At 62.8% G+C, this 53,952-nt stretch carries 65 protein-coding genes (1 of these 65 only partly in view); 33 read left to right on the forward strand and 32 right to left on the reverse strand.

All coding sequences use genetic code 11. The annotated features are described in order from the left end of the window. Positions 1-131: 131 nt before the first annotated feature. Together recQ and J2045_RS21565 are read right to left on the reverse strand one after the other, a co-directional pair. Positions 132-1,991, reverse strand: a complete 1,860-nt coding sequence (recQ, locus tag J2045_RS21560) for a DNA helicase RecQ (protein WP_307377042.1) — start codon at positions 1,989-1,991, stop codon at positions 132-134. A gap of 96 nt (positions 1,992-2,087) precedes the next feature. Next, positions 2,088-2,813 carry a class I SAM-dependent methyltransferase gene (locus J2045_RS21565; protein ID WP_307377045.1) on the reverse strand — a complete coding sequence of 242 codons (726 nt, stop codon included), beginning with the start codon at positions 2,811-2,813 and terminating at the stop codon, positions 2,088-2,090. Between the two features lie 230 nt (positions 2,814-3,043). On the opposite strand from J2045_RS21565, the gene J2045_RS21570 reads away from it, so the two are divergent. After that, entirely contained in the window at positions 3,044-3,616 is a 573-nt protein-coding gene (locus J2045_RS21570; RefSeq protein ID WP_307377050.1) for a nucleoside 2-deoxyribosyltransferase, read from the forward strand. 22 nt (positions 3,617-3,638) lie between these two features. Here the strand turns inward: J2045_RS21570 and J2045_RS21575 are convergent, their stop codons facing one another. Continuing rightward, positions 3,639-4,052, reverse strand: a complete 414-nt coding sequence (locus tag J2045_RS21575) for a type II toxin-antitoxin system VapC family toxin (protein ID WP_307377052.1) — start codon at positions 4,050-4,052, stop codon at positions 3,639-3,641. Further along, on the reverse strand, positions 4,049-4,297 hold the full coding sequence (locus tag J2045_RS21580) for a plasmid stabilization protein (protein ID WP_307377055.1): 249 nt from the start codon (positions 4,295-4,297) through the stop codon (positions 4,049-4,051). Before J2045_RS21580 ends, J2045_RS21575 begins: the two co-directional genes overlap by 4 nt. Before the next feature lie 175 nt (positions 4,298-4,472). On the opposite strand from J2045_RS21580, the gene J2045_RS21585 reads away from it, so the two are divergent. Beyond that, positions 4,473-5,762, forward strand: a complete 1,290-nt coding sequence (locus J2045_RS21585) for an MFS transporter (protein WP_307377057.1) — start codon at positions 4,473-4,475, stop codon at positions 5,760-5,762. A 153-nt stretch (positions 5,763-5,915) separates the two neighbouring features. Here J2045_RS21585 and tenpIN read toward each other — a convergent pair whose 3' ends face one another. Continuing rightward, a complete protein-coding gene (tenpIN, locus tag J2045_RS21590) occupies positions 5,916-6,383 on the reverse strand; it encodes a type III toxin-antitoxin system TenpIN family toxin (RefSeq protein ID WP_307377060.1) in 468 nt (155 codons plus the stop codon). Between the two features lie 550 nt (positions 6,384-6,933). Next, on the reverse strand, positions 6,934-7,347 hold the full coding sequence (gene msrB, locus J2045_RS21595; protein WP_307377065.1) for a peptide-methionine (R)-S-oxide reductase MsrB: 414 nt from the start codon (positions 7,345-7,347) through the stop codon (positions 6,934-6,936). A gap of 314 nt (positions 7,348-7,661) precedes the next feature. Between msrB and J2045_RS21600 the strand changes: the two genes are divergently transcribed. The 10 genes from J2045_RS21600 to J2045_RS21645 all read left to right on the forward strand — a co-directional run bounded on the left by J2045_RS21600 (position 7,662) and on the right by J2045_RS21645 (position 16,206). Beyond that, the gene (locus J2045_RS21600) at positions 7,662-10,055 is read left to right on the forward strand and encodes a putative monovalent cation/H+ antiporter subunit A (protein ID WP_307377208.1); all 2,394 of its coding nucleotides are present in this window, start codon (positions 7,662-7,664) and stop codon (positions 10,053-10,055) included. A 232-nt stretch (positions 10,056-10,287) separates the two neighbouring features. Continuing rightward, complete coding sequence (locus J2045_RS21605) at positions 10,288-10,707, forward strand: Na+/H+ antiporter subunit B (protein WP_307377067.1); 420 nt, start codon at positions 10,288-10,290, stop codon at positions 10,705-10,707. Continuing rightward, positions 10,707-11,084: a Na+/H+ antiporter subunit C gene (locus tag J2045_RS21610; RefSeq protein ID WP_307377069.1), complete on the forward strand. Its 378-nt coding sequence runs from the start codon at positions 10,707-10,709 to the stop codon at positions 11,082-11,084. Before J2045_RS21605 ends, J2045_RS21610 begins: the two co-directional genes overlap by 1 nt. A 20-nt stretch (positions 11,085-11,104) precedes the next feature. Continuing rightward, a complete protein-coding gene (locus tag J2045_RS21615; protein WP_307377071.1) occupies positions 11,105-12,685 on the forward strand; it encodes a Na+/H+ antiporter subunit D in 1,581 nt (526 codons plus the stop codon). Then, positions 12,682-13,155: a Na+/H+ antiporter subunit E gene (locus tag J2045_RS21620; protein ID WP_307377073.1), complete on the forward strand. Its 474-nt coding sequence runs from the start codon at positions 12,682-12,684 to the stop codon at positions 13,153-13,155. Before J2045_RS21615 ends, J2045_RS21620 begins: the two co-directional genes overlap by 4 nt. Then, positions 13,155-13,559, forward strand: a complete 405-nt coding sequence (locus J2045_RS21625; RefSeq protein ID WP_307377075.1) for a cation:proton antiporter — start codon at positions 13,155-13,157, stop codon at positions 13,557-13,559. The genes J2045_RS21620 and J2045_RS21625 overlap by 1 nt, the downstream gene beginning before the upstream one ends. Further along, the gene (gene mnhG / locus J2045_RS21630) at positions 13,559-13,885 is read left to right on the forward strand and encodes a monovalent cation/H(+) antiporter subunit G (RefSeq protein WP_166604330.1); all 327 of its coding nucleotides are present in this window, start codon (positions 13,559-13,561) and stop codon (positions 13,883-13,885) included. The genes J2045_RS21625 and mnhG overlap by 1 nt, the downstream gene beginning before the upstream one ends. Before the next feature lie 416 nt (positions 13,886-14,301). Continuing rightward, positions 14,302-14,730 (forward strand): Ros/MucR family transcriptional regulator, encoded by a 429-nt coding sequence (locus J2045_RS21635; RefSeq protein ID WP_307377077.1) that lies wholly within the window; start codon positions 14,302-14,304, stop codon positions 14,728-14,730. A gap of 228 nt (positions 14,731-14,958) precedes the next feature. Then, the gene (locus J2045_RS21640) at positions 14,959-15,399 is read left to right on the forward strand and encodes a helix-turn-helix domain-containing protein (RefSeq protein ID WP_307377079.1); all 441 of its coding nucleotides are present in this window, start codon (positions 14,959-14,961) and stop codon (positions 15,397-15,399) included. Positions 15,400-15,414: 15 nt separating this feature from the next. After that, complete coding sequence (locus J2045_RS21645; RefSeq protein ID WP_307377081.1) at positions 15,415-16,206, forward strand: DUF6456 domain-containing protein; 792 nt, start codon at positions 15,415-15,417, stop codon at positions 16,204-16,206. An 18-nt stretch (positions 16,207-16,224) separates the two neighbouring features. Here the strand turns inward: J2045_RS21645 and J2045_RS21650 are convergent, their stop codons facing one another. Both J2045_RS21650 and J2045_RS21655 read right to left on the reverse strand, forming a co-directional pair. After that, the gene (locus tag J2045_RS21650; protein WP_166604334.1) at positions 16,225-16,641 is read right to left on the reverse strand and encodes a SufE family protein; all 417 of its coding nucleotides are present in this window, start codon (positions 16,639-16,641) and stop codon (positions 16,225-16,227) included. A gap of 282 nt (positions 16,642-16,923) precedes the next feature. Continuing rightward, entirely contained in the window at positions 16,924-17,388 is a 465-nt protein-coding gene (locus tag J2045_RS21655; RefSeq protein ID WP_307377083.1) for a DUF5330 domain-containing protein, read from the reverse strand. A 500-nt stretch (positions 17,389-17,888) separates the two neighbouring features. Between J2045_RS21655 and J2045_RS21660 the strand changes: the two genes are divergently transcribed. The 6 genes from J2045_RS21660 (at position 17,889) to J2045_RS21685 (ending at position 23,729) form a co-directional block, all read left to right on the forward strand. After that, complete coding sequence (locus J2045_RS21660; RefSeq protein WP_370873192.1) at positions 17,889-19,391, forward strand: ATP-binding protein; 1,503 nt, start codon at positions 17,889-17,891, stop codon at positions 19,389-19,391. Then, positions 19,363-20,337, forward strand: a complete 975-nt coding sequence (locus J2045_RS21665; protein ID WP_307377087.1) for a peptidoglycan-binding domain-containing protein — start codon at positions 19,363-19,365, stop codon at positions 20,335-20,337. The genes J2045_RS21660 and J2045_RS21665 overlap by 29 nt, the downstream gene beginning before the upstream one ends. Positions 20,338-20,429: 92 nt before the next feature. Continuing rightward, a complete protein-coding gene (locus J2045_RS21670) occupies positions 20,430-21,893 on the forward strand; it encodes a methyl-accepting chemotaxis protein (RefSeq protein ID WP_370873189.1) in 1,464 nt (487 codons plus the stop codon). Between the two features lie 101 nt (positions 21,894-21,994). After that, complete coding sequence (locus J2045_RS21675) at positions 21,995-22,564, forward strand: hypothetical protein (RefSeq protein WP_307377089.1); 570 nt, start codon at positions 21,995-21,997, stop codon at positions 22,562-22,564. A gap of 10 nt (positions 22,565-22,574) precedes the next feature. Then, a complete protein-coding gene (locus tag J2045_RS21680; protein WP_307377091.1) occupies positions 22,575-23,135 on the forward strand; it encodes a hypothetical protein in 561 nt (186 codons plus the stop codon). Positions 23,136-23,381: 246 nt separating this feature from the next. Further along, positions 23,382-23,729 carry a DUF1491 family protein gene (locus J2045_RS21685; RefSeq protein WP_307377092.1) on the forward strand — a complete coding sequence of 116 codons (348 nt, stop codon included), beginning with the start codon at positions 23,382-23,384 and terminating at the stop codon, positions 23,727-23,729. A 166-nt stretch (positions 23,730-23,895) separates the two neighbouring features. On the opposite strand, the gene J2045_RS21690 is transcribed toward J2045_RS21685, so the two are convergent. Next, positions 23,896-25,014 (reverse strand): DUF2336 domain-containing protein, encoded by a 1,119-nt coding sequence (locus tag J2045_RS21690; RefSeq protein WP_370873193.1) that lies wholly within the window; start codon positions 25,012-25,014, stop codon positions 23,896-23,898. A gap of 386 nt (positions 25,015-25,400) precedes the next feature. Between J2045_RS21690 and J2045_RS21695 the strand changes: the two genes are divergently transcribed. Both J2045_RS21695 and J2045_RS21700 read left to right on the forward strand, forming a co-directional pair. Then, entirely contained in the window at positions 25,401-25,613 is a 213-nt protein-coding gene (locus tag J2045_RS21695) for a hypothetical protein (RefSeq protein ID WP_307377096.1), read from the forward strand. 292 nt (positions 25,614-25,905) lie between these two features. Continuing rightward, positions 25,906-26,838 (forward strand): HD-GYP domain-containing protein, encoded by a 933-nt coding sequence (locus tag J2045_RS21700; RefSeq protein WP_307377100.1) that lies wholly within the window; start codon positions 25,906-25,908, stop codon positions 26,836-26,838. Between the two features lie 12 nt (positions 26,839-26,850). On the opposite strand, the gene J2045_RS21705 is transcribed toward J2045_RS21700, so the two are convergent. From J2045_RS21705 to J2045_RS21745, 9 genes are all read right to left on the reverse strand, one after another. Continuing rightward, positions 26,851-27,402 carry a DUF1254 domain-containing protein gene (locus J2045_RS21705; RefSeq protein WP_307377102.1) on the reverse strand — a complete coding sequence of 184 codons (552 nt, stop codon included), beginning with the start codon at positions 27,400-27,402 and terminating at the stop codon, positions 26,851-26,853. Further along, positions 27,399-27,983: a DUF1214 domain-containing protein gene (locus J2045_RS21710; RefSeq protein WP_307377104.1), complete on the reverse strand. Its 585-nt coding sequence runs from the start codon at positions 27,981-27,983 to the stop codon at positions 27,399-27,401. Before J2045_RS21710 ends, J2045_RS21705 begins: the two co-directional genes overlap by 4 nt. Positions 27,984-28,126: 143 nt before the next feature. Continuing rightward, positions 28,127-28,540, reverse strand: a complete 414-nt coding sequence (locus tag J2045_RS21715) for a DUF2442 domain-containing protein (RefSeq protein WP_307377107.1) — start codon at positions 28,538-28,540, stop codon at positions 28,127-28,129. Beyond that, entirely contained in the window at positions 28,533-28,772 is a 240-nt protein-coding gene (locus tag J2045_RS21720) for a DUF4160 domain-containing protein (RefSeq protein ID WP_307377109.1), read from the reverse strand. Before J2045_RS21720 ends, J2045_RS21715 begins: the two co-directional genes overlap by 8 nt. Before the next feature lie 54 nt (positions 28,773-28,826). Beyond that, the gene (locus J2045_RS21725) at positions 28,827-29,216 is read right to left on the reverse strand and encodes a cupin domain-containing protein (protein WP_307377111.1); all 390 of its coding nucleotides are present in this window, start codon (positions 29,214-29,216) and stop codon (positions 28,827-28,829) included. A gap of 31 nt (positions 29,217-29,247) precedes the next feature. After that, positions 29,248-29,571: a helix-turn-helix domain-containing protein gene (locus J2045_RS21730; protein WP_307377113.1), complete on the reverse strand. Its 324-nt coding sequence runs from the start codon at positions 29,569-29,571 to the stop codon at positions 29,248-29,250. 249 nt (positions 29,572-29,820) lie between these two features. After that, complete coding sequence (locus tag J2045_RS21735; protein ID WP_307377115.1) at positions 29,821-30,198, reverse strand: PH domain-containing protein; 378 nt, start codon at positions 30,196-30,198, stop codon at positions 29,821-29,823. Positions 30,199-30,304: 106 nt separating this feature from the next. After that, positions 30,305-30,610 carry a hypothetical protein gene (locus J2045_RS21740; protein ID WP_307377118.1) on the reverse strand — a complete coding sequence of 102 codons (306 nt, stop codon included), beginning with the start codon at positions 30,608-30,610 and terminating at the stop codon, positions 30,305-30,307. Between the two features lie 61 nt (positions 30,611-30,671). Further along, positions 30,672-31,208: a glyoxalase superfamily protein gene (locus J2045_RS21745; RefSeq protein ID WP_307377120.1), complete on the reverse strand. Its 537-nt coding sequence runs from the start codon at positions 31,206-31,208 to the stop codon at positions 30,672-30,674. Positions 31,209-31,488: 280 nt separating this feature from the next. Here J2045_RS21745 and J2045_RS21750 point away from each other — a divergent pair, with 280 nt between their 5' ends. Together J2045_RS21750 and J2045_RS21755 are read left to right on the forward strand one after the other, a co-directional pair. Beyond that, complete coding sequence (locus J2045_RS21750) at positions 31,489-32,382, forward strand: NAD-dependent epimerase/dehydratase family protein (RefSeq protein WP_307377122.1); 894 nt, start codon at positions 31,489-31,491, stop codon at positions 32,380-32,382. Positions 32,383-32,553: 171 nt separating this feature from the next. Then, a complete protein-coding gene (locus tag J2045_RS21755) occupies positions 32,554-32,832 on the forward strand; it encodes a hypothetical protein (protein WP_307377125.1) in 279 nt (92 codons plus the stop codon). A gap of 88 nt (positions 32,833-32,920) precedes the next feature. Here the strand turns inward: J2045_RS21755 and J2045_RS21760 are convergent, their stop codons facing one another. Next, positions 32,921-33,208, reverse strand: a complete 288-nt coding sequence (locus J2045_RS21760) for a YciI family protein (RefSeq protein WP_166603898.1) — start codon at positions 33,206-33,208, stop codon at positions 32,921-32,923. Between the two features lie 22 nt (positions 33,209-33,230). Beyond that, a complete protein-coding gene (locus tag J2045_RS21765; RefSeq protein ID WP_307377128.1) occupies positions 33,231-33,842 on the reverse strand; it encodes a TetR/AcrR family transcriptional regulator in 612 nt (203 codons plus the stop codon). A gap of 143 nt (positions 33,843-33,985) precedes the next feature. On the opposite strand from J2045_RS21765, the gene J2045_RS21770 reads away from it, so the two are divergent. Beyond that, positions 33,986-34,774 carry a class I SAM-dependent methyltransferase gene (locus tag J2045_RS21770; RefSeq protein WP_307377129.1) on the forward strand — a complete coding sequence of 263 codons (789 nt, stop codon included), beginning with the start codon at positions 33,986-33,988 and terminating at the stop codon, positions 34,772-34,774. Between the two features lie 123 nt (positions 34,775-34,897). Here the strand turns inward: J2045_RS21770 and J2045_RS21775 are convergent, their stop codons facing one another. After that, entirely contained in the window at positions 34,898-35,566 is a 669-nt protein-coding gene (locus J2045_RS21775) for a DJ-1/PfpI family protein (RefSeq protein WP_307377131.1), read from the reverse strand. A 104-nt stretch (positions 35,567-35,670) separates the two neighbouring features. On the opposite strand from J2045_RS21775, the gene J2045_RS21780 reads away from it, so the two are divergent. Together J2045_RS21780 and J2045_RS21785 are read left to right on the forward strand one after the other, a co-directional pair. Further along, a complete protein-coding gene (locus J2045_RS21780) occupies positions 35,671-36,636 on the forward strand; it encodes a GlxA family transcriptional regulator (protein WP_307377132.1) in 966 nt (321 codons plus the stop codon). A gap of 203 nt (positions 36,637-36,839) precedes the next feature. Then, the gene (locus tag J2045_RS21785) at positions 36,840-37,280 is read left to right on the forward strand and encodes an NUDIX hydrolase (protein ID WP_307377134.1); all 441 of its coding nucleotides are present in this window, start codon (positions 36,840-36,842) and stop codon (positions 37,278-37,280) included. A gap of 141 nt (positions 37,281-37,421) precedes the next feature. Here the strand turns inward: J2045_RS21785 and J2045_RS21790 are convergent, their stop codons facing one another. The 6 genes from J2045_RS21790 to J2045_RS21815 all read right to left on the reverse strand — a co-directional run bounded on the left by J2045_RS21790 (position 37,422) and on the right by J2045_RS21815 (position 44,121). Continuing rightward, the gene (locus tag J2045_RS21790) at positions 37,422-37,877 is read right to left on the reverse strand and encodes a MarR family winged helix-turn-helix transcriptional regulator (RefSeq protein WP_307377136.1); all 456 of its coding nucleotides are present in this window, start codon (positions 37,875-37,877) and stop codon (positions 37,422-37,424) included. Beyond that, on the reverse strand, positions 37,870-39,024 hold the full coding sequence (locus tag J2045_RS21795) for an Acg family FMN-binding oxidoreductase (RefSeq protein WP_307377138.1): 1,155 nt from the start codon (positions 39,022-39,024) through the stop codon (positions 37,870-37,872). Before J2045_RS21795 ends, J2045_RS21790 begins: the two co-directional genes overlap by 8 nt. Before the next feature lie 264 nt (positions 39,025-39,288). Next, complete coding sequence (locus tag J2045_RS21800) at positions 39,289-39,633, reverse strand: GGDEF domain-containing protein (RefSeq protein ID WP_307377140.1); 345 nt, start codon at positions 39,631-39,633, stop codon at positions 39,289-39,291. Between the two features lie 27 nt (positions 39,634-39,660). Beyond that, positions 39,661-40,266, reverse strand: coding sequence for a nucleotidyltransferase domain-containing protein (locus J2045_RS21805; RefSeq protein ID WP_307377142.1), 606 nt, complete (start codon positions 40,264-40,266; stop codon positions 39,661-39,663). 210 nt (positions 40,267-40,476) lie between these two features. After that, a complete protein-coding gene (locus tag J2045_RS21810; RefSeq protein ID WP_246700045.1) occupies positions 40,477-41,667 on the reverse strand; it encodes a GGDEF domain-containing protein in 1,191 nt (396 codons plus the stop codon). Between the two features lie 312 nt (positions 41,668-41,979). Continuing rightward, positions 41,980-44,121 (reverse strand): transglycosylase domain-containing protein, encoded by a 2,142-nt coding sequence (locus J2045_RS21815; RefSeq protein WP_307377214.1) that lies wholly within the window; start codon positions 44,119-44,121, stop codon positions 41,980-41,982. A gap of 401 nt (positions 44,122-44,522) precedes the next feature. Here J2045_RS21815 and J2045_RS21820 point away from each other — a divergent pair, with 401 nt between their 5' ends. From J2045_RS21820 to J2045_RS21830, 3 genes are all read left to right on the forward strand, one after another. Further along, the gene (locus J2045_RS21820) at positions 44,523-44,990 is read left to right on the forward strand and encodes a YcgN family cysteine cluster protein (RefSeq protein ID WP_166603890.1); all 468 of its coding nucleotides are present in this window, start codon (positions 44,523-44,525) and stop codon (positions 44,988-44,990) included. Positions 44,991-45,055: 65 nt separating this feature from the next. Then, entirely contained in the window at positions 45,056-45,319 is a 264-nt protein-coding gene (locus tag J2045_RS21825) for a ribbon-helix-helix protein, CopG family (protein WP_307377145.1), read from the forward strand. Positions 45,320-45,326: 7 nt separating this feature from the next. Further along, positions 45,327-46,073, forward strand: a complete 747-nt coding sequence (locus J2045_RS21830; protein WP_307377147.1) for a hypothetical protein — start codon at positions 45,327-45,329, stop codon at positions 46,071-46,073. On the opposite strand, the gene J2045_RS23190 is transcribed toward J2045_RS21830, so the two are convergent. From J2045_RS23190 to J2045_RS21845, 4 genes are read right to left on the reverse strand one after another with little or no spacing between them, the layout of a single operon-like run. Beyond that, entirely contained in the window at positions 46,009-46,254 is a 246-nt protein-coding gene (locus J2045_RS23190) for an antitoxin MazE-like protein (RefSeq protein ID WP_370873190.1), read from the reverse strand. The genes J2045_RS21830 and J2045_RS23190 overlap by 65 nt on opposite strands. A 7-nt stretch (positions 46,255-46,261) precedes the next feature. Next, the gene (locus J2045_RS21835; protein ID WP_307377149.1) at positions 46,262-46,543 is read right to left on the reverse strand and encodes a helix-turn-helix domain-containing protein; all 282 of its coding nucleotides are present in this window, start codon (positions 46,541-46,543) and stop codon (positions 46,262-46,264) included. Next, the gene (locus J2045_RS21840) at positions 46,540-46,869 is read right to left on the reverse strand and encodes a type II toxin-antitoxin system RelE/ParE family toxin (protein WP_307377152.1); all 330 of its coding nucleotides are present in this window, start codon (positions 46,867-46,869) and stop codon (positions 46,540-46,542) included. Before J2045_RS21840 ends, J2045_RS21835 begins: the two co-directional genes overlap by 4 nt. Before the next feature lie 9 nt (positions 46,870-46,878). After that, the gene (locus J2045_RS21845; protein WP_307377155.1) at positions 46,879-47,718 is read right to left on the reverse strand and encodes a hypothetical protein; all 840 of its coding nucleotides are present in this window, start codon (positions 47,716-47,718) and stop codon (positions 46,879-46,881) included. Between the two features lie 297 nt (positions 47,719-48,015). Between J2045_RS21845 and J2045_RS21850 the strand changes: the two genes are divergently transcribed. Next, a complete protein-coding gene (locus J2045_RS21850) occupies positions 48,016-48,504 on the forward strand; it encodes an SRPBCC family protein (protein ID WP_307377157.1) in 489 nt (162 codons plus the stop codon). Between the two features lie 13 nt (positions 48,505-48,517). Next, positions 48,518-48,946 carry a hypothetical protein gene (locus J2045_RS21855; RefSeq protein WP_307377158.1) on the forward strand — a complete coding sequence of 143 codons (429 nt, stop codon included), beginning with the start codon at positions 48,518-48,520 and terminating at the stop codon, positions 48,944-48,946. 270 nt (positions 48,947-49,216) lie between these two features. Here J2045_RS21855 and J2045_RS21860 read toward each other — a convergent pair whose 3' ends face one another. Further along, on the reverse strand, positions 49,217-49,738 hold the full coding sequence (locus tag J2045_RS21860; RefSeq protein WP_307377160.1) for a GNAT family N-acetyltransferase: 522 nt from the start codon (positions 49,736-49,738) through the stop codon (positions 49,217-49,219). Positions 49,739-50,299: 561 nt separating this feature from the next. Here J2045_RS21860 and J2045_RS21865 point away from each other — a divergent pair. From J2045_RS21865 to J2045_RS21875, 3 genes are all read left to right on the forward strand, one after another. Then, positions 50,300-52,858, forward strand: a complete 2,559-nt coding sequence (locus J2045_RS21865; RefSeq protein ID WP_307377162.1) for a heavy metal translocating P-type ATPase — start codon at positions 50,300-50,302, stop codon at positions 52,856-52,858. Between the two features lie 421 nt (positions 52,859-53,279). After that, on the forward strand, positions 53,280-53,723 hold the full coding sequence (gene cueR / locus J2045_RS21870; protein ID WP_307377217.1) for a Cu(I)-responsive transcriptional regulator: 444 nt from the start codon (positions 53,280-53,282) through the stop codon (positions 53,721-53,723). A gap of 70 nt (positions 53,724-53,793) precedes the next feature. Continuing rightward, on the forward strand, positions 53,794-53,952 hold the 5' portion of the coding sequence (locus J2045_RS21875) for a heavy-metal-associated domain-containing protein (RefSeq protein ID WP_307377164.1). 45 nt of this gene lie beyond the right edge of the window; the window shows 159 of its 204 coding nt (coding positions 1-159); it begins with the start codon at positions 53,794-53,796; its stop codon lies beyond the right edge, outside the window.

Below are 53,952 nucleotides of genomic sequence, written 5' to 3' on the forward strand. Positions count from 1 at the left end.
CACGGGCTTAGTGTCCCAAAGAGGCTTCGGTCTCCCATCCGCCACCGCAAAAGGCATTACAGCCTCCAATGCGGATTTTGGGAAGTTACAAGGGGTTACGCTGTCGCCTCAGTCTCTGCGTACACCTGACTTCACCTTGAATACGCCGTGATCACCTCGAGAAACGCATCCCCGTAACGCTCGAGCTTCGATTGCCCGATGCCGGAAATGCCGAGCATCTCGTCTTCGTCCATCGGCCGTTCGGTGGCCATCGCAATCAGTGTCGTGTCGGGGAAGACCACATAGGGCGGGACGCCCTGGTCCCTGGCGATCTCCATGCGTTTGGCCCTGAGTGCTTCGAACAGCTCGAGATCGGCGCCATCCAGCCCCGCCTTGGCGCTTGCCGCCCGCGCAGATGAGGCCCCACGTGCCGCCTTGCCCGTCGTCGGCCGGTCCTTGCGGAACTTGACGTCCACCTCGCGCTTGAACACCGCGCGTGCCGTCTCCTCAAGCTTCAGCGCCCCGAACGCCGTGTGGTCGACGCGCACATAGCCCGCAGCCAGCAACTGCCGAAACACCGATTGCCAGGTTTTGCCCGCAATATCCTTGCCGGCCCCGAAGATCGGCATGTCGGAATGGCCAAACCGTGTGGTCTTGTCGTTCTCATTGCCCAGGAGCACATCGATCAGATGCCCGGTGCCGAAACGCTCGCCGGTGCGATAGACCGCCGCCAGCGCCTTGATCGCGGCCTCCGTGCCTTCCCAGGTCTCGACCGGTTTCAGGCAGGTGTCGCAATTGCCGCAGTTTCCGGCATGGCTCTCGCCAAAATGCTTGAGGATAGCCTGTCTTCTGCAACCGGGCGTCTCGCAGATCGCCAAGAGCGCATTGAGCTTCGCCCGCTCCACCCGCTTGATCTCGTCGGCAGCACCACCCTCGTCGATCATCCGCCCGCGCTGGATGACATCGGCCATGCCATAGGCCATCCACACGTCAGACGGCAGCCCGTCGCGCCCCGCACGGCCCGTCTCCTGGTAATAGGCCTCGACCGAGCCCGGCAGGTCGAGATGCGCGACATAGCGCACATTCGGCTTGTCGATGCCCATGCCGAAGGCGACGGTGGCAACCAGGCAGAGGTCTTCCTCCTTGAGGAAGGCATCCTGATTGGCATCCCGCACCGCCCGGTCCATCCCGGCATGATAGGCAAGCGCCCGGATACCCTGCGTTTCCAGCCATTCGGCCGTCTCCTCGACCTTGGCGCGAGACAGGCAATAAACGATGCCGCTCGATCCCTTGTGGCGGGAGAGAAAGCGCAACAGCTGCTGGCGCGGCTGGTCGCGCTCGACGATTTCATAGGCGATGTTCGGCCGGTCGAAGGAGGTGGTGAACACCTCCGCGCCCTGAAGCCCCAGCCGCTCGATAATGTCCTCGCGCGTATGCGGATCGGCAGTCGCGGTGAGTGCCATGCGTGGCACCCCCGGAAACAGGTCGGTCAGCTTGCCGAGTTCGCGGTATTCGGGCCTGAAATCATGTCCCCATTGCGAGACGCAATGCGCCTCGTCGATGGCAAACAGCGCGATCTCCACCCCTTGCATCATCTCGATGAAGCCCGGGGTCGCAGTGCGTTCGGGCGTCACATAGAGAAAGTCGAGCGCGCCGCGATCGAGTGCCCGGCGGATCTCGACATACTCCTCGCGCGAAAGCGTCGAGTTGAGCGCCGCTGCCCTGACACCCAGGCCCTTCAATGCCTCAACCTGGTCGCGCATCAGCGCAATCAGTGGCGAAACGACGATGCCCACCCCCGGCCGGCAGAGTGCCGGCACCTGGAAACAAAGGGATTTGCCGGCCCCGGTCGGAAACAGCACCACGGCATCGCCGCCGGAAACGACATGGGAGACCACCTCCGCCTGGCGCCCGCGAAAGGCCGGGTAGCCATAGACGCGCTTCAGGACGGCCAGCGGGGTGTCCCGGCCATGGGCGGAAAACAGCGGATCGGTAAGGGACTGAGTCGGCATGATCAGAGGTTTAGCCGACGGGTGAGGGGATGGCCACTGCAAAGCAGACAGGCGCCCGCAAGGGCGCCTGCTGTGTAGAAACGTGGATGCTCCGCCTCAGGTCCAGCGGTTGAAATAGCCGTTCACCCTGACCGCCACCTGCTGATGGTTGAGGTTCAGCGCGATATATTCGTATTGCAGGCCGGTGCTCACGGCGAATTCCTGGAAAGCCTTGTATTCGTGAAGCTCCCAGCCGGGATAATTGAAATATTCGTCGAACAGGATGATCGTGCCCGGCACGATGCGCTCACGCAGCTGGGTAAACACGGTCTGCGTCGACGAGTAGAGATCGCAATCGACATGCAGGAAGGACACCGGTCCCGGATGGGCATCGAGGAAGCTCGGCAGCGTGCGGTCGAACCAGCCAACGACGAGCTCGACATTCGGCTCCACGGGCGGCAGGTCGGTGCGTGCGAAAGCGCCCTTCTCGTAACCCTCGCGCCAGCCTTCCGGCAGGCCTTCAAAACTGTCGAAGCCATATACGGCGCCTGCCCGCTGCTGTGCGGTGCGGTTGATCGAGTTGCCCGAATAGACGCCGAATTCGAGCGAAAGGCCCGGCACGGTGGCACAGGACAACGCATAGTCGAGCACATCCGTTGAGCTTTGCAGGCGCTGGGCCCCCGTCATCTTCGTGTAGAGATATTGCGAGGATGTCATGGCGGCGGAGAGGTTCGCCACCGCTTCCAGATTGTGGGATGCCCCGGGCTTCTTGCCGAGTACCTCATTGACGATGAGGGCCACGTATTGAACGAATTGCGGACTGCCTATCTGGATTGCTTCCATTGCCTTTGTTGGACCCTTTGCCCCGAGCGCTTCAGCTTTCTTCCATGTAAGTCGCAGGACTTGCCCGAGGCTTGATATGTCCTTGGCCGACAGGCGGCAAGATTCCCTGGCCTGCCGGGGCTTGGGGCCCAGTCCAAGCCTGTGCACAGAGACAAAACACCCTTGCCGACCGGAGGGTCGCATGGTCCTGTCGAGACCTTTCCGCCATGATGCAAGGTTTCCAAGCCCCCATGTCCTCCCCCTTGAAACTCTATCTCGCCGGTCCCGAAGTCTTCCTGCCCGATGCCCGCGCCGTCCTCGACGAAAAGGCGGCCATGACGCGCGCCTATGGTTTCGAGCCGATCTGCCCCGGCGATCTCGTCATTCCGCCGGCCCCGACCAAACACCAGTTCGGCCTGAACATCTCCGAGATCGACGAGAGCTTCATGAACCGCGCCGATGGCGTGATTGCCAATCTCACACCCTTTCGCGGCATCGCTGCCGATCCCGGCACGGTCTTCGAACTCGGCTATATGTGCGGTGCGGGCAAGATCGTCTCGGCCTATACCAATGTCGTGGAGACCCATTTCGACCGCACGCTCGCCTGGTATGACGGCAAGCTGACCCGCGACGCAGACGGCCGCATGCGCGGTTCGGACGGTCATTCGCTCGAGGATTTCGAGATGATCGAAAACCTGATGCTGCATGGCGGCGTCGTCAGGCGCGGCGGCCACATCGCCATCCACAAGGCGAGCCCCGATCGCCTCTATCACGACCTGACCGCTTTCGAGGAATGCCTGAGGGTTCTGGCGGAGAAGCGGTGAGGGCGTTGTCTTGCGGAGCGCCTCAAAACTCCCAGGGATTGATCAGTTCGAGCGCGCAATGGCGAAAGTCATCGACGTTGCGGGTTGCAAGCGGCCCACCTTTGGTCTTTGCGACGGCCGCAATCATGCCATCGGGCGCAGACATCGTCGTCCCCCGGCGTTTTGCATCCCCCATGATCTCACCATAGGCAAGCGCCGCCTCTTCACCGAAGCCATGGATGCGCCCGGCAAACCGGCTCCGCCAGTCCTTGAGGGAAAGCTCGAGCCGTGGTGCCCGTTCGTCATCGCGAATCTTTGCAATGCCATAGGCGATCTCGCCAATCACGATACTGGATAGCGCAAGTTCGGCATCGTAGCGGATCAGCCACGCAATCACCGCCTCGTTCGGCTCCTTCTTGAAGGTCTCGGAGACCACATTGGTGTCGAGAAAGATCAAAACTCCGGTCCCTCATGCGCCTTTCGATCCGCCCGGACGACCGCGTCGAGATCGATGTCGAGCCCCGACTGCGCGCTGATCCGGCGATAGAAATCCGCCGCCGGCTCCCGGCCCGTCTGTTGCGTCTCATAGGCTTCCAGCGCCCGTTCAACGATGTCGGCGATCGAGCGATTCTCGCGACGTGCGAGCCGATGCGCCAGATCGCGGGCACGGGCGCTGCGGACAGAGAGCTGTGGTTCGGCCATGGTCAATCTCCTTGCCGGAGAATATAGCTCCGCGACTGCCTGCCATCAAGATGGCAGGAGATGGCGAGCTGTCTGATCACGCGTTGCGTGGACGACAGAGGTTTTCCTGAAATCGCAGGGCTTGTGACGCGGACAGGTCGGTGCTTTTGTCGAACTCCCACCGGAGAGCTCCCCCGTGAACCAGCATGTGACGCCGAAGCCGCCGCTCGGCCCCAGTTTCCATCGGCTTTTGGCGTCGAGCGGGCTTGCAAACCTCGCCGATGGTATCGGCATCGTCGCCTGGCCGTGGCTCGCCTCGCTGATCACCCGCGATCCCCTGGCGATCGCGCTTGTCGGTGTGGCACAGAAACTCCCCTGGTTCCTGTTCGCCCTGCCATCCGGCGTGATCAGCGACCGGCTGGATCGTCGCTGGCTGGTGATATCTATGGATTTCCTGCGCTGCGCCACGCTGCTCGGTCTGGCCCTTGCGCTGGTTATTCCCGGCCTGATGCCGCAGACACCGGTTGCCGATTTCCCCACCATTCCCCTCTACTGTCTGCTGTTGCTGGCGGCCCTGATCGTCGGATTCGCCGAGGTGCTTCGGGACAACTGTGCGATCACACTCCTGCCATCCATTGTCTCCGTCGACCGGCTGGAAACGGCGAATGGCCGCATGGGCAGCGTGGAAACCTTGATGAACATGATGATCGGCCCGCCGCTCGCCGGCCTCGTCATCGGCCTCGCACTGCCGCTCGCCTTCGGGCTCTATGGCCTCGCCTTCGCGCTTGCCGGCTTGCTGGTCCTGTCGATTCCCGGCAGGTTCCGGACCCTGAGACCCGAGCCGCGCCACTGGGTTGCCGAAATCCGCGAGGGGGCTGCTTATCTCTTCGCCCGTCCCCTGCTGCGCGATCTGGCCATTGCGCTGGGTGTCCTGAATGCCGTCGAGATGATGATGCTGACCGGGCTGGTCCTTTATGGGCAGGAGGTCATGGGCCTGAATTCGGCACAATACGGCCTGCTTCTGACCGGTGCCGCAGTCGGAGGCGTGATCGGTGGTCTGGGCGGCGAGGCCGTCATCCGCCGCATCGGCCAGTCCGCCTGCCTGCGTCTGGCCACGGCAACCTTCCTCGTCCAGGCGCTGGTGATCTTCCTCGTCCCGCTGCCGATCCTTGTCTGGGGCAGCTTCTTCCTGGTGGCGGCAACCAACATGATCTGGAACATCATCACGCTGTCTCTGCGCCAGCGCGCTGTGCCGCCGCATCTGCTCGGCCGGGTCAACAGCGTCTACCGCTTCTTCGGTCTGGGCACGATGCCGCTCGGTCTCGTTCTCTCAGGCGTCAGCGTCACCCTGGCCGAAACAGTGCTGCCGCGCAGTGCAGCCCTGGCCGTGCCCTTTGCCCTCGGCGCCATCCTCTCCCTCCTGCTGCTCGTCGCAATCTGGACCCGCGTCTCGCCAAAGGCACTCGCCGATTTTCACGCCGGATGAGGGGCTCCCACCTTCCCCTTGAGGGGGGAGGTCGCCGCAAAGCGGCGGGTGGGGGTGACGCCGGGGCCTGTAACACGCGGAATTAGGTAGAGACTGTCACCAAACCAAAATCCTGATCAACAGGCTCTTAGGATCGTCGCTCGTTGCGATGAATTAAGCTGGAGGAACGATCTTGAGTTCTTCGTGGTAATTCTGAAGCGTCGAGTAGCGGTACTCTCTGAGGATGTTCTTATCGCCTGCGTTGGCCGCTTTGACATACTTCTTGATGTATTTCTCGAATCTCTCGCGAATAAAAAGCTCCCGGTCGGCGATCTTCACGAATTCGTCTTGTGGGATATGGAAGGCGTCCTGAGATACGTGTCTTTCATTCTTGATGAGGACCGATTTTGTGTAATCCAGCCCTTTCGTTCCGGTGGTGATGAATGAAGAATGGTGCGTGATATGGGAACGCAACGGGATACCGAAAAGCATCCCGTTTTCGATGCGCACGGTAACAACCCCGTAGCCACGGGTCTTTTCAGCAGCCAAATCGCCCGTAGCCCCACCGTGAAGGGCTTCGACTAGATTGCCGTTCTCTTTGAAAAACTCTTCATCAAGTTTGACGACTTTAATTATCTTCATGGAAATCCCGGCAATAAAAAAAAAGGCCCGAAGGCCTTTTTTTGTCAGTCAGTGGGTATTTCAGTTTTTAACGTGGGGCACACCCTACCGCCACATCAGTCAGTGGGTATTTCAGTTTTTAACGTGGGGCACACCCTACCACCACATCACTAGACACGTATATGTTACGCACATGCACAACGTCAAGATCTGTTTTGCAAACGTCAGATCAGCCAGCGGGCAATACAAGTTTTTGTTCTCCTGTGACTGATATAGGTCACTTGGAGTCATTTTCAGACCGCGATGTCGATTCTTGCCATGGAAAGGCCGTGATTTACAATAGTCGTGAAGGCCTAGGCCTGACGCTGATGGAAGGCTCTGGCGCCGAGCGGAGGGTCTCTTGAATTGCCTTCCAATAATTCGAAGTCCGAAACATGAGCCGCGCAGACGCGCAACACACTGCTCTGCAGGGCTGGTGGCAGGTGCTACCTAGTTTCGCGAATGCGCCGCTGCTCGTCACCCCGGCTTGGACCTACGGTCAGCCCCTCCTCTCAAGGTAAGGGTGAAGTCATCACTTCAACGGCTCAAAAACCATCGAATGCCCGTTGATGCAGTAGCGCAGCCCCGTCGGCTTCGGGCCGTCGGGGAAGACGTGGCCGAGATGCCCGCCGCAATTGGCGCAGCGGATTTCCGTGCGCACCATGCCGAAGGCGGTGTCGCGGTGTTCGGTGACGGCATCCGGCTTTACCGGCTCGAAATAGCTCGGCCAGCCGCAGCCGGCGTCGAACTTGGTGTCGGAGACGAACAGCGCCTCGTCGCAGGCAGCACAGCGATAGAGGCCCTTGTCGAAACTGTTCCAGTAAGGGCCGGTAAAGGCGCGCTCCGTGCCGTGTTCGCGCAGGATCCGGTATTGCTCCGGCGTCAGCTGCTCGCGCCATTCGGCATCCGACTTGCTGATCTTCGGGGCGTTGGTGGGGTTGGACATCATCTTCTCCTTGGGCGAGAGCCGGGCAGGGTGCCAAGTCTAGGCCGGCCCGGGTTGGACTATAGATAGGGTCGTCGGTGCTATCAGGCAATTCTCCCTCTGCTCCCTTAGGTCGCGCAGAAGACGCCATCCTTTCACGCGAAACTGAAATACATGCGGGCTATCTCACCGAAACGTGGGTTGACGCGTCCGTGAAGGGGGGATGTTCCGTTTTTGCTTGAGACGAAGGTTGGCTTGTCCTAACACGGTCGCACCTTGTATCGACAGATGATCGAAAGCTGATCCGATGCCAGCGGGGAGATGGAATGCCTGAGATGACGAGCGACCTGACCTGGGTCGCGATGCTGTTGCCCTTCGCCGCCGCACTTCTGGCGCCCTGGCTCACGGCTCGAACAGGGGCGAATGCCGCCTGGCTCCTGGCCCTCGCGCCGGGGCTGGCCTTCGCCCACTTCGCCGGTTTCCTGCCGGAGATCGCCGCCGGCGAACGGGTCACCGGCGGCTATGCCTGGGTGCCGAGCCTCAACCTCTCCTTTTCCTGGTTCATCGACGGCTTGTCGCTCACCTTCGCGCTGTTGATCACCGGCATCGGCACGCTCATCGTGCTTTATGCCGGCGGCTACATGAAGGGCCATCCGCAGCAGGGCCGCTTCATTGGCTTCATCCTGCTCTTCATGGGCGCCATGCTCGGCCTCGTCGTCTCTGACAGCTTCCTGATGCTCTTTGTCTTCTGGGAACTGACATCGATCACCTCCTTCCTGCTGATCGGTTTTGATCACAGCCGCGAGGCCTCGCGCCGTGCAGCGCTCCAGGCGCTCGTCGTCACCGGTGGCGGCGGCCTCATCCTCTTGGCCGGCATGATCTTCATCTGGAACATCACCGGCACCAGCCAGCTCTCGCTTCTGCTCGCCACGGGTGATGCGATGCGCGAAAGCCCCTTCTATCTGGCGGCCCTCTTCCTGGTGCTCGGCGGCGCCTTCACCAAGTCGGCCCAGTTCCCCTTCCATTTCTGGCTGCCCAATGCCATGGAAGCGCCGACCCCGGTCTCGGCCTATCTGCATTCGGCCACCATGGTGAAGGCCGGCGTCTATCTGCTGATGCGCCTCAATCCTGTGATGGGAGAGACGCCCGCCTGGGAAATCCTGCTGCCCTTCTTCGGCGGCATCACGCTGATCGTCGGTGCGGTGCTGGCTGTCCGCCAGACGGATCTGAAGCTGATGCTCGCCTATACGACGGTTGCCTCGCTCGGCCTGCTCGTGATGCTGACCGGCTTTGACACCGAATATGCGGTCGAGGCGGCGGTCCTCTATCTCGTCGCACATTCGCTGTTCAAGGGCGCGCTCTTCATGGTTGCCGGCGCCATCGACCACGAGGCAGGCACCCGTGACATCACAAAGCTGGGCGGGCTTGGCAAGCTGATGCCGATCACCTTTGCTGCCGCCCTTTTGGCCGGCATCTCCATGGCCGGCCTGCCGCCGCTTTTCGGGTTCCTCGCCAAGGAAGAGATCTATTATGCGCTGGCGGGGTCAGATCCGCGCGCCATCCTCTTCACGGCGGTTGCAGTCATCGGCAATGCGCTGATGTTCGTCATCGCCTTCGCCGTCGGGTTGAAACCCTTCATCGGGAAGGAAGGCAATACGCCGAAACACGCCCATGAAGGCCCCGTGCTGCTCTGGCTCGGGCCGCTGACGCTGGCCGCGCTGTCGCTCGCAGCCGCGCTCTTCTCCGGCGTCACGCACCGCTTCATCTCCTCGCCCATGGCAAGCGCCGTCGATGGCGAGGCCCAGACGGTGACGATCAGCCTCATCCCGCATCTCGGCGTGGCACTGGCGCTGTCCGTCCTCACCGTCATTCTCGGCCTCGTGCTTTATCTCGGCCTCGACCGCCTGCGCAGCGCCGTCGATCGTCTGGTCACCGGCCTCGGCGTCAGCCCCGATCGCGGCTTCGACCATTTCATTTCCGGCCTGGTCCGCCTTTCGACGGTGGTCACCCGCTTCCTGCAGAACGGCAGGCTCGAGACCTACATCACCGCCTCCTTCGTCTTCGTCGCCCTGGTTCTGCTGGTCACGCCCGTGGTCTATGGCGAGCTTCCGACCCGCTTCAATCTGCCGTCGGAATTCGACCTGCATGAGATGGCCATTCTCGCCATCGCCGTCATTGGGGTCATCGCGGTCCTGACGGCGAGGGACCGCCTGACCGCCATCGTCTGCCTCGGCATCCAGGGCTTCGCCGTCGCGGTCATTTTCCTGCTCTACGGTGCGCCGGACCTCTCCTTCACCCAGTTCATGGTCGAGACGCTCTCGGTCGTCATCCTGGCACTGGTCATGACCCGTCTGAAACTGTCGCCCTCTGATCACCGCCCGGGTCTGGCGCGGCTGTTTGACGGCACACTGGCGATCGCTTGCGGTCTCGGCTTTGCCCTGATGCTGGTCGCCTCGACCTCAGGTCCCTTCGATGCCTCGTTGACGGCTTTCTTCGGAGAGTATTCGAAGATCATCGCCCACGGCGCCAATGTCGTGAACGTCATCATCGTCGACTTCCGCGGCGTCGACACGTTGGGCGAGATTGCTGTGGTGATGATAACAGGCCTGTCGATCCTGGCACTGATCCGCATCCGTGTCGGTCAGCCCACCATCCAGGCACCTGCGCCGTCCGCAGTCGCCCGGTCGCCGGCACCGGCACCGGCGAAGAAGAAGGGGGCAGGCAAATGAGCATGGTCTCTCAGATAATCCTCACTGCGGGTTACCCCCCTCTGTCGGCGACGCCGACATCTCCCCCACAAGGGGGGAGAGTGGCCGCGACCGTTTCGCCCGCGCTAGCCGCCTTCCGCTCTCCCCCCCTGTGGGGGAGATGCCCGCCCTTCGACAGGCTCAGGGGGCAGAGGGGGGTACCAGGAACGCATACGGCTGAGTATCGCCAACAGACTGCGACGGAGGCCCCGCGATGAACACCGTGATCTTCCGCACTTTCGCGCCTTTTCTCACGGCGCTGATGCTGGTCTTCTCGATCTTCGTGCTGCTGCGCGGGCACAACGAACCGGGTGGCGGCTTCATCGGTGGCCTGATCGGCGCCTCCGCCTTCGCCATCTATGGTATCGCCTTTGGCGTCCAGGCCGTGCGTCGCGCGCTGAAGTTCCACCCCATGTCGATCGCCGGCTTCGGCCTGCTGGTCTCGACTTTGTCCGGCGTCGTCTCCGCACCGCTCGGCTATCCCTTCATGACCGGCATCTGGGTCTATCCGAGCCTGTTCGGGGTCGAGGTGCCGTTCGCCACGGTCATTTCCTTCGATATCGGCGTCTATCTTGTCGTGGTGGGAACCTTCACCTCCATTGCGCTCGCACTCGAAGAAAGGGATGACGGCTGATGGAAGTCATCTTCTCCCTCGTTGTCGGCATCTTCTTCGCTGCCGCCGTCTATCTGATGCTCTCGAAGAAGATCATCCGCATCCTGCTCGGCATCGTGCTGCTCGGCAATGCCGTCAACATGCTGATCTTCACCACCGGCCGCCTGACGCCCGCCATCCCGCCGATCATCCCCGGCGGGGCCGACGTGCTGCCGCTGGGCACCGCCAATCCGCTGCCGCAGGCCCTCATCCTGACGGCGATCGTTATCTCCTTCTCCTTCTTCTGCTTCCTGCTGGTGCTCACCTACCGCGCCTACCAGGACCTCGGCACCGATGACTCCGCCGAAATGCGGGTGGCGGAGCCGATGGACGATCCGTTGCCGCCGAGCGGCTACTGAGCAGGAGACACGAGGACATCATGGCTGCCCCCACCACAACGCCCGTCGATTACGCCGCCGCCTATGTCATGGAGCCGGCGACGCTTGCCCACTGGCTGGCCGTTACTCCAATTGCACTCTGCATCGGCGTCGGCGCGATCCTGATGATGATCCGCCACCGCACGGACTGGCATCCGCCGGTGGCGCTCGTCGCTCTCGCGATCCTGATCGGCGTGGATGCCCTTCTCCTCATGCAGGTCATGGCAGACGGGCCGATCACCATGATGATGGGCCGCTGGCTGCCGCCCTTCGGCATCGCCATCACGGTGGACCTCACCGGCGCGCTGCTCTCACTCGCTGCGGCCATCGTCGCCTTCGCCGGGGCGCTCTATGCCCATGTCGAAATCGGCTCGAGTGGGCGCCGCTATGGTTTCTATCCGCTTCTGATGCTGCTGATGGCCGGCGTGTCCGGTGCCTTCCTGACCGGTGACATCTTCAACCTCTATGTCTGGTTCGAGGTGCTGCTGATCTCGTCCTTCGGCCTGCTGATCCTCGGCTCCGAGCGCGAGCAGATCGACGGCGCGCTGAAATATGCCGTGCTGAACCTGATGGCAACCACGCTCTTCCTGATCGCCGTCGCCTATCTCTATGGCATCTTCGGCACGCTCAACATGGCCGATATTGCGCTGAAGGTCCCGGCCTATGCCGAGACCGCGCCGCTGATGACGCTGTCGGCGCTCTTCATCCTCGCCTTCTCGATGAAGGCCGCGGCCTTCCCGGTCAATTTCTGGCTGCCTGCCTCCTATCACACGCCGCGCGTCGTGGTTTCGGCGCTGTTCGCCGGCCTGCTCACCAAGGTCGGTGTCTATGCGCTCCTGCGCGTCATGGTCATGCTCTTCCCCGTCGAGCGCGAGGCCTTGAGCCTCGTCATCGCCGTCGTCGCGGCGCTGACCATGATCCTCGGTGCCATCGGCGCGCTCGCCCAGAATGACATTCGCCGCTTCCTCGGCTTCGTCGTCATCGCCGGCATCGGCAACATGCTGGCGGGCGTGGCGATTGGTGGCGAGATGGCCGTCGGTGCCGCCATCTTCTACGCGCTGCATTCCATCCTGCTGATGACTGCCCTCTATCTGGTCGCCGGCGAGATCGCCCGCCTTGGCGGCAGTTTCCGCCTCGACCGTGTGGCGGGTCTCTGGACTGCCGCACCGGCCTTTGCCGCCATATCCCTGGCGCTGTTCTTTGCCGGCAGCGGCCTGCCGCCCTTTTCCGGCTTCTGGCCCAAGACGCTGCTCGTCAAGGCCTCGATCGATATCGGCGCCTGGTGGTTGGCGGCCTCCGTGCTCGTCTCCGGCTTCCTGACCACGATTGCCTTCGGTCGCGTCTTCCTCTTCGCCTTCTGGCGACCGGTGGCCGTCGAGGGGGCCGCCAATGCGGTCGCCCCGGCCATCTCCGCCGGTGCCGAGCGCTGGCGCATGGCGCCGATCCTGCTGCTGACCGGCTTCGTCGTCTGGTTCGGCCTCTTCCCCGATAGCCTGATCGTCGCCAGCCAGCAGGCGGCTGCCGGTCTCGGCGACCCGACCGCCTATATCCGCTCCGTCTTCCCTGAAGGAGGTGCCCGATGAGCCTTTATGCGATCAGCATCCTGATGGCGGTGATCTGGGCCACCGTGTCAGGCAGTTTCACGCTCCTCAACCTGATCTTCGGCTTCGTCCTCTCGCTGCTGACACTCTATCTGCTGCGCGAGCGTTTCGTCGGTCGCGACTATACCAGCCGCAGCCGTCGCGTGTTTGCGCTGGTGCTGCTGTTTCTCGTCGAACTCGCCAAATCCGCCTGGAAGGTCGCAATACTCGTCCTCCGGCCCAACATGGATCTGAAGCCCGGCATCTTTGCCTATCGGCTGACGGTGAAGAGCGACTGGGAGATCTCACTGCTCGCCAATCTCATCACGCTCACACCCGGCACGCTCTCCGTCGATGTGTCGGAAGACCGCCAGACGCTCTATATCCATGCGATCGATTGCAGTGACGTCGAGGCGGCGCGGCGTGACATCGCCGAGGGCTTCGAGAAGAAGATCATGGAGGCCTTTGCCTGATGACCCCTGAACTCATCGTCGAATACGCCTCGATCTTCGCCATTTTCATCCTGGTGATCGCGCTGCTGATGACGGTCTACCGCGCCGTGGTCGGTCCGACGCTGCCCGACCGCATCATCGCGCTCGACATGCTGGTCGGCATCGTCATCGGCTTCATCGCTGTGATCGCGCTGAGAACCGGCTACACGCTCTATATCGACATCGCCATCGCGCTCGGCCTCGTTGGCTTCCTGGCAACCGTCGCCTTCGCCCGTTTCATCCTTGTCCGTGGCGTCGTCGGGGAGGGGGAGCAGGTCCAGTCCGGTCCGCAACGCGCCGCAGTCAAGGGCAAGGCCGCCCGCAAGCCTGCCAAAACAGGCAAATCGTCCAAATCAGCCGCCGCACGTGGCAAGGAGGTCAACTGATGTCCATGCTCGCCGCCATTTTCGTCGCATTCATCATGGTCGTCGGCGCGCTCTTTTCACTGATCGCCGCGATCGGCGTCAATCGCCTGCCCGATCTCTATACACGCATGCATGCGGCCTCCAAGGCGGGCACCGTCGGTTCCGGCCTGCTTCTGCTCGCCGTCGGCATTCATGCGGCTGATGTCGCCACTTTCGGCCGCGCCCTGGCCGGCATCGTGTTTTTCATCCTCACCGCTCCCGTGTCGGCGCACTTGCTGGCCCGCGCAGCGCACAAGGTGGGCTACACGCTTTCATCTGTATCTGTACGTGACGATATGAGCAGATGATATAATTGACGTAAGTTATGGTTGAACTTTGGATTTTTTTGAAATCGCAGTTCTATCTTTGCAATGCAAAATCGAACGAACGTCTAATAAAGCCGGTTTATACCCGTCAAATCTAGTAGAAATAACCGGTAGACATTTATGCCAAGAGTGGTAATTCCATATCGAGGGCGCTGATCTGTTGCGTGCCTGATCTGTAGGTGAAGTTGAATCTAGGTATTGCCACACGTAGGCGCCAGATCTTCGCCAGGATCGGCGTTACAGGTGCCTGGACGGTTTGGGGTCGTCCGGTATTCCAGCTGATCTTCGTGGGGTTGTTTTCTTCTTCTCCCTTCGCCGTCCTCGGCAAGGGAGAGGCACTATGAATCGTGTCTGCGGGCGACGGCGGAGCGCCGCAGGCTTATGAACAGGAGACGTGAATGAGTGAAGTACAACAGGGACCCAGCCAGCAAGTGCTGGTGGAACTGACGGCTGACATCGTGGCAGCCTATGTCAGCAACCATGTGGTCCAGGTCAGTGATCTGACCAATTTGATTGCCGATGTCCACCAGGCGCTGAGCAACACCACCTCGCCGACCCCGGTGCCGGTCGTCGTCGAAAAGCCGAAGCCGCCGGTTCCGATCCGCAAGTCGATCGAGGACGACTACCTGATCTGCCTCGAGGATGGTCAGAAGTTCAAGTCGCTGAAGCGCCACCTGATGACCCATTACAACATGACGCCGGAAGAATACCGCGAGAAGTGGGGCCTGCCGTCCGACTATCCGATGGTAGCCCCTGCCTATGCCGAAGCGCGCTCGCGCCTCGCCAAGGAAATGGGCCTCGGCCAGCGCCGCAAGCGCAGCAAGTAAGCCGGTCTGGATGCCCCTGCATCCGTTGCCAGAAAACGAGGCCGGTCCAGCGACCGGCCTTTTTTATGAATTAAGAAAGGAAAATATTCCGAATTTGTGATGGTGTCGTCGCACGCAGGCGTGCTTTGCGAAGCCATAAATTTGTTAGGACCCATCAAATTATGGGGTACAAAAGCGCTGTCGCTCTGTTAGCTTTAATAGGAAGAAAATCCTATTGCGAGGCGCGCTATGACCATCGATACTTCGCCAGTCTCACCCGCTCACCCCTTGTCGGCTGCGCCGGCCATCGAATGGTCGCCCGATGACGACCAATTCACCCCGGCGACCCTAGACGATGATCGTCAGTTGACGCCCGAACGGCGGCTTCTCTGCATGATCGTCCGGCAACTGGCCGAGGAGCTTCTGCGCGCCACCGGCCTTGACCACGATCAGGAGCCCGGGAGGCGGGCCGCGAACCATGTCCGTCAGGTCGCAATGTATGTCTGCCATGTCGCCTATTCCATGCCCATGGGCGAGGTGGCCCAGGCCTTCGGCCGCGACCGCTCCACGGTCGGCCATGCTTGCCGCATGGTCGAGGACCGGCGTGACGACCGCGCCTACGACACCTTCGTCGCCATTGTCGAGCGCATGGCGAGCGCCGTGCATCTGCTCGCCGGCCGCCGCATCTGAAGGGAGGGAGAGATCATGACCCGCAGCGAAAGACGGCAGATCCGCCAGATCCTGCGCCGCGCTCTTGCCGCGCCGCTTCTTACTGGCACAACCAGCCCCGAGGCGGGCGCCGACCGCAGCTCCACGATTTCAGCCGGCATGGCTCCGGATCTCATCGCCCGGCTGGTCTCCGACGGTCTGCTTGCCCCATCGCCCCGGGGCTTCGTCGCTACGCCGCAAACCGCCGCCTGGCTGCGCCGCGATCTCTGTGATCTGCCCGACGAGGCCCATGCCAGCCAGCATCGCACTGTCGCCGTCGAGACGCTGGACATGCCGGACGGACGCCAGGTGGCGCGCCGCAACCTTCAGGAATCGCCGCTCTTTCCGTTGCTGCGCCTCAAGGAGAAGGACGGGCGTCCCTTTCTCTCCGAGGAGGCCCTTGCCGCCGGAGAGCGGCTCGCCGCAGATTTCGACTTCGCCGGCCTGCAGCCGCGCATCACCGCAAGCTGGGAGCCGAGACTTGCGAGCCGCAGCACGGGTGCCCCGCCGGCAGCCGTCGAGCTGACGGACAACAGGCTCTCTGCCCGAAGCCGCGTCACGCGTGCCATGGAGGCCATGGGCCCGGAACTGTCCGGTGTGGCGCTCGATGTCTGCTGCTTTGGAAAGGGGCTCGAAACCGTCGAGCGCGAGCGTCAATGGCCGGCCCGCTCCGCCAAGCTCATGCTGCGGGCGGCCCTGCTTTCGCTCGCCCGCCACTATACCCCGCCAGCGCCGAAATCGCGGTCGCGCCACTGGGGCGACGAAGGCTTTCGGCCGGAGATGGCGTGAGCGCCTGATCGCCTGAGGCTAAACGATCCGCCGAGCCGCCTCTTCGCGGATCCGCTGGATCATCGAGCGTAGGCCGTTGGCCCGCTGCGCGGTCAGGTGTTCGAGAAGCCCAAGCTGCTTGAAGAGATCCAGCGCGTCGAAGGCGACCACTTCGGACGCTCGTCTGCCCGAATAGGCCTCGAGCACGATGGCGACCAGTCCGCGCACGATGAAGGCGTCGCTGTCACCGCGAAAGGTCATGACCGGATCGGCGCCGTCGCCGGATGTGACCGAGAGCCAGACCTGGCTGGCGCAGCCCTGCACCTTGTTCTCCGCCGATTTTTCCGCATCCGGCAGGTCCGGCAGCGCCTTCCCGAGCTCGATCACATAGCGCATCCGGTCCTCCCAATCCTCCAGGAAGCCGAAGTCGTCGATCATCTCGTTCAAAGTCGCCATGCTGCACCCGCTCTTTTCGTCCGCCCCATATAGGCCAGACCCGAGCCCTTTTGAACCGGCTGCGGCAAGGAAACCTGTCGGTGGCTTTCGCGGCATCAGTCGAACAAGAAAAAAGCCGCGCAGCTTGCGCTACGCGGCCCGGCAAATGCCGAATTCAGTGAGGGACAGGCAGACAGGCATCCGGTCCATGGCAGGGCCGGTTGCAAGCAGGTGAGGGGCGGGCATCCGCCCCGGAATTCTTGAAGGATTGCCGGATGGCAATCGGATGGAATGGTCAGGCCGTCAGAGTTTCGGCGGCTGATAGGGTTTCGGCAGGTGCTTCGGGCGTTCCGTCGGTGTCACCGTGCCTGTGATCACGGGAGCCTCGGTCTCGACGCTTGCGAGGCGCGGTGTTTCCACGGCGGGCTTGAGGATCTCCACGCCACCGGTCTGCGGCGCCAGCGTTTCGTCGGCCACGGCCGTCGTGCCGTCGTCGGTGAATTGCTTGTCGAGCAGCTGGTAGGCGACGAGCGCCCCTTCGCGGGCCCGCTGGCCGAGCGCCTGGAAGGTCTGGGCGCCCTTTTCGCAGACCTCGGGCTTCTCGACGCAGAGCGAGGTCACGTAGTCATAGGCACCGCTGGCGGCGGTGACGGCCGCACCCATGTCGAAGCCGGCGCCGTCCTTTTCCTCCGCAGGCGGGGCCGCGAGGAAGGACAGGGCGACCAGTGTCGCGGTGCAATAGAAAGTTCCCTTGATCAGAAACCACATGGTCTTCACCAAATCCCTGTTGCCGGTCTTTGCCGGAACGGCCCGGGTTTCTCCCCGAACTCGTGAATGCCACCCTAGGTTTGATTCGCGAAAATCGCTTTTCTAAACCCGTTCGGCTTTGAGGCGAATTTGACTAAAATTCGAGTGATCCCGGCGTTTTGGGGCACTCGTGTCAAAGTTTAGCGGTTGGCGTTAAGCATAAATGTGGCGCGCGCCCGGCAATCCACCGCTTGTTGCGGCATTGCGCCACCACAAGTGTTAACGGTATTGCGAAAAATCGAATGATTTCAGCGCTTACGCTCCATTAACCATGTTCTGGAAAGCCTTCTCCGGCTGTCCTGTTTCGGGTCAGAACCAGCGCTTGCGGGCGCTCGCGGCCCCCAGCCTTATCTATTCCTTAAGCGCGTCCGGCCTATCTTCCCCGGGTAAATCAGAGGAACCGGTCGCGGATTTCTGGCGTGGTTGTATTGCGTAAAGTGTCGGATGCATTGACGGTGACGATGGACGGGCTGCTGGCCCGGCTGCTGTCGCGTCACGCCGCCGGCCGCCCGATCGACCGGGCCGAAATCGCCGCCCTGCGCCGGCTGACCTTTGCCCTTTCGCCGGCCTTCCTTGCCATACCCGCCGGCCTCACCCTTCTCTTCGGCGCCGCCACCGGCCTGCCGATCGGCTTTGCCCTCGCCACCGCGCTCTATTTGCTGGCCGCCGTCGCTCTGGTCGCCGGTCGCCGTCTCGGGGCCGCCGGTGCAGAGGCAAAGGTGCCGCCGCATGCGGGGATCGCCGCCGATCCATATGAGTTCTGCCCTGGCCTCTTTCTGACGGTCGATGCCGGCGGTATCGTCCGCTCCGCTGGCGGCCGCGACCGCCAGATGTTTCTTTCCTTCCTGCGTGAACCTCTGGCGCGGCCCTTCGTCGAGCAGGTGCATGTCTCCGACCGTCTGGCCTTCGTCCAGGCGCTCGACGAACTGCGCCTCGGCGCCGATGTCGTGGTCACCGATCTGCGGCTCGATCGTCCGGTCATCGGCCTCGACCAGGCCCAGTTCCTCAATGTCCGCCTCGACATGACCGCCGTGCGCGCCGACGACGGCACTCTCCTCGCCGTCCGAGCCCAGATGCTTGACATCGAGGGCGAGATGCGGATGCGCGATGCGGTTGCCCGCAAGGAGGAGGAGGCGAACGCGGCGCACGAGATCAAGAGCCGCTTCCTCGCCGCCGTCAGCCACGAGATGCGCACCCCGCTCAACGCCATCCTCGGCTTTTCCGACATCCTCGCCGGCGAATATTTCGGCAAGCTCGAAAACGACCGCCAGCGCGAATATGTCCAGCTGATCCGCCAGTCGGGCGCCCATCTCCTGTCTGTGGTCAACACCATGCTCGACATGTCGAAGATCGAGGCGGGCCGCTACGAGCTCCTGCTCGAAGGCTTCGACCTTGCCGATACCTTGACCGAATGCGAGCGCATGCTCTCGTTGCAGGCCCAGACGAAGGGCGTGAAGCTGACAAGCCGCCTGCCCAGGGGCCTGGGCGAAATCACCGCCGACAGCCGGGCGCTGCGCCAGATCGTCATCAATCTCGTCTGCAACGCGATCAAGTTCACCGAGACCGGCGGTGCCGTCATCATTGATGCCATCAGGACTGGCAACGAGGTGACCATCAGTGTCAGCGACACGGGCATCGGCATCGCGCCGGAAAAGATGGCCCTGATCGGCCGCCCCTTCATACAGGTGCAGAACGATCTCAATCGAAACCATGAGGGTTCCGGCCTGGGTCTTTCGCTGGTAAAGGGATTGACGGCCCTCCATGGTGGCACCTTCCGGATCGAAAGCCGGCCGGGTGAGGGGACTGTCGTGATGGTGACCCTGCCGGTCGACGGCTCCGGCGCCAGGGCTGCAGACGAAACGAACATGGTCGAATTCCCGCCGCGCCTCGCCGAGGCGGGAGCCGGCCGCAAGACGGGTGGGAAAGCACCGGGGCATGACCAAGCGGAAGCGAAAATCGCCTGAGAAGAAGAAGGTTGGCTCAAGTGCCCTCCGGCTTCTGTCGTGGGGCGCGGGCGCGCTCGCGCGGCTGGCCGGGCGCCACCCGCGCGCCCTGGGCGGCTCCGCATGCTTCACCCTGGTCTTCGGCACGATCGCTGCCAATGCCCTCTGGTACCAGCCGGGCCAGCATCCCTCGCCCTTCCTGCGCACCCGCGACGCCGAGGATTTCACCGCACTCTCCGGCGTCCCGCGCACCCCGCTGTTGAGCGAGCAGGATCCCGATACCGTCACAACCTTCCGCATCCAGCGCGAGACGCCTGCCGAAACCACGCCGGAGCAGGCGGCCGGCGATCCGGCGGGCCTGAAGCTTGCGAGCCTGCCGGCCAATGCCGCCGAGACCGCAGACCTCATCCGCAAGGTCCAGGCCGAACTCCTGCGTCGGGGCCTGTATGATGGTGAGGCGGACGGTGTCATCGGCCCGCGCACCGAGACCGCGATCGCCGTCTTCCAGAAGACTGTCGGCATGGAAGCGAACGGCCTCGTCACGCCGGAACTGCTCGCGGCCCTGACCCTCGACCGCAGCGTGACCGCCGCCGTGCCGGCCCAGCGTCCGGTGATGGATCTCGACGCCACCGGCGAGGATCCCGTCGCCGCCGCGATCCTCAGCGCCGAAACCCAGGTCGTCACCGCGCCGCGTCGGCCGGTCGCAGCCCCGGCTGTCCTGCCGCCGAAAGAGGTGAAGTCCACGGCTCCGCCGCCGGTCCAGCAGGCGAACTTCGACCCCGGCCTGGTGATGGAAATCCAGCGCGGCCTGTCCAACATGGCCTACAAGAACATCACCATCGATGGCGTCCCCGGCGACGATACCCGAGCGGCCATCCGTCGCTTCGAGCGCCACTACCAACTGCCGGAAACCGGTGAGCCCAGTGCCGCCGTGCTCAAGAAACTCAAGGCCATAGGCGCTCTCTGAGGCTTTCGTCTAAGTGAGTTTTCGCATTCTCTGAATAAAGCCCTCATTAATCATACCAATGTTATCCTCCGTCGATTGGAGGAGGATCAACCATGACTGCTGCGATGAACGCACGCTTCGATGACGACCAGCATTCCGGCGAGGTGGCCATGTCCCCTCAGCCCGATGTCGATGCCGCCACCCTGCGCGGCATTGTCCAGCGCCTGGCAGAAGAAGCCTCGACCCTCGGTGTCGACCTTGTCGACATTGCCGGTGCCATTCAGGATGTCGCTGGCATCTCCAAACGCCATGCCACGACCTTTGTTGGCATCACGAGGACAGCGCTGTCGATCGCCGAGACCAATCGCGACGTCGCCGCGACCCTGCGCGAGACCGACCAGACCGCCGGCGAAGCCCGCCGTATGCTGACCGACAGCGCCACGCGCCTGACCGGTGCCGTCGGCAAGATCGACCACATGGTGTCGACATCGGAAGAGATCGGCACGGAGATCGGCAGCTTTTCGCAGTCCCTGGCCGAAGTCGACAAGGTCGCCGAGGAGATCGGCACGATTGCCCGCCAGACCAACCTTCTGGCGCTGAATGCCGCCATCGAGGCCGCCCGCGCCGGTGATGCCGGCAAGGGCTTTGCGGTCGTGGCAGCCGAGGTGCGCGCCCTGGCGCTGCAGACCTCCCAGGCCACCGGTGCCATCCAGGAAACGCTGAACCAGATCCGCCACAAGATCGTCCGCCTCAACGATGCCGGCCGTGGCGCGACCGAAAGCGCCCGCGACGTGCGCGAGACCTCCCAGGCGATGAATGCCTCCTTCACCGCCATGGAGCAGGTGATCACCCGCATTCTCGACGGCTCCTCCGCCATGGCCCAGACGACAGACCAGGTTGACCGCCAGTGCTCGGAATTTGTCGCCACGCTCGATACCATGGCCGGCGAGGTCCGCCAGTCCGACCAGCATCTGCAGCAGACTGCAGGCCGCGTCGACAAGGTGGTGGCGCTGTCGGAAACCCTGATCCAGCTCACCGCCAGCGCCGGCATCCGCACGGCCGACAGCGCCTGGATCGACACGGCCGTTTCCGTTGCGCAGCAGATCTCCGAGACCTTCCAGCGCGCCGTCGACAGTGGGCGCATCCGTCAGTCCGATCTCTTCGACCGCAACTATCGCCCGATCCCGGGCACCGACCCGGTGCAGATGGTCACCGGCTTCACCGATTTTACAGATCAGGTTCTGCCGGCCATCATTGAACCCGTCGCCGGCTCGTCTGACCGGATCGGCTTCTGCGCCGCCGTCGACGAGAACGGCTACCTGCCGACCCACAACAAGAAGTTCTCCGCCCCCCAGCGCCCGGGCGACACCGTGTGGAACACCGCCAACTGCCGCAACCGCCGCATCTTCAACGACCGCGTCGGCCTGGCCGCCGGCCGCTCGACGGCGCCCTTCCTCGTCCAGACCTACCGCCGCGACATGGGCGGTGGCAATTTCGTCCTGATGAAGGATATCTCCGCCCCGATCTTCGTCGGCGGAAGGCATTGGGGCGGGCTGAGGTTGGCCGTGAAGGTGTAAGGCGTCGCGTTCGGACACCCATCTGTTTGGCAGTCGCGCAACTTGCCCTCTGCGTGAAGTCGCGCGACACTGCAGCCGAGACGCGTACGGGGGGTAGGTCGATGGCTCGGAGCGATGAAGAGCGCGAGCAATTCGATGCGCTCTATGGTCCTGCCATTCCTGCCGGTGGCAATGGTATTCAGTTACACGAGTGGCCTATGTTTCCGCGCAGCCGGCAGAAACTCGACAAGACGTCGGGTGGAGCACTCGCGGCATATCTTCAGCAGGTGGCCGAATTACATCTGAACAATCTGTTTCCCGAGATCTTCCACTTACTCTGGATAGTCGATGAAGACGGGGAGCTCTGGTTCTCGGTCGAGGAAGTCGTAGACCAAAGCGGCGTCACAATCGGCGTATTTCCAAAGTCGGTTCAGGCGCGACCGTTCAACCTGCAAAAACTCGGCCATCCGACGCTGTTGGGCAATGCGTTGAAGCTGGCCTGCATCGGAGGAGAGGTCGTGTTCGATCCGGATGATCCTGATGGCAGCGGTCGTAAATTTTGCCTGACGAATGCCTCTGGTCGCTATGGGCTGCGTCCGTCTCAGCGCCGGGAGCATCTGGAGGCCGTGGCTGGCAAATTTGAACAGAATGGCTTATATTTCTGGATTGACTTCCAGAAGCCTCGACCTTGATAGGCTAGTTATGGTTGATATCGCGAATATGCGGCCTTCGGTTCTGCGGAAGCTGTATGAGAACTTGGAAGACCCGAATTACGCTGAGGACTTTCTCAAAAGTCTGGCGAGTTACCTGACAAACGCTGCCCCTGATGGCGGGGTCGACTCGGATCGTCTTTATGTCGTCGGTCTTCAGCTCAGCAACGCAAGAACCTGGGAACGCATCCATCCACTGGATGTAATGAGACGAGCCGGCCACATTCCATCTGAAGCGCTCCTCGCGTTTACAGCGGGCATGCCTGACGACGTCGCGCGCTTGTTCCTCGAAACGCGTGTGCGTGAAGATCAGGCGGCTGAACAAGGCGCAGGCGAGCTATTGGCGATGCGGCTTTTGGCCGGCGCACCCTTGGGGGGAAGTGCCATCGCGGCTCTCTCTCTTGACCTGGAACCAGCAAACGTAAAACTCGTAATTCGGTCCTTAGTGCGTAAGCTGACTGCAGCGCGCGTTGAAACCGGCTCTGCCTCATCTGACCGGGCGCCACCGCCTGGGCTCGTGCCGCCTGTCTCGCCGAACGTTAAGACGTCGTGATACGTTTGCCTCGGGTCGCCGGAGACGGTCTGGACAGCGGGAAGTTGCCATATCACCGATCTTGCCGTCCAGCCTGCGGACATGCGCTCGTTGGGCTTGAGTGTCGCAACGCGGGTTCTAAGGCGTCGCGTGGCGGTTTGCCTTCTGAAGGAGGGGGACTCTGCTTGTCCCACAGCGTGGCTCTCGCGCAGACCTCCTTCTAGCCCCACCCTCGACGCCGCCCCGGCAATCCCCTAAACCCTTCCCATGCGCATCCGCTCCGACATCTTCATCTCCGCTCTCACCCGCCGAGTCTTTTCCGACGGCGGTTATGCTGCAATCGTCGCCAAGGGCTCGGAAGCCTCGGGCGCCATCTTCGTGCGCCAGCGTTTCCGTGACGGCCTGGAGACGCTCTACGGCCCGGCGCCGCAGGCCATGATCGGGGTTGGGGAGCACGACGACCGCATCTTCGAGCCGCGCCTGACACGATCAGAGCCCGACGCCGTCGAGGCGCTGATCGCCCGCGAGCGAAAATTCGACAGCGATCTCTGGCTGGTCGAGATCGAGGTCGAGGATCTCGGCACCTATCTGACGCTGACAGATGAGAAGGATTGACCCGCAGATGAGGCGGACACCTCACCCTCCCCTTGAGGGGGAGGGTCGGCGCAAAGCGCCGGGGTGGGGTGACAACGGCGTCAGCGCGGTCCAGGCCTAGCCACAATGGCCCATTGCCCATTGCCCATTGCCCATTGCCTACTGCCTGCAGCCTAAGACCTGGTCCTTACCGCTTGCGCGCCCTTAGCACCTGCCGCCCGTGTTCGTCGCCCACGGGCTGGCGCTTGGGCGAGGCCTGGTTTGCTGCGGCAAGGCCGCTTGTCTGTTGCGCGATCACAGGGGCGCGCGGCTCGGCCTGCGGCTCCTCGCCGGCAAAGGTGTAGCGGTCGGCGCGGATCCAGCTGTCAATCCTTGCTTCCGCCTGGTCCGGATCCATGCCGAACAGCAGGGTCTCTGCCCGGCTTGCGCCACCTTCGCGCCGGGCCAGATGCGGATAGATGTGTTCGAGGATGAAGATCGCCTCGCGATCCTCCATCGCAACGCCAGCCAGCGTCGTGGCCAGCTGGCGGCCGGAAATGTCGAGCAGGATGCGCTCGGCGAGCCAGCGGCTGGCCGACAGCAGGTCGGCGAGCGTGGTGGCGAACAGGCCGCCGTCATGCGCACGGGCGAAACGCACCAGAAGCGCCGTCTGCAGCGGTGTCGCCTGGCGCCGCCCGAGCCGGTCGCTGGCTGCAGGCCGATGCTGGTAGGCCATGCGCTTGATTGTCTGGCGCAGCGCCTCTTCGCGCGACTGGACGGCCTCGGCGTTTCCACCATCAGCCGTGATCGGATCCGCCGGCCGGGTTGCCGGGTGGGGCGCCGCTGCACCGGGCAGGTCCGTCATCGCAAGGTCGGCCATGATCCGGTCGAAGCGCGACGGAGTCTCGGTCTGGGTGCCGGTCGGTTGCGGCTCTGTCTTCGCCATCTCGGTCTTGGTCTTGTCCGGTCGCGGCGGCAGTGCATGCCGGAGCGAAACCAGCGCATCGATGACGGTCGGAGACAATCGCTCGCGCTTGACGATGGCGCGCGCATGGTCGGCCCCTTGCGTGCGGGCGATCATGATCAGCATGTCGTCCGACAGTGCCGGCGAGACGGCGAGGAAGGGTGCTGCGATCGCAATCGGCTGTGAGGCGATGAAGGCGGCCACCGAAAGCGGCAGGTTGCGGCTCTGCGAAAGGGCCGCCACCGCCTCGCGGCGGGCTTCCATCGACGATCCGGCAAACAGCGGCAGGAACAGCTCGGCAAATTGTCGGAGTTCGGTCTTGCCGGGGAAGGAGAGCGCCTGGAAACTCGTGACCGTGGCCATCAGAACGACATCCTTGTTCCGCGCGCTGATAGGCTTTTCCAGCTCCCTGAATTGTTCGCTCACGACAAACCCACTCCAACGCAATACAGATATGCGCCAGATTAAAACGAATTTGTTAGCAAGCTGTTAACTAACCTATGGCTTCTTGTGGCCAGGTGGATGGTCATCTTAGACGATTCGCCGCATGTTTCCGATATTAGGCATATGCGTACCCCGTTCGTGGGGTGAACCGCGACAGGGGAACGCGTCGGAGAAAGGCGCAGATGACCCGGTGCGTGTGAGACTTTCCGCAGCATGAACCGGATTGTGCCGGCCCTCGTAGACTGAGGGCAGGGTGAGATGAACCTCTCGACCCTCTCGATCTTTCTTCTCGAAAGGAGACGAGCATGGCGGACATCATCAGGATTTCGGACCGACTGCCCCTCTCGCGCCGCGCGGCCCGCACGGGCGCCCACAAGGCTGAGATCCTCTTCTTCACCGGCATTCGCTACGAGCGGCTGGACCCCAACGCCATCTGGCCGCGGGTGGAACTGCCGACCCTGCCGGCATTGCCTGCCCCGCAAGGCCCCGTGTTCGGCCCCGGTCGCCGACCCTTCTGAGGCGGGCGCTCAAGGCGTTCCTGCGACACCGCCGCGATCCGGTGGCGGCCTCATGTCCGACATGCCGCCTTCCCGTGAGCTCTCTCTCCGCACCGCACCTTGCTGGCGCCATGCCGGTCGTTCCGTCGGAGAGGCGTCCCGCCGCGCGGCGTCACAACCTCTCCATTTACCCCCGGATTTACAGAGTCTAAATCAGTTTAGTTGAATATGGTTGTAAGCTGGCCGTACTTGGTGCCGGCGGCGTCGAGACCTTTCAAGAGGTCGATTCAGTGCGGAGTCCCGGCAGATCATCATGCTCGTCAAGATCCAGAAGCAGCGCATCCGCAAGGGCATGTTCATCGAAAGCGTTGCCTGTCCGAGCCGCGAGTTTGCCAGGCGGCGTTTCATCCTGGCGAGCGACAAGGATCTTGCCGCAATTCTGGCCACGTCGGCAACCGAGGTCTCAATCAACATCGCCTTGGGGCTCGATGAGAACGGCGCGCAGTCACGTGCCGGCAGTCAGGCCGCCCCCCACGCCGAGCCGCAGCGGGCACAGGCGGTGCGCGGTGAAATCGATCAGGCAGCCATCACGCTCAGGGCAAACCTGCGCGAAATCGTCGGCGCCGGCACCCTCGATATGGCCGGCCTCTCCCGCGCGGCTGACGACAATGCACGAACATGGTCTGACAGCGCTGTCATAGCGCTCGAAGTCACACGCCTGAAGACGAAGGACGAAACCACCTATGTCCATTCGTTGGCGGTCAGCGGCATGATGACGCTTCTCGCCCGTGCTCTTGAGCTCGATGACGAGACCACCGGACTTCTCGGTGTCGCCGGGATGCTGCATGACATCGGCAAGTTGCTCATTCCCAACGAGATCCTGACCAAGCCGGGCGCACTGACGGATGCCGAGCGCGAGATCATCCGCAATCATCCGGAAGCAGGCTATCAGTTGCTGAAGACCTATCCGGAGATCCCGCAGGTCGCGCTCGACATCTGCCGTCTGCATCACGAGGTGCTCGATGGCTCCGGCTATCCGCTGGGGCTGAAGCAGAAGGATCTGAGCGCCACCGTCCGGTTGAGCACGGTCTGCGACGTCTTTGAAGCGCTGACCTCGGTCAGGCCCTACAAGCGCCCCTGGACCTCGACCGAGGCGCTGGACTGGATGTTTGCCCGGCCGCATCTCTTTGATCGCAAGATGGTCATCCGCCTCGGCAGCGTGCTGGTCGACGCCCCGATCGTCTGAACGCCTCCGCGCTCAGCGCCCGGTAAAGGGCAGGCATTCCGCATCGGCGAGAAAGGCCTTCGCCTCCGCTTCATAACTCGCCTGCGGAGCGAGCACCCGCAGCACCACATAGCCCTCGGCTCCCGGATGCTCGACGAGGATCGTCTCGGCCAGCGCCGCGATCGGCGTCTTGCGCAGTTGTGCCACCTGCACCGGCGTCGCCACCAGCACATCGAGATCACCGGCCACCGACGTGCGGTCGTTCATCGAAAACACCTCGTTGGCGTCCCGGTCGTAGATGGCGACCGACCAGAAATCCACGCCGCCACCGACAGCCACCAGCGAAAGCGGCTGGCGCTCGATGTCGAAGTGGCAGACGGCAACGCGCAGATAGGGATCGAGACTGGACAAGCCAACCGCATCCGGTGTGGCCGAAAGCGCATGGAAGACGAAGGGCACGCCTTCCGACGTCACGCGGGTATAGGCGTCGCGTCCGGTGAAATGCGGCACGCCCAGGATGATGATGATATGCAGCAGGACGGCGCCAAAGAGACCCGTCAGCACGGCATAGAGAAACTTGCTCATTGGCCGCACCCGATCTGCTCGATAACAGGCATCGCTAGCCCGGATAGCCCGGTCGAGGCGGCAGCCGGCGTGTCGAGCAGCGTCAGCACCAGCTGGAAGGCGCCCGTATCGGGAATGGCGAGCCAGTTGCCGGCCCTGGCCGTGCGCGAGATCTCGATGTCGAAGGAGCCGTCACGCCGTCTGAGGACCGTCTGCGAGTTCTTCGCCACCGGCAGTTCGGCGCCGGTATTCAGCGGTTTGCCGTCGGCATCGGCAGCATAGAGTGTCCACAGTCGCGCCGTCGGCGTGCGCCCGCGCATCCGGTAGGAACAGGTCCCCGTCAGTGTCAGCCCCTCGGCATCGCGCGCCGCGGTAAACTGCAACCCTTCCGCCGACCCATAGAGCAGCCGCCCGCCCTTGGCCCGATGCGCCTTGGCATAAGGATCGGCCGAGGCCGTCTGCGCCGCCGGAAAGGCCCGCCACCCCGCCACCTCGATCGCCCCGAAGCCCACCGATGCATTCAGCATCGACAACGCCGACAGGATCCCGCCCCCGAAGGCGATGATCAGCGCAGTGGCGACGATGAGCGGAACACGAAACACGGGCGGGACGAGACCTTGGAATACGGGCGCCAGGCGCCAGGCGGCAGTGCCCGAGGGGTATCACTGATTCGGGGGTGAGGGAAGTTTGGGGCTGCGGGGGAGGGGGCGGCGGCTTCGAAAGGCGGACCGATCAGTGAGCGAATTCACACCGCCCGACGAGGCCGCCCGCCCTTGGTGCCGTTCGCCCTTGCCGCAGCCGCCTTGGCTTCGGATGTGACCTGTCCCGCCCGACGCGCCAGTTCCCGCGTCATCCAGGCCTTGGTACCAAAAACTCCGGCTATCAACGCTGGCACATACAGATCGACGTCGAGATCCGGCCAATGAAGGTTGAACCCGAGCCCGTCGACCTCGACGCTCGCCAGCGCCTCGGTCGCTGCCCCCTGCAGATCCTCGACAAGCACGGTTGGGAAGGCGTAGGTACAGCCGTTGGCAAGGTCGAGCACGACCCGGCCCGTTTCCGCGTCGTAGCGCGCGGCAACGGCTCTCGGCTCTGTCTCCAGGATGGCACGCCCGCGTGCTTCTGCGGCGTCGAATTGTCGTTCGTCGAAGTCAGCCATGGATACGCTCCCATTCAGTCAAAAGTCGTGATTGCTCGACGGCGACTTCGTTCAGGATTCGTCTGAGGTCGGCACGCTTGATGCCTATGCTATAGACGAGTTCCGGGTTTCCATTTTGGCCGAGCAGATTGATCTTCGCCTGCCCGGCGCCGGTGATGTGGACATGCGCGGGCTCATGATCCTGTGTGTAGATCACGAAGCGAAAGCCGAATGCGCGATGAACAACAACCATGGTGAATAATAACCCATCCGTTGGGTTTTTCCAAGTGGCTCGTCTTGGATACCTTCAGGGCACAGGTGCCGAAAGTCCATTCGGCAGCGAAATCCAGATCACCGTCTGCGCCTCGGGCGAATGCCGCGACAGATGCCCCTTGCCATGCGTATCCTCGACCAGAACGAAGCTGCCGGCTGGAACATGGCGCCGGTCGCCGTCGCTGGTTTCATACTCGACCGATCCGTCGAGCCGCACGGTGAGCACAGGTTCCGGCACCCTGTGCCAGGCAACTTCCCGCATGCCCGCCGGAATGTGGGTGAACCGCACGCGCGACGCCGGATAGCTTGCGGTGACGTCGAAGGGAGCGGCATCGGGATGCACCGAAACCTGCGTCGTCGGCAGCTCGACTTCATCGAAATGCGATTCCCCCTCGGCGTCGGCATAGATCCTCAGACACTTCATCTGAAAGGTTCTTTCCTAGTGATCGAGACACTCACCCCAGAACCTCAATTCCATGCTTCTCGAGGATGGCCAGAAGTTTGAGCGCCGGTCCGCTCGGACGTTTCGAGCCGTTCTCCCATTTCTGCACGGTTGACGGACTGATGTTGAGATAACGTGCGAAGACCGGCTGGCTGACATGGTTGCGCTCGCGCAGCGCCTTGATCGCGTCCGGAGACATGGGATCGGGAGACACGAGACATGTCTCGTCAAAGCGACGCATCGTCTGCTTGTCGATGGTCCCTGCCTCCAACATATCCGAAACGGCGCTGTGGATCGCCTCGAAGGCGTCAGACTTGTAAACGGCCTTCGCTGTCATTGCAGATATCCATGATGGCACCGCTGGCCGATTCCTCTGCGAAAACATGCAACGATAACTGATGTCGAGGATCGGGTGACAGCCCCCTCATCCCCGGCGCAATGACATTGCGCCTGACCTGCCGGCACCTTCTCCCCGCAGGCGGGGAGAAGGCCGAGATCGCCACCGCTTGCTCCACCCTCTCCCCGCCTGCGGGGAGAGGGCAGGGTGAGGGGCACTCCTGAGCGTGAAGGTGCAATTTGGGGCAGCCTACCTTAACACCCCCGCCGCCAGCGCTCGCTGGATGCCGCGCACATCCGTGCCCTTCTTCAAGGTCTTCGTCACCGGCTCATGGGCGCCCGACACCCAGATCTTCAGCTCGCTGTCGAGGTCGAAGGTGCCGGCGGTTTCGACGGAAAAGCGGGTGATGGCGCGGTAGGGCACGGACATGTAATCCACCTTCGAGCCGGTGATGCCCTGCACGTCGATCAGGATCAACCGCTTGTCGGTAAAGACGAAGACGTCGCGGATGACCTTGAAGGCAAGCCCAACCTGTTCGCCTTCGATCAAGACGCCGTCCAGCCGCTTGGCGAGATCGGAAGGATCCACGCTCGATCCATGGCCCAGCAATCCGTCAAACAAACCCATCGTCATCCTCCTGTGGTGGTGAGCGGGAGATGGGGAGGGGGGGTGAGGGCGTCAAGACGCCGTCATCTGACGATGCCGTCAACGTCCGGCGTGGCAGAACACGCCGTTAGATTTTGCCCTCAAGTGTTTCCACGCGCTGAGCGACATGGCTAACGCTCGCCTCTATGCGAGAGAGCGAATTTTCGATCGAAGTCTGCATGTTTGCAAGGGAGCCGCCAAGTTCCATCTTCACCATCAGCTCGATGTCATCGCGAAGCTCGGTCTCTCGCCGCTCGACTCGCCTGGTCAGATCATAGGTGGCGTTCAGGAGCCGCATCATATCGGCCATATCCTTGCGGAGCAGGCGCAATTCCTCGATCTGCAGTTTGGACTGTTTCGCCAGGAAATCGAGACTGATGTTGTCGGTGGCCATGCTCCGCCGCTCCCTTTGCGACGGAGTTTAGCCTCGAATGCGCCGAAGCACAAATCAGCCCTCACACCCGCTCGCAAAACGCAATCCGGTTGCTGAACGGGTCGGTCACCGTCATCTGCAATCCCCAGGGCGCATCCTCGATCCCCGGTTTCAGATAGCGATAGTCCTTCGCCGTCAGCTCTGCGTGCAAGGCCTTGATGCCGCGCATCCAGGTGAAGGCCTTGGCGCCGGGCGAGGCGTCGCCGGCATGTTCCGACAGATGCAGCACGCAAGTCCCGCGCGAAACCTGGCAGTAGAGCGGAAAATTCTCGCCGAAACGGTGTTCGAAATCGACCTGGAAACCCAGAAAGTCCCGGTAGAACTCCATCGCCTTGTCGACATCGAAGATGCGGAAGATCGGGATCGGGGCTTCGATTGCGATGTCGGCTTGCGGCTCTTCATCCGCGGCGATCCGGGCCGCGAGAATGTTCCACTGCTCGAAGCCCAGTTGCCGGGCGACAAGCTCGAGCGCCTGGGAATGGCTGATGTCGAGATCGGTTCTGGCCAGTTCCGCCTTCAGCGTCCTTGCCATCAGTTTGGCATCGCGAAAACCGCGCATGGTCTTTCCTTCTTCGGTGGCAACAGTGGCATCAGTGTCCGCGTCTGCTGATCCGTCGCCATCTTCCGGAGAGGGAAAAGGTGGAAGGAACTCGTCTCTCGATGCATTCACCATCGCGCCCTCAAGAGGGCGCCGCGGAACGGCAGGCTGCATCGGCCCGTGGGCGAAGGTTATCAGAGCACGGACCGGGCGCAAGGGTGCAAAAACAGCAGGTCGGCCTTCACCCCTGTCCCGCCATGCGCTATCTGGTCATCAGACAAATCGGGCAGGAGGAAACCCTATGGGCAAGCGGATCGTATTCACCGGCGGCAGCGGCAAGGCGGGGCGCCATGTCGTGCCCTATCTCATCGCCAAGGGCCACACGGTGCTGAATGTCGATCGCACCGCGCTTGATGTGCCGGGCGTGCACACGCTCCTGACCGACGTCACCGACAGCGGCCAGGTGTTCAACGCGCTCTCCTGCCATTTCGGCTATGACGGCTATGAAGACGCGGGCGGCCCGAAGCCGGTCGATGCCGTCGTGCATTTCGCCGCAGTCCCCCGCATCCTGATGCATCCTGATAACAAGACCTTCGCGGAAAACACCGTCTCGACCTACAATGTCATCGAGGCCGCCGCCAAGCTCGGCATCAGGAAGGTGATCATCGCCTCCTCGGAAACCACCTATGGCGTCTGCTTTGCCGAGGGTGACAAGGATTACCACGAATTCCCGCTGACCGAAGACTACGACACCGACCCGATGGATAGCTACGGCCTCTCCAAGGTGGTCAATGAAAAGACGGCGCGTGCCTTTGCCATGCGCTACGGCATCGACGTCTATGCGCTGCGCATCGGCAATGTCATTGCCCCCGAGGACTACGCGAATTTCCCCGGCTATCTCGCCGATCCGCCGGCCCGCAAGCGCAATGCCTGGTCCTATATCGACGCCCGCGATCTCGGCCAGATCGTCGATCTCTGCGTCAAGAAGGACGGCCTCGGCTTCCAGGTCTTCAACGCCGTCAACGACACGATCACGGCGACGATCCCCACCCGCGAATTCCTGGCGAAATGGGCCCCGAACACGCCGATCACGGGAGACCAGGACGGCTTCGCAGCCCCGCTGTCCAACGCCAAGATCCGCGATGTCCTCGGCTTTCGCGAGGAGCATGACTGGCGCAAATACGTCAAGGTCTGAGACCTTTTGCCGGCGGCCAGCCTCCCGTCGGGGGCGCCGACCGCATCTCTGCAAAGTTTGTGGGGTATAACTCCAAAAATACACGTTTTCGTCGGTGTTTTTTTGTATATGAGGATGGACACATGTCCCGATGAGTGAGCCGGAAGCGGGGTCGCACCCGAAGGAGGAGCCTTGGCCGAGCGACGCATGCAGATCACCAATGTCGCGCAGACCGAATTGCGCGGGCACAGCTTCGTGACATTCGACGTCGCGATGAACGGTCATGTCATCTCCACCGTCGACGCGCCGCGCCTGTCCGGCCGCATCCTGTGGTCACACGCCGCAATCCATGGTTTCGGCGATTTTGATTGCGGTGAGCGTACGCTCCTGGAGGCGGAGGTCGACAGGGTGCTTGAACCCGCATCCCCGCTGACCTGGGTCATGGGGAAGTGTATGACGCGCCGCCATTGACTGTCGACTGGCCGGTGCCGGTCAAGGCGCGGTATCCGGTGATCCTTGCTCGGGCACTGTTCGCAGGCGCCGGGAGCCGAGACGCCGCTCAGCCCTTCAGGAATGCCAGCCGCTCGTCCGTGCGCCCCGGCTGGACCTCGTGGATCTCGGCACGCACGACCCCTTCCGCGACGAAGGGGTCCAGATCCACAAAGGCGTCGATCGCGCTGCGTTCAGCGCCATGGGCGAGGATCATGCCGCCTGCCTGCGCCTGAAGGCTTCCGGCGACCAGGAAAAGCCCCTGGTCGAAGCCCAGTTTCAGCCAGGCATTATGCCCGGCCATGAGCTCGCCGGCCTTTGCCCTGTTTTCCGAAAAACGCAAAAAGATGATGAACATGCAAGGTCTCCTGGATACTGGATCAGTCATGACTCTGGAATGGGCGGGCCGAATTGGTGGCGAGGGACCCGCGCGCGATATCGTGCAACCACGATGTCATCGCCACCACTTCGCGCTCGATGAATTCCGGGTCCTGAAAAGCATTGTAGAGGGTTGCCGCGCCCTGGCTGCGTGACAGGAGCTGCAGCGCCAACTGGTCGGCATCCTCTGCCCGACCGAGCGCTGCAAACTGCTGTGCGAGCCAGTCGCGAAACACGGTGAACAGCCGCACCGCCTCCGGTCGGGCGGGGTGGTCAAGTTTTGCCAGTTCGCTGGTCAGCGTCCCGATCGGGCAGCCGTGGCGGCGGATCTTGTCGCCATTCACCCGCAGGATGTCGATGAAGGCCTCGATTCGCCCGACCGGATCGGACACATCAGTCTCCCAGCAGGCCATCATGCGCACCCGGTCCACGCGCCGCTTTGCGATCACGGCGGCCAGGATCTCGTCCTTGCTCTTGAAGTGATGGTAAAAATTCCCGCGCGAAATGCCGACAGCTGCTGCGATATCGGCAAAGGACGTATGCTCGAAGCCGCAGCGGTAGAACAGCATGTCTGCGGTTGCGACGATCCTCTCGCGTGTCTCTCGCTGTGTCATGCCGGCTCGGCCCCTGTCACGAAATGCACTAGGTCAATTGTCCTAGGGTGGAATTAGGACGATTGACCTAGTTTGTCAACCGCCCTTGAGAATCACCCCACCCCCTGCCAGTGTCGCGCACTCGCCATGCCACCGGAGATCCGATGCTCGTCCTCTTCCGCAAGACGCCGATCCTCGGCGCGCTCCTGGCCCAGGTCGTCGCCCTGCCGGTCGTCGCCGCCGTCACCGCGCCGCTCTCGACCATGGTCGAGCGCCTGCCGCTGATCGTGATCGCCCTTGTGCTGCAGGGAGGGCTTGCGGCGCTACTCTGCGCGCTTTTGCGCCTTCCGCGCTGGTGGCTCTTGATTGCCTTCGTCTTTCCGCTCGCCATGGGCTCGGCCATGCTGCTCGGCAATCTGCCCGCCTGGCCCTTCGGCATCGCCTTTCTCGTTCTGGCGCTGGTCTTCTCCAACACCACGCGCGGGCGCGTGCCGCTTTATCTCACCAATGCCGAGACGGCCTCGGTGCTCAAGGACCTGATGAAGGATAGGGCCGCGACCCGCGTGCTGGATCTCGGCTGCGGTCTGGGCGGCGTGGTCCGCGCGCTCGATGGCGAGGGCCGGCAGGCACGCGGGGTGGAAAACGCCCCCGCCGTCTATCTCGCCGCCCGCCTCGTCTCAGGCCTGACCGGCAAGGGCGAGATCCGCCTTGGCGACCTCTGGAAGACGGATGTCTCAGAGGAAGATGTCGTCTACGCCTTCCTCTCGCCGGCACCCATGCCGGCCCTCTGGCAGAAGCTTTCCAGCGAGATGAAACCCGGCAGCCTCTTCGTCTCCAACAGCTTTGCCGTGCCGGATGTCGACCCCGACGAGATCTGGGAACTGTCGGACAGCCGCAAGACCCGTCTGTTCTTGTATCCGATCGGCAAGACGGAGGAGGGGACGGCGGGGTGAGGTGTTCCCTTCTCCCCGCTTGGCGAGGAGAAGGTGGCCGCCCATCGACAGGCTCAGGGGCCGGATGGGGGGCGCCGGACATCATGGCAAAGGCAGAGCAGATCCCAACTGGTCTTGGTTTGCCTAGGAGGGAGTCGACAGCAGCGCCTCTCGCTCGTCCCTGGACCGAACCATGCGCTGGCGGGCCGCCGCCAGTATTTCCGGGCGCGCCCGCGCCGGCAAGCCGGCATCAAAGGGTGGAGCCGGTGCGTATTCCAGCGACAGCTGGATCGTCTCCGCCTCATCCTGTCCCATCAGTTCCGCGATGACCGACAGGCCGAAATCGATCCCGGATGTGACGCCGCCGGCGGTGATCAGATTGCCGTCGCGTACCACGCGGGCTTCCACTGCGGTGGCCCCGAACCCTGGGAGAAAATCCATGGCGTTCCAATGCGTCGCTGCGCGTTTCCCAGCAAGCAGCCCGGCCTGGCCGAGGACCAGCGTGCCCGTGCAGACAGAGGTGACGAAGCGCGCTGTCTTCGCCTGCGCCCGCACGAAGTCGAGCGTTTGGTCGTCTGTCAGAAGCGGGTTGACCCCGCCGCCACCCGGCACGCAGATCACATCGAACGCAGGCGCCTCTTCAAAGTTGAGGTCTGGCGTGAGCCACAGCCCCGTCGAAGCGCGAACCGGCGCCTTGTCTTTCCAGACCAGATCCACCCGCGCATCACGGGCAGAGCCGAAAACCTCGTATGGGCCCGTCAGATCGAGCTGCTGCACATTGGGAAAGCATAGAATTCCGAAGCGGATGGACACTGTTTTTCTCCTGTCTTGACGCCGAGACCATGACAGGAAATGGTTTGGCCTGAACGCCAATTACCCCTCGTTTCATGCCAAAGTTGATGCTGATGTCACCCGCTATGCCACGCCGGATTGAGATCCTTGTCTTTCCAGATGCCCAGCTCCTGGACGCGACAGGGCCGGCACAGGTCTTCGCGTCGGCCAACGAAATGGCGCTCAGAAGCGCCCATCTCGAAAAGGGCCCGCTTTATGAAATCGCGCTGGTGGCGGAAATGGCGGAGGTGACCACCAATTCGGGGATCGCGCTCCGCTGTGCGCTGCTCTCGGAAAACCGACCGGCACCCGACACCGCGATCGCTGTTGGCGGCAGCGGGGTCAATGCCGCGTGCAGCCGTCCCGCCCTGATCGACTGGGTCCGTGACCGCGCGATCCATGCCCGGCGCATGGCGTCCGTTTGCAGCGGTGCGTTTCTATTGGCGCAGGCCGGCTTGCTGGATGGTCGCCGTGCCGTGACGCATTGGCATCGCTATGACGAATTCGCCGGGCGGTTTCCGCAGGTCCGCCTCGAACGCGACCCGATATTTGTGAACGATGGGAATATCTGGACCTCGGCGGGGGTGACGGCCGGGATCGACCTCGCTCTGGCGATGGTTGAAGAGGATCACGGCCGCACGCTCGCGCTTGCCGTCGCCCGCGAACTGGTGGTCTTTCTCAAGCGCCCCGGCGGCCAGTCGCAATTCAGCGCGCCCTTGCGCCTCCAGACCGCAGACGACAGGTTCTCCGATCTTCACGCCTGGATCTCCGCCAATCTGACGCGTCCCCTCACGCTGGACACATTGGCGGACCGAGCCGGAATGAGCCTTCGATCATTCGCCCGCCACTACCGGCAACGGACAGGCCGCACCCCCGCCGAGGCCGTCGAAATCATCCGGCTGGAGCGGGCGCAAGGGCTACTGGAAACTGGATCTTCCGTCGAAGTCACCGCCCGCAAATGCGGCTTCGGCTCTACGGAGACTATGCGGCGGGTGTTTCTGCGCAGATTGGGCGTCGGCCCAAAGGACTGGCAGGAGCGGTTTCATGATTGAGAATGGGCACCGAGATGGTGCTGGCTCTGCCGATCGCATCCGCTCCTCGGGGACCTGTCGTCCCACGGCGATCTGCAATTTGATGTCGGCTTCAAAAGCCTTGCGGATGAGATCTGGCGGGAGGCATCCGGTTTGCGCCAATTGCGGACATGGCGAGCCTCGCTTGATGCTCTATAGTACGCATGATTGATAGGAGATTATTCATGCGGTCACGGCCATCTTCCCGGCTATTGGTCATCGACCAATTCGGTTGCGTTCTGCTTTTCAAATTTTCTCATTCCTCGGGGCCCTTGATTGGTAAAACATACTGGGCAACGCCTGGTGGTGCGGTCGACGAGGGTGAAACTTTTGAGGCGGCGGCATTGCGAGAGTTGGAAGAAGAGACTGGCCTCGTTGGCCTCGATTTGACCGGCGAAGTTGGCCGTCGGTCCTTTGAGCTTCCCCTGACGAGCGGTGAGGTTGTTTGGGCGGAGGAGAGGTTCTTTGGCATCCGAGCCGAACGAAGTCCCATCTCCGACACCGGTTGGACCGAGAATGAACGAGAAGTGATGGCCGATCATCGCTGGTGGTCCGAACAAGAGCTTCGAGAAACTTGCGACACCATATTCCCTGACGGCCTCATAGACTTGCTGAGCAAGGTATGACCGCAATGGGCCGACAGCCGGCATTGCCGCTTTGCCCCGGAAGCGGTCATGGGAAAGCCGGGGCCACAAGCCCGCGCATCCGGCACAATCGTCAGGCCATGCAACGGTAGCGCGCGATCAGCCTGTTGAAACTGCAGCAGCCTATGTTGAAGCGTCACGGTCTGTATCGAGGAATTTTCGCAACACTTCGAGATCAGGAAGCAAGCGCGCGACGAGGTCAGGGGGGAGGGCTGCTGCAATCCGTTTGAGATCGGGTGCGAGTGCGTCGATCGCATCCTGCCGGAACGTTCGCCCTGCATCCGTGATATGAACCAGTTTTGACCGGCCATCCCTCGGGTTCTTGCGGATCTCGATCAGGCCTGCCTGTTCCAGAACCGCCAATGAGTGCGTCATCGATGTCTTGGGCACCTGAAACGCGCGGGCCATGGCAACAGGCGTGCGGCCATCGCCAACGCGGACCAGATGATTCAACACATGAAATTGCGCTGCGACGAAGCCCGGCGGCAACCGGGCTTCCAGCAGGGCGCGTGACAGCTGTTCAATGATACCGATTTCGTTGAAGAGCCGGAAATAGTCCGGCAGTCCGCTTTCAGGCATTCATGATCCTGCTCTCCAAAGGCCAACGCGGGCTGTTTCCCACAACCGGACCATAGCCGATGCGCGACAGCATTTGAACAGTGCCCCCGTCTGGTGCAAGGCGTTCATGCACTTGGTCATAGGGTCCTGCCATCTCCGGAAACTCCTGCAGGGCCTGGCTGAGGGGCTGGAACCCAAGTCCCAGAGCCGTCGCCGCCAGGTTGACGCGCAGCCAGTCTGCGCCCGTGGCGAGCTGCGTTTCGCGGCTGTTGTCGGCGGTGACCAGCCAGACATGTCCCATCGCGGTATCGGCATTGGCGTAGACCGCGTCCATGCCGGACTTGAAGGCGAAGCTCGTCGGGTCAGCCGCCATTTCACGGCTGAACATGCCTGTCAGGTGCATGGTTTCAAACAGTGGCCCCGAGAAGTCGATGCCATCAGGGTTGGCATCCACTTCCTGGCGTCCGATGCGGAACAGATCGACGCTCTCCTGATAGGTGTGCAGCGTTTCGACCTCGATACGAAGCGCTTCACGCGTCAACGCGCGCAATTCTGCTGTTTCCGCCGGGTCGACGGTGCCGCCGAACCGCGTGCCGTTGCTGGCTGCCGCAGCCATCTGCGTCAACATGTCGGGTGCAAGCGGGCGGCTCATGTCGAACGGTTCCTTGTTGGAGCGCCGGGCAGGCACCAGGGCGAAGAGGGGATCGCGCTTAACCGCCGGATCAGCTGTCAGGGTGATGCGCGCGATGGGCCGTTGGTCTAGGGCCGTGGCGCTGCTGCCCAGGGGGAACAGCGTCATGTCGGCGCGATGGCCCTCTTCTGCTGCGGCCATGCGCAGGAGTTCCAGAAAACACCCCAGACCGATCACGATCTGCCGGTTGAAGGGATCGGTGTATGGCAACAGGCGGTCAGTATCCACATGCAGCGTGATGACATCGTCCTCGGATACATCTGCCAGCCAAGGCTGGCGATTGTGCGGGTTCGGGGCCAGGAGCGCCCATGACAGGGCCCGCATCCGCAGGTCCTCATAGCCGCCCGCGCGTTGCCAAGGAAGGTAAGCCGTTTGCGGCATGCGTGTCGCCGTGTATCCGAAGGCACCACCGGCTGCCAGAACAGCTCCGCCGCCAACAAGGAAAATCATCTTGCGCCGTGTCAGGTTCATCGCCATCTCCATTAGTACGACATCGCACCATATAGTGCGATGTCGTACTAATGTCCAGTGGCATCGGACTTTGACCCTTTGTCCAGGAGGCAGCACCGAGGCAAACCGCTGATGCTGACCGCCCGTTCAAGGCCCAGGGCGGACGTTGGCGTCCTGCGGTGTTCTGGCCGCGTTCGTCTTTTGCGTTGGAAAAGCAGTCAGATTGGAGGCGGGCCCATCGACGCCCAAACTCTGAGCCCCGGCTGTCACCGGTTGGGAGCCCAACCTGCCTCACGCCACCACCCGCTGGTCCATCTCGGTCATGCTGACGCGCCAGCTGTTGCGGCCGTCGCTCTTGGCGGCGTAGAGCGCCCGGTCGGCGGTATGGGCATGGGCGATACCGAGCTGGCGGACCGCCCGGCGCAGGCTTTCGGCAAGGGCCGCTGCCGTATCCGTATCGGCGTCAGCCAGGATCGCGACGAATTCCTCGCCGCCGTGGCGGGCGAGATGTGCTTCGATCGGCAATGCCCGGCGCATGGCGCGGGCCACACGCTTGAGGCAGTCGTCGCCGGCACCATGGCCATAGGCGTCGTTATAGGCCTTGCAGTGGTCGACATCGGCGACCAGCAGCACCACGCGACAGATCGGCAGCCAGAAAGAAGCTCAGCCGGGTTGAAGCTCTTCAATCCAGACATGTCCTGGATGCAGCACCTCCAGCCATCGACGAAGGGTGGATTTATCACTGGATTCCAAGCGAGGTAAGGCATTGCGGAAGTCCCCGTGATCTTTGTCGCGGGCGTGCTTGGCTTTGAAGAGCAGAACGATGTGCGGTGCCAGATATCGGATGCCGCCGGCTGTTGCGCGGATGGCTTTGGTTCGCGGCAAGGTGAAAGATGGATCACGTTTGTAGACCCACATATCCGGCGATCCCCGATCGACCATCATGTCGACGCGCCAGCGACCGGCGCCAATATCCGCACCCCACTGCTGCCAAACATCCGTGGGCAGTGGTTCTACGAGGGGGAGATGGTCAAGTTTGCCATCCTTCGCTGTGAAGAACTCCAGATCCGACAGGGCGCCGCGATAGCGTTGAGCCTGGCAGGCAAGCACCGAGAACTCCAAGTCTTCATGCGCACGGGTCGGCTCGCCGTGCCAAAGGTCCAGGGCCCAGCCGCCAACGATGTACCAGTCGGTGTTAGACACGCCGAGGCGAGCGAACAACTCATCCGGGGACCAAGCCTCCCAAGCATCATCTGGCGGTGGCTGCATTGAGGCATTGCTCCTGAAGGGACAAGAACGCCTGATACGTGAGCTGACCCCCATGTTCAATGGCGGCTTCGGGCCGATGGCGGACGTCAGCGGTGGATGCGCTGGCCGCTTTCATTTTTTGAGTTCGAGAAGCAGGCAGTCCGCTCTCCCACCCCTCAAAACCGCCACTGCTCAAACACGAGGCGGCGGCGCCCAATCAGCCTCAAGCCCTCACGCCACCACCCGCTGGTCCATCTCGGTCATGCTGACGCGCCAGCTGTTGCGGCCGTCGCTCTTGGCGGCGTAGAGCGCCCGGTCGGCGGTCTCCAGCAGTTGCTCGAAATCGCCGTCGCTGCGGATCGGCCCGCAGGCAGCCCCCACGCTGATCGTCACATGCTGGTTGCGGTCGCCGGTATGGGCATGGGCGATGCCGAGCTGGCGGACCGCCCGGCGCAGGCTTTCGGCAAGGGCCGCTGCCCTATCCGTATCGGCGTCAGCCAGGATCGCGACGAATTCCTCGCCGCCGTGGCGGGCGAGATGGGCCTCGATCGGCAATGCCCGGCGCATGGCGCGGGCCACGCGCTTCAGGCAATCGTCGCCGGCGCCATGGCCATAGGCGTCGTTATAGGCCTTGAAGTGGTCGACATCGGCGACCAGCAGCACCACGCGGGAGGCTGCATCCGGTGTCTCGGTCATCAGCCGCGAAAGCTCCATCTCCGTGCCGCGCCGGTTCGACAGGCGGGTCAGCGGATCGGTGACGGAAAGCCGTGCCAGATCCTTGTTCTGTCGGGACAATTCCCGTTTCAGCGCCTCGTTCTCCTCCATCTGCAGATGGCTGGTCAGCGCCTCCACCTCCAGCTGATAGGAAACGAGCAGCGTCATGATCACGGTCGGCATGTAGACCGCAAGATGCTGGATCACATAGGCGGGCGTGGCACCTTCCAGGAACCAGATCGCCGAATAGTTCAGGCAGAAGGTAAAGACGCTGGCGCGCAGCGCCGGGCGGAAGGGCGAGGCAGCGGCAATCGTGATCGCCATCTGGAAGCTGGCGGCGGCGTAGAAATAGGTGAGCACGCCGGGGCTCGAACTTGAGACCAGGATCGCACACCAACAGACATTGGCAAACAGCGCCACGAGGATCGCGGCGATCTCCTTCTTCTCCACCGGATGGTCTGCGCCGATATAGACGACGAGGCCGATCGCGATCGGCAGCATGACGCCGAAGCGCAGTGTCGCCGACAGCAGGGTGACATCACCGAGCAACCACAGATCGAAAAGGAAGCAGATGAGGTAGAAGATCAAGACGCAGAGCACGGCGGCCCGCAGCATGCGGCTGCGAAGGGGCGCGCGCGATTGCAGAAAAGCCGCATATTGTTCCGCCGTCATGCGGGGGCGTGCGGGAAGTCCGAGCCATCTCATCATGGATGTCCAATCACCGATTGAAAATATGTGTCCTTCGAAATCGCCGTGAACCTAGCGGCGTCCCCCTTAATTTGGGGTGAAGGTTGTGTCCCAATACGAGAAATGAGGGATGAACAAAGAGGCCATGGTAAACAAAGGGTAAAGCCGGGCACACAGCGCCAGAAATACCAGAATTTTCTGTTTCAATTCAGGATGGTATCGTCTTCGTGCCGCTTCGGGACGCGCCGAAACACATCCTGATGGCCGAATCAGGCCTTTCCATGTCGCGGATCTTCGCCGGGGTCGTTACCCCTTCGTAAACCTGCAATTGTCTTAACGTGTGGTTGCGCCGGTCGTTTCCGGCTCTGCCGGGGCCCGTGCGGTGCGGGCGGTCGGGATGGCCAGCGGATCCGCCGCCTTCAGCCGCGCTGCCAGATCGCGGATCAGGCGCGTCGATTGCGACGAGAGCGAGCGTGGACGCACCATCGGCGGCAGCGCATCCGGACTGGATGCCGCATCGGCGACGGCAGGCGCCTCCTGCCGTTCCGGCATGGGCTGGTCGATGCCGAAGATCGGCTTCAGGTCGATGCCCTGATGGGCATAATCCATCAGCTTCTTGAAGGTCATCGCCGGCAGCGAGCCGCCCGTCATGTTGTTGGTCGAGGTATAGTCGTCATTGCCGAACCAGACGGCGGCGGTGTAGTTGCCGGTATAGCCGACGAACCAGGCGTCGCGGTAAGCCTGCGTCGTGCCGGTCTTGCCGCCGGTCAAAACCCCGTCGACGGCGGCGCGCCGCGCCGTGCCGATATAGGGGATCTTGGTCATCATCTCGTTCATGTAGATCGCCGCCTGCTCGGTCAGGATCTGCTCGGCCGCCGGCGCGTCGCGCTCGAAGTCATAGAGCACCTCGCCGGCATAATTGCTGATCTGGGCAATCCCGTGCCGACGCGAGGCCTTGCCGCCGGCCGGCAGCACGGCATAGGCCGTCGCCTGGTCCATCACGGTCACTTCGGCAGTGCCGAGCGGGATGGTCACATCCTTTTTGATCGGCGTTTCCACGCCCATCGCCTTGGTGGTCTGGATGATGGCGTCGATGCCGAACTTTTCCTTGGCAAGCCTGACCGGGATCGTGTTGATCGATTTCGCCAGCGCCGTTTCCATGGTCACCCGGCCCGCATAGCTGCGGCCATAGTTCTGCGGGCTCCAGTTGCCCCAGGAGACGGGGCCGTCGGTCACGACAGTCTCGGGCGTATAGCCATTCTCCATGGCAAGCGCGTAGGTGTACATCTTGAACGACGAGCCCGGCTGGCGCAGCGCCCGCGTGGCGCGGTTGAACTGGCTTTCACCATAGTCCCGCCCGCCGACCATGGCCCTGACCGCGCCGCCGCCCTCGATCATCACAAGCGCGCCCTGGCGGACATTGTAGCTCTCGCCATATTCGCGCAGCGACGAGGCAACCGCCTCTTCCGCCGCCTGCTGCAGCCCAAGATCGATCGTGGTGCGCACGACGAGCGTGTGATCCTTGAAGCGGGCGGCAATCCGCTGCACTTCCTCGAAGGCCCAGTCGAGGAAGAAGTCGGGCGCGTCCTTCTCGTCGCGATCGATGACGGAGGCCGGATTGCGGCGCGCAGCCACCACCTGGCCCTCGGTCATCAGCCCGCTCTGCACCATGTTGGTCAAGACATCATTGGCCCGCGCACGCGCCGCCGGCAGGTTGACATGCGGCGCATATTTCGCCGGCGCCTTGAACAGGCCCGCCAGCATCGCCGCTTCCGCCAGCGTCACCTCGGTAATGTTCCTGCCGAAATAGAATTGCGAGGCCGCCGCTGCGCCGAACGTGCCGCCGCCCATATAGGCGCGGTCGAGATAGAGCGACAGGATCTCCTGCTTGGAGAGATTGGCCTCCAGCCAGAGCGCCAGGAAGGCTTCCTTGATCTTGCGCTCGATCGATCGCTCATTGGTGAGAAACAGGTTCTTGGCCAGCTGCTGCGTCAGCGTCGAGCCGCCCTGGACCACTTCGCCGGCCTTGGCATTTTCGCTCATCGCGCGGGCAAGGCCGAAGAAATCGATGCCGAAATGCTCAAAGAAGCGCCGGTCTTCGGTGGCCAGCACGGCTTTGACCAGATGGTCCGGCAGTTCGTCGACCGGCACGGAATTCTCATGAATGATGCCGCGATGGCCGATCATATTGCCGTAACGATCGAGGAAGGTGACGGCGAAATTGTCGTGGTTGCGCCAGTCTTTCTTGGTCTCCTCAAGCGCCGGCTGGGCCAGCGTCAACAGCACCACCATGCCGGCGGTGCCGAGCGTCATCGCCTCGCCGGCAATCTCGAAGCCGAGCTTCTTCAGGCCCCGTACTCGGAAACGGCGGAAGAAGATGGTGATCTCTTCCCAGGTTTCGACCAGATCGTAACCGGCATTCCACAGGGTGGAATCGAGCCAGCTGTCGATCTTAAGGAAGATATGGCGCTTCAGCTTCGGGGGCGTCTCGCCCTTGGCCGAGGGGCGCCCTGAGGCAAGACGATCGCCTGCATCGGCACCACCGAGGCGCTCCACCGGCTCCAGATCCTCAGGCTTGTCACTGTCGGCCACCGTGGCTTTTCCCGAAAACTTGTTGTCCGCTCCCTTGACGCGCCCGCCGATTGGGATCAGGACCCAGAGGGATCATGGGGCATGTCGTCGTCAACGAGTGATGGGCGATTTGCCGCCAAAGAACAAGCGGTTTCGCGGGCCATGGTGAACCCGACCGAGGTGAGCGCGCGCTTTTTGCCGAACGGCGTTGCACCCCTGCCACCTGCCGGGAGCAGGGCCACCCGCCAGGGCTGAAGCCGCATGCCACCGATGCCCCGCAAAACCACAGTCAGTTGAACGAGCCGATGACCGAACAACCCTTCTGGAAGACCAAGACGCTCGCCGAGATGAGCAACGCGGAATGGGAAAGCCTCTGCGACGGCTGTGGCCTCTGTTGTCTCAACAAGCTGGAGGACTGGGACACCGGCGAGGTGGTCTTCACCTCGGTTGCCTGCAAGCTGCTCGACGGCGAGAGCTGTCGCTGCAAGGACTATGAAAACCGCCAGGACACCGTGCCCGACTGTATCCAGCTGACACTCCAGGGCCTGCGCGAAATCCAGTGGCTTCCCCCCACCTGCGGCTACCGCCTGATCGACGAGGGCCTCGACCTCTACTGGTGGCACCCGCTGGTCTCCGGCGACCCCAACACCGTCCACGCCGCCGGCGTCTCCGCCAAGGGCCGCACGATCTCGGAAGAGGGCATGGATGTGGAGGATCTCGAGAATTACGTGGTCGACTGGCCGATGCGGCTCGGCGAGGGCGGCAGGGGGTAGGGGCGAGGGGCTCTCGCAAAAGCCGGGTCCGGATGGTATCCTTGCCGTCAAAGGAGACCTCCGCCATGCTGGCCCTGACCCTTCCCAAAGACCTTGATGCCCGCCTCGAAGGCCTCGCCCGTGTCACCGGTCAGAGCAAGGCTGCGCTCGTGGAAGAGGCGGTATTGGCGCTTGTCGAGGATCTGGAAAATTCCGAACGTGAGAAGGCGTCCCTGGAGACCTGGCTGCGCACGGAAGGTGTCGCGGCCCATGACCGGTTGAAGGCAGATCCAGGGCGGGCCTTGAGCATCGATCAGGTACGGGCGCATCTGGAGAGGCGGCGGGGCTAAGCGATTGATGGCAGATGGCTTGGACAGAGATTGGATTGTGCGAGTAGACGGCACTGATCAATCTTTGGCTTTTTGGCTCTCAAAACTTTCCCCAAGAGACGGGGTCTACTTTGAGATACTGGACGTCAACGACACCCCGTTGGTTGTTCTGCGCGCCAGTGGGTTTGGCGGACTTGGGTCTGCTGATGAAGTGTTGGAATACACTGGCAGAACATTGGATCTCCTGCGTTTTATCTGTCCAGCGGATTTCGATGCCCATCCGCTTAAGATCTCCAGCATCTCTAAAATTGTTGATGGGCAGCATAAGGGTTGGCAGTACTTTCAGAGCGCATCAATTGAAGCAAAAAGTCATGTTCATCTATCTGGGGTGGTCATGAATGCTGTTGGTAAGGTGCGAGCTCGACTGGCGCCTCGTTTGCCGCGCGGAGACAGGCAGGCGGATCGTCTGCGGAAAGGCTTTTTGCTTGCAGCACAGTTGGATGAGCGCCTTGCAAAAGCTTTGCTTTATCTGCACGGGGAACCGGGATGGATCGAATACTATAAGGCTTGTGAGGTGCTGTGGTCTTTGCCAACGCCCGGTATTTCCGAACGGGAAAAAGAACGCCTAAAGCGAACGGCAAACGTTTACCGTCATCACAGAACTCCCTCAGCGCCTAAAGTACCAATGACGCTTAGCGAGGCCAGCGGCTTCATCGAGCTATGGTTGGATGTTGCGGTTGCTCAGGTCTTGATGAGGCACGGTCGGACCCAATAGCGTCTGTCGCTACTGCATCGAGAAAAGCCTCAAGCCCCGCATCCTTACGGTCGGCCTGCCTTGTCAGCCGAGCGTGACGCGCGCAGTCCTCGGCAAAGCCGGGTTCGCTCGCAATAGACGGCTCATGACCAGGTCTTTCCAGGGCTCGTGCTGGAATAACTTCGCTGTGATCGTCACCCATTTCCACCTCACGCCGCCTCCGTCACGGTCATCTCGACCGTCAGCCCCGCCGCGACCGCCATGGTCACCAGCCCGTCTAGGGCAAAGAGGTCGATCTTGCCGCGCTTCAGGTCCGAGATCCTCGGTTGCGTCACGCCGAGCCGCCGCGCGGCCTCTGCCTGGGTCCAGCCGCTCGATAGCATGTGCTGCTCAAGTGCCATCATCAGCTTGGCGCGAAGCTTCATGTTTTCGGCTTCTGCAGGTGTGTCCTCAATGGCGTCCCATACGCTGGCATAAGTTTCCTGGCTCATGTCGTGCGTTCCCTCATCAATTCACCATAGCGCTTGGCAGCGAGTTGGAGATCAAGTTTTCCGGTCTTCTGGCTCTTCTTCTGAAAGCAATGCAGGACATAAATGGCGTCAGCGAAGCGGGCGACATAGAGGATCCTGAAGGCACCATTCGCGTCTCTGATGCGGATTTCCTCAACGCCCGAGCCCACACTGGCCATCGGCTTCCAGTCCCCCGGCTCCAACCCATTTTGCAGCCGGTCCAACTGATACCCGGCGTCTCGCCTTGCCGTTGCCGGGAAGGCCCGCAAAGCCTGCAAGGCGTTACCAATGAAGACGACGGTTCTCATGAAGGATGACTATACAATATTTTGTATGTTGTCGCAATTCATCCCCCCCATCCCCTCACTCCACCTTCCGCACCGACCAAAGCGTCCGCACATCGCTCCCCATCGCTGGGCCGCCGAACATAGGACCGGGGACGGTGCCGGGGCCGAAACCGGCCGCAGGGGGGCGTTCGCAAGCGCGTAGGCTGCCTCGCGGGCAAAGTCGAAGGCCAGCTTGTTCAGCCGGGGGGAGGTGCCGTATTCGGGCGCCTTGGGCCCGCTCAAGGACACCGTGATCGATCCGTCATCGGTCTTGGTGATCGGCGCAATCTCCTGCAAGGGCTCGCCGGTCTGCACGTCATAGATGCGAAGCCCCGCAACCAGCTGCGGCCCGTCCGGTCGCCTGACCCCGTCGATGGTGACTTCCGCCCCGGTCAGCCGCTGCAGGCTGAGCTGGCTGCGGATAAAGACGGAATAGACGACAACCTCGGCGCGCGCCGGGCGCGTCCCCTTGAACAGCGGCGTCAGCTGATCGCGCACATGCGGGGTGATATTGGCTGATATCGCCTGCTGCATCGCCGTCTGCTTGGCCGCCTGGTTGGTCAGCCCGAGCCGCGTCCCGAGCCCATCGATCGTTGAAGACGAAACCGACCGGTTGATGTCGCCCTCCAGATCCGACACCAGCAGCGGCTGGTTCAGCCTGGAATAGTCAACCGTGATCTCGGCGAGCGAAAACTGCCCGAGAACGCTCTGGATCTGCGGCGCGGGTGGCGCCTGGCAGGACGCGAGCAGGGATAGCATGGCGGCGGCAACCGTCAGGCGCAGCCGACCGATCGAAGAGCACAAGGCAAGCGAGGCACGCATGAAAGACATCGGTTATCTCCGTCTCGGTGTCTTCGCGAGGGTGCAAAGACCGCAACTGCAGGCGTTCTGGCCTCAAGGCTAGGATGAAACGATCCCCTTGTCTCGGCAGATCAGGGGCGAGACGCCCGGTTGGCCACAGTTTGACGTCTTGCTTATGGACGAGGCGATGTCATGCGCCGGATCGGGCAAACGCTGCCAGAAGCGAGGCTTTGCCTTCAAGCTTTTGATCATGAACGATTTTCCGTCCGATACTTCCTCAGGCGCAGTTCTTCGTTAGGACGTGCTCCTCTGCCCAGGGAGGTTTGCGTGAAATTCTTGCTGATCCTGTCTCTTACGCTCATCGGGCTTGCTGCCCTTGTCTTTGTCGCAGGGCTCTTTCTGCCGCCGACGCGCGAGGGCAGGGCGGCAACTGAAATTGCAGTTCCGCCCGAGCGGGTGGCCGCCGTGATCACTGATGTCGCCCGCCAGCCGGAGTGGCGTGACGGTCTAGCCTCCATCGAGGTCGAGGTCGATGGCGATGGCTGGGTGGAGACGACCACGCGCGGCGAGGTGATCCGCTTTGCCTGGGCAGAGCGCCAACCCTTGAAGCTGGCCCTGACATTCCGCTCCGATGCCGGTTACCATGGCTCCTGGCAGGCGGATCTTCAGCCGCAGGCGAGCGGCACGCGGGTGACGGTGGTGGAGCGCGCAACGATCGACAATCCGCTCGGTCGCATCATCGCCCGCTTCATGTTTGATCCGCAGGCTTTTGCCGCCCGTTATCTGCAAGCGCTGAAAACAGAAGCCGAGCGTTGAAAGGAGGAGGCCCATGGCCAAGAGCGAGAAACCGAAGAAATCGACCGACTGGCGCAAGCGCTTCGGCGCCGCCAAGGACCCGCATGTGGTGATGCTGTCCTCGCCCTTTGCCGGCGTGCCCTCAGGCGCGATGATGCTGATCTCCTCGCCGGGCGACATCGCCCGCTATGTCGCGGCCATTCCCTCCGGCGAAACCCGCTCCATCGCCCGCCTGCGCAGCGATCTTGCCAAACGCGCCAAAGCCGACGCCATGTGCCCCGTCACCACCGCGATCTATCTGCGCGTCGTGGCCGAAGTGGCGCTGGACGAGCTGGAGGCAGGAAAGCCGATGGACGAGGTCGTGCCCTTCTGGCGCATCATCGAGCCGAAGGACAAACTCGTCGCCAAACTCTCCTGTGGGCCTGAGCGGATCGAGCATTTGCGGGCACTGGAGGAAGGCTGAGAGCCACCTCCCCCTTGAGGGCGCAATTGCATCTGGAACGGACCCCCCTCTGGCCTCCTGAGCTTGTCGAAGGGCGGCCATCTCCCCCACAAGGGGGGAGAGCGGTTGAACCGCCGGCCCGCTCACATTCCGTTGGCGCCGCAAAGGGATCGGCGAATGCGGCGCTCCGCTCTCCCCCCTTGTGGGGGAGATGTCACGCAGTGACAGAGGGGGGTATCCACACGCGATTCCCTCCCCTTGAGGCGCAGGGTGGCAGGGTCACCAAGGCCCTCAACCCCACAACTCCGGCCGCATCCAGGCTTCCGGCAATATCAGCCGACCCCCGAGATCATCGCTGGTGCCATCAAGCCTTTGCCACTGCCAGGCCTCCGTCCATTCAGCGGGGAGCGGATAGGGTGGCGTCACCCGGCTGGCCGGCCGGAAGCCGGAGCGGCTGTAATAGGTGGGGTCGCCGAGCACCAGCACCTCTGCCACGCCCTGCGTTTTCAGGCGAGCGAGACCCTCGGCGATCAGGGCCTTGCCGATCCCCCGCCGCTGATGATCCCGATGGACGGCCAGCGGGCCGAGCAGCGCCACGGTTTCGGGACGTCCTTCAACCGCGCCGCGGGTGAAGAGAACATGGCCGATGAGCAGCGCGCCGGTCCTCGCCGAAAGCGACAAGACGGCAGGGTCTGGGAGCAGCGCTTCGACCAGGGGGACAAGCTCTTCCTCTGGAAAAGCGGACGCATAGAGCTCCGGGATCTGGGCCTCATCGGCGGGCAGTGTCTCGCTGAGCGTGAAACTGAACGGCATGGCGTTTCCTCCGGGATGACGTCCATCCCTAGGACGCTTGTGGTTGCGCGGCAAGCCCGGATGGCAGGCGGGTGAGGGGCGCACCCACCTCCCCCTTGAGGCGGAGGTCGCGCGAACGCGCGGGTGGGGGTGATCCATACCCGTCGACATCATCAGGCGAAGTCAAACGCCGCGCGCCACCCCACCCCGGAGCTGCGCTCCGACCCTCCCCCTCGAGGGGAGGGTGGCAGGGACAGCAAGAGCCGTTAACCCCACAAGTCCCTGCCTTGCTGAGGCAAGACGCTAACCGGAGCACACCCACCGCCCCCTTGCGGGGGGAGGTCGCGCGAACGCGCGGGTGGGGGTGATCCATACCCGTCGACATCCTCAGGCGAAGTCAAACGCCGTGTGTCACCCCACCCCGGAGCTGCGCTCCGACCCTCCCCCTCGAGGGGAGGGTGGAGTGTTCCTTGCCCGGCGATATTCAAAGTGATGGAACGAATTTCATCGCCACCCCTTGACCCTCCCATGATGGGAAGGTCCATGTAAGGGCACAGAGGTGATGATTTGAATATGCAAAACATGAACAATGCGGCCGGATCAGAAGCCGGAGCCATCCGGCTGGAGATCCCGGTCGAGGGCATGACCTGTGCGTCCTGCGTGCGCCGGGTGGAGAAGGCTGCCGCCTCTGTCGAGGGCGTCTCCGCAAGTGCTGTGAACTTTGCCACGGAAACCCTGTCGCTTAACGTCGGCCCAGGCTTTTCCGCTGAGGCGCTGGAAAGGGCGATCACGGAGGCGGGCTATGAGGCGCGGGCCGAAACACTCAGGCTGGAAATCGAGGACATGACCTGTGCCTCCTGCGTCTCCAGGGTGGAAAAGGCGCTGAAGACCGTTGCCGCCGTTCAGACCGCCAGCGTCAATCTGGCAACCGGCGAGGCCGTGGTCCGCGTCTTTGGCGGGGCAGTGGCCCTGCCGGCGATGAAGGCTGCGGTGGAAAAGGCCGGATACAACGTGCGGCTGGCCGGGCCTGAGCATGCCACGGATGCGGGCGCAGATGTGGGTGCCGGCGCAGGCAGGCCGGCTGCGGAAGATGACAGCCGCGAGGCAAGGCGTGCCCGCGAGATCGACGGGCTCTGGCGCGATGCGCTCATCGCCGGGGTCCTGACCCTGCCGCTTTTCGTCGTGGAAATGGGCAGCCACATCTATCCGCCGCTGCATCATGTGCTGATGGATGTTTTTCCCGGTAATACGCTGTATCTCCTGCAGTTTGCGCTGGCGACCGCAGTGCTTGTCGGTCCTGGCCGGCGCTTCTACCTGAAGGGCATTCCGGCGCTCTTTCGCCTGACACCTGACATGAACTCGCTGGTCGCGATGGGGACGTCGGCGGCCTATCTCTATTCTGTCGTGACCACCTTTGCGCCCACGCTTCTGCCGGTCGAGGCGCGCCATGTCTATTATGAGGCCGCCACCGTCATCGTCACGCTGATCCTTGTCGGACGGCTGCTGGAGGCGCGGGCCAAGGGCCGCACCGGGGCGGCGATCCGCAAGCTGGCGGGTCTGCAGGCTAGGAACGCCCGGGTGGAGCGCGACGGGGAGATGCGCGATGTGGCGCTCTCGGATGTCAGGCTCGGCGATGTCGTCGTTGTCCGTCCGGGCGAGCGCATTCCGGTCGATGGCCTTGTGATCGATGGGAGAAGCGCTGTTGACGAGGCGATGATCTCGGGCGAGCCGATCCCGGTGGAGAAGGGAGCGGGGGCGACCGTCATTGGCGGCACGGTCAACGGTTCGGGAAGCTTCCGTTTCGAGGCGACCGGCATCGGCGCCGACATGATGCTGTCGCGCATCATCCGCATGGTGCAGGAAGCACAAGGGGCGAAACTGCCGATCCAGAAACTGGTGGATCAGGTGACGGCCTTCTTCGTGCCGGCGGTCATTACCATTGCGGTCCTCACCTTCATCGCCTGGTTCCTGCTCGGTCCCGAACCCGCCTATACCTATGGGCTGGTGGCGGCTGTCGCCGTGCTGATCATTGCCTGCCCCTGCGCCATGGGCTTGGCCACCCCGACCTCGATCATGGTTGGCACCGGCAGAGCTGCCGAACTCGGCGTATTGTTCCGCAAGGGCGAGGCGCTGCAGACGCTGTCGGTTATCGACACCGTCGTCATGGACAAGACCGGCACGATCACCAAAGGCCGCCCGGAAGTGACCGAGATCATTCTTTCGCAAGGCTTTGAACGGGCAGAGCTTCTGGCGCTGACGGCAAGCCTGGAGGTACGCTCGGAACACCCGCTGGCCGATGCCATTGTGCGGGCGGCGGAGGCCGAGGGGCTTGAACTGATGGAGGCAAGCGAGGTCGAGGCCGTCACCGGCTTTGGCGTCACCGGGATGGTCAAGGGGCGGCGCGTGGCAGCCGGTGCCGATCGCTATATGGTGAAACTCGGCGTGATGGCGGCGGATGCCACCGGTAATCCGCTGAAGGACGCCATGGCAAGGCTCGCCGACGAAGGGGCAAGCCCGCTTTATGTGGCGGTCGATGGCAGGCTCGCCGCCGCCATAGCCGTGGCCGATCCGCTGAAGGAGACGAGTGTGGCGGCGATTGCCGCGCTGAAGGGACTGGGGTTGAAAGTGGTGATGGTGACCGGCGACAACAGGCGCACGGCAAAGGCGATTGCCGCCAAAGCCGGCATCGAGGATGTCGTGGCCGAAGTGCTGCCGGAAGGAAAGGTCAGCGTCATCAAGGGCCTGCAGGCAAAGGGCGGCAAGCTCGCCTTTATCGGCGATGGCATCAATGATGCGCCGGCTCTCGCCACGGCAGACGCTGGAATCGCGATTGGCACGGGCACCGATGTGGCGATTGAAAGTGCGGATGTGGTGCTGGTCAACGGCGATCTCTCGGGCGCGCTGCATGCCATCGAACTGTCGCGCCAGGTGATGCGCAACATCCGCCAGAACCTGTTCTGGGCCTTCGGCTACAATGTCGCGCTGATCCCGGTGGCGGCCGGTGCGCTCTACCCGGTGTTCGGCTGGATGCTCTCGCCGATGCTCGGGGCAGCGGCCATGGGGCTTTCGAGCGTGTTTGTGTTGTCGAATGCGCTGCGGTTGAAGCGGGCGCGGGTGACGGGGTTCTTGACCTCCCCTTGAGGGGGAGGTCGCGCGGAACGCGCGGGTGGGGTGATGTTGGTGCGCGCCGCCGGGTCACCCCACCCCGGAGCTTCGCTCCGACCCTCCCCCTCAAGGGGAGGGTCGAGGATCTATCTCCCCCCTTCTTGCGGGGGAGAGTTCGGAGTGATGGCCGAAGGCCAGAAATCGATCCAGTGAATCGATTTCCGCGAACGGAGGCCTGAGCGCGACGCCGCGAGAAGGCGATGAGAGGGCTTGAGAGCGATCAGGGCTAAACCTCAGATTTTGCAAGAGGGGGGCTTGGTTAGGTTGGTGCAGACTGAACCTGGCCCCCCACCAGGAAAATCTGAAGTTTAGGCGGCTTTCGCTCGCCTAACCCTTCGATTTTCCGTCCTCCCCCGCAAGGGGGGAGGGACGTAGAGCAAGGAACGAAACCATGTCCATGACCATAGGCGAGGCCTCTCATGCCTCCGGCGTTTCGGCCAAGATGATCCGCTACTACGAGGAGATCGGGCTGATTTCACCGGCAGGGCGCACCGCGTCCAACTACCGGGTCTATGATGTAGACAGCGTCAACCGGCTGCGTTTCGTGCGGCGATCGCGCAATCTCGGCTTCTCGCTTGAAGAGACCGAGCGGCTGCTCAAACTCTGGGACGACAAGGCGCGGGCAAGTGCCGAGGTGAAGGCCCTGGCGCTCGCCCATGTCGAGGAGCTGGAGACGAAGATCGCTGAAATGCAGGCGATGCGCGACACACTCTCCCATCTGGCCGAGCGCTGCCAGGGCAATGACCGGCCGAATTGCCCGATCCTGGCTGACCTCGAGGGCAGACCGCTGCGGCAAAAGACCACTGCGAAAGGTGAGGGCGGGGACTGTTGCGGGGCTTGACCTTGCCCCCGTGGGAAGGATGACAATGCAAGGGATTATGGCGCCCGGGGCGCGAGAAAGGAAAGACATCATGATCGGACAGACGGTATTCAGGATCGAGGACATGACCTGCGGACACTGCGAGAAGACCCTGGTCAAGGCACTGGCCGAGGTGCTGCCCGGCAAGGCGGTGACCATCGATCTTGCCGCCCGCAAGGCCTTTGTCGATGGCGATGCCGTGCTGGCCGAA

The organism is Peteryoungia aggregata LMG 23059 (assembly GCF_030814435.1).
GTDB classification, from domain to species: Bacteria; Pseudomonadota; Alphaproteobacteria; order Rhizobiales; family Rhizobiaceae; genus Allorhizobium; species Allorhizobium aggregatum.

Coding starts and splice junctions, on each gene's coding strand:
- J2045_RS21650 (WP_166604334.1), bottom strand. CDS start 16,641: ATGGCGACTTTGAACGAGATGATCGACGACTTCGGCTTCCTGGAGGAT.
- J2045_RS21830 (WP_307377147.1), top strand. CDS start 45,327: ATGGCAGATGGCTTGGACAGAGATTGGATTGTGCGAGTAGACGGCACT.
- J2045_RS21840 (WP_307377152.1), bottom strand. CDS start 46,869: ATGAGAACCGTCGTCTTCATTGGTAACGCCTTGCAGGCTTTGCGGGCC.
- J2045_RS21660 (WP_370873192.1), top strand. CDS start 17,889: ATGGACGGGCTGCTGGCCCGGCTGCTGTCGCGTCACGCCGCCGGCCGC.
- J2045_RS21665 (WP_307377087.1), top strand. CDS start 19,363: ATGACCAAGCGGAAGCGAAAATCGCCTGAGAAGAAGAAGGTTGGCTCA.
- J2045_RS21625 (WP_307377075.1), top strand. CDS start 13,155: ATGACCCCTGAACTCATCGTCGAATACGCCTCGATCTTCGCCATTTTC.
- J2045_RS23190 (WP_370873190.1), bottom strand. CDS start 46,254: ATGGGTGACGATCACAGCGAAGTTATTCCAGCACGAGCCCTGGAAAGA.
- J2045_RS21675 (WP_307377089.1), top strand. CDS start 21,995: ATGGCTCGGAGCGATGAAGAGCGCGAGCAATTCGATGCGCTCTATGGT.
- J2045_RS21690 (WP_370873193.1), bottom strand. CDS start 25,014: ATGGCCACGGTCACGAGTTTCCAGGCGCTCTCCTTCCCCGGCAAGACC.
- J2045_RS21865 (WP_307377162.1), top strand. CDS start 50,300: ATGAACAATGCGGCCGGATCAGAAGCCGGAGCCATCCGGCTGGAGATC.
- J2045_RS21620 (WP_307377073.1), top strand. CDS start 12,682: ATGAGCCTTTATGCGATCAGCATCCTGATGGCGGTGATCTGGGCCACC.
- J2045_RS21745 (WP_307377120.1), bottom strand. CDS start 31,208: ATGCGCGGTTTTCGCGATGCCAAACTGATGGCAAGGACGCTGAAGGCG.
- J2045_RS21700 (WP_307377100.1), top strand. CDS start 25,906: ATGCTCGTCAAGATCCAGAAGCAGCGCATCCGCAAGGGCATGTTCATC.
- J2045_RS21730 (WP_307377113.1), bottom strand. CDS start 29,571: ATGACAGCGAAGGCCGTTTACAAGTCTGACGCCTTCGAGGCGATCCAC.
- J2045_RS21825 (WP_307377145.1), top strand. CDS start 45,056: ATGCTGGCCCTGACCCTTCCCAAAGACCTTGATGCCCGCCTCGAAGGC.
- J2045_RS21770 (WP_307377129.1), top strand. CDS start 33,986: ATGCTCGTCCTCTTCCGCAAGACGCCGATCCTCGGCGCGCTCCTGGCC.
- J2045_RS21655 (WP_307377083.1), bottom strand. CDS start 17,388: ATGTGGTTTCTGATCAAGGGAACTTTCTATTGCACCGCGACACTGGTC.
- J2045_RS21565 (WP_307377045.1), bottom strand. CDS start 2,813: ATGGAAGCAATCCAGATAGGCAGTCCGCAATTCGTTCAATACGTGGCC.
- J2045_RS21795 (WP_307377138.1), bottom strand. CDS start 39,024: ATGGCGATGAACCTGACACGGCGCAAGATGATTTTCCTTGTTGGCGGC.
- J2045_RS21705 (WP_307377102.1), bottom strand. CDS start 27,402: ATGAGCAAGTTTCTCTATGCCGTGCTGACGGGTCTCTTTGGCGCCGTC.
- J2045_RS21720 (WP_307377109.1), bottom strand. CDS start 28,772: ATGGTTGTTGTTCATCGCGCATTCGGCTTTCGCTTCGTGATCTACACA.
- J2045_RS21750 (WP_307377122.1), top strand. CDS start 31,489: ATGGGCAAGCGGATCGTATTCACCGGCGGCAGCGGCAAGGCGGGGCGC.
- J2045_RS21790 (WP_307377136.1), bottom strand. CDS start 37,877: ATGCCTGAAAGCGGACTGCCGGACTATTTCCGGCTCTTCAACGAAATC.
- J2045_RS21670 (WP_370873189.1), top strand. CDS start 20,430: ATGACTGCTGCGATGAACGCACGCTTCGATGACGACCAGCATTCCGGC.
- J2045_RS21580 (WP_307377055.1), bottom strand. CDS start 4,297: ATGGCCGAACCACAGCTCTCTGTCCGCAGCGCCCGTGCCCGCGATCTG.
- J2045_RS21695 (WP_307377096.1), top strand. CDS start 25,401: ATGGCGGACATCATCAGGATTTCGGACCGACTGCCCCTCTCGCGCCGC.
- J2045_RS21615 (WP_307377071.1), top strand. CDS start 11,105: ATGGCTGCCCCCACCACAACGCCCGTCGATTACGCCGCCGCCTATGTC.
- J2045_RS21570 (WP_307377050.1), top strand. CDS start 3,044: ATGTCCTCCCCCTTGAAACTCTATCTCGCCGGTCCCGAAGTCTTCCTG.
- J2045_RS21765 (WP_307377128.1), bottom strand. CDS start 33,842: ATGACACAGCGAGAGACACGCGAGAGGATCGTCGCAACCGCAGACATG.
- J2045_RS21820 (WP_166603890.1), top strand. CDS start 44,523: ATGACCGAACAACCCTTCTGGAAGACCAAGACGCTCGCCGAGATGAGC.
- tenpIN (WP_307377060.1), bottom strand. CDS start 6,383: ATGAAGATAATTAAAGTCGTCAAACTTGATGAAGAGTTTTTCAAAGAG.
- J2045_RS21600 (WP_307377208.1), top strand. CDS start 7,662: ATGACGAGCGACCTGACCTGGGTCGCGATGCTGTTGCCCTTCGCCGCC.
- cueR (WP_307377217.1), top strand. CDS start 53,280: ATGACCATAGGCGAGGCCTCTCATGCCTCCGGCGTTTCGGCCAAGATG.
- J2045_RS21855 (WP_307377158.1), top strand. CDS start 48,518: ATGGCCAAGAGCGAGAAACCGAAGAAATCGACCGACTGGCGCAAGCGC.
- J2045_RS21645 (WP_307377081.1), top strand. CDS start 15,415: ATGACCCGCAGCGAAAGACGGCAGATCCGCCAGATCCTGCGCCGCGCT.
- J2045_RS21835 (WP_307377149.1), bottom strand. CDS start 46,543: ATGAGCCAGGAAACTTATGCCAGCGTATGGGACGCCATTGAGGACACA.
- J2045_RS21810 (WP_246700045.1), bottom strand. CDS start 41,667: ATGATGAGATGGCTCGGACTTCCCGCACGCCCCCGCATGACGGCGGAA.
- J2045_RS21860 (WP_307377160.1), bottom strand. CDS start 49,738: ATGCCGTTCAGTTTCACGCTCAGCGAGACACTGCCCGCCGATGAGGCC.
- msrB (WP_307377065.1), bottom strand. CDS start 7,347: ATGTCCAACCCCACCAACGCCCCGAAGATCAGCAAGTCGGATGCCGAA.
- J2045_RS21605 (WP_307377067.1), top strand. CDS start 10,288: ATGAACACCGTGATCTTCCGCACTTTCGCGCCTTTTCTCACGGCGCTG.
- J2045_RS21715 (WP_307377107.1), bottom strand. CDS start 28,540: ATGGCTGACTTCGACGAACGACAATTCGACGCCGCAGAAGCACGCGGG.
- J2045_RS21635 (WP_307377077.1), top strand. CDS start 14,302: ATGAGTGAAGTACAACAGGGACCCAGCCAGCAAGTGCTGGTGGAACTG.
- J2045_RS21685 (WP_307377092.1), top strand. CDS start 23,382: ATGCGCATCCGCTCCGACATCTTCATCTCCGCTCTCACCCGCCGAGTC.
- J2045_RS21740 (WP_307377118.1), bottom strand. CDS start 30,610: ATGGCCACCGACAACATCAGTCTCGATTTCCTGGCGAAACAGTCCAAA.
- mnhG (WP_166604330.1), top strand. CDS start 13,559: ATGTCCATGCTCGCCGCCATTTTCGTCGCATTCATCATGGTCGTCGGC.
- J2045_RS21805 (WP_307377142.1), bottom strand. CDS start 40,266: ATGCAGCCACCGCCAGATGATGCTTGGGAGGCTTGGTCCCCGGATGAG.
- J2045_RS21610 (WP_307377069.1), top strand. CDS start 10,707: ATGGAAGTCATCTTCTCCCTCGTTGTCGGCATCTTCTTCGCTGCCGCC.
- J2045_RS21725 (WP_307377111.1), bottom strand. CDS start 29,216: ATGAAGTGTCTGAGGATCTATGCCGACGCCGAGGGGGAATCGCATTTC.
- J2045_RS21680 (WP_307377091.1), top strand. CDS start 22,575: ATGGTTGATATCGCGAATATGCGGCCTTCGGTTCTGCGGAAGCTGTAT.
- J2045_RS21780 (WP_307377132.1), top strand. CDS start 35,671: ATGCCACGCCGGATTGAGATCCTTGTCTTTCCAGATGCCCAGCTCCTG.
- J2045_RS21785 (WP_307377134.1), top strand. CDS start 36,840: ATGCGGTCACGGCCATCTTCCCGGCTATTGGTCATCGACCAATTCGGT.
- J2045_RS21760 (WP_166603898.1), bottom strand. CDS start 33,208: ATGTTCATCATCTTTTTGCGTTTTTCGGAAAACAGGGCAAAGGCCGGC.
- J2045_RS21845 (WP_307377155.1), bottom strand. CDS start 47,718: ATGTCTTTCATGCGTGCCTCGCTTGCCTTGTGCTCTTCGATCGGTCGG.
- recQ (WP_307377042.1), bottom strand. CDS start 1,991: ATGCCGACTCAGTCCCTTACCGATCCGCTGTTTTCCGCCCATGGCCGG.
- J2045_RS21735 (WP_307377115.1), bottom strand. CDS start 30,198: ATGGGTTTGTTTGACGGATTGCTGGGCCATGGATCGAGCGTGGATCCT.
- J2045_RS21640 (WP_307377079.1), top strand. CDS start 14,959: ATGACCATCGATACTTCGCCAGTCTCACCCGCTCACCCCTTGTCGGCT.